This window comes from Bradyrhizobium sp. BRP22, assembly GCF_020194175.1.
Taxonomy (GTDB): Bacteria; Pseudomonadota; Alphaproteobacteria; order Rhizobiales; family Xanthobacteraceae; genus Bradyrhizobium.
Genome location: NZ_JADYVX010000039.1, coordinates 1 through 57,671, shown reverse-complemented (window position 1 = coordinate 57,671; position 57,671 = coordinate 1). Strand labels below are relative to the sequence as shown.

At 64.8% G+C, this 57,671-nt stretch carries 46 protein-coding genes (1 of these 46 running past the window's edge); 14 read left to right on the top strand and 32 right to left on the bottom strand.

What is annotated here, in order from left to right; genetic code table 11:
- Positions 1 to 256, bottom strand: partial view of a branched-chain amino acid ABC transporter permease gene (locus I6F35_RS32985; RefSeq protein ID WP_225121817.1) — the beginning only. The gene continues 602 nt to the left of window position 1, outside the view; only the first 256 of its 858 coding nucleotides appear in the window; it begins with the start codon at positions 254 to 256; its stop codon lies beyond the left edge, outside the window.
- A 23-nt stretch (positions 257 to 279) separates the two neighbouring features.
- Positions 280 to 1,476 (bottom strand): ABC transporter substrate-binding protein, encoded by a 1,197-nt coding sequence (locus I6F35_RS32980; protein ID WP_225121816.1) that lies wholly within the window; start codon positions 1,474 to 1,476, stop codon positions 280 to 282.
- A gap of 294 nt (positions 1,477 to 1,770) precedes the next feature.
- Between I6F35_RS32980 and I6F35_RS32975 the strand changes: the two genes are divergently transcribed.
- Positions 1,771 to 2,502, top strand: a complete 732-nt coding sequence (locus I6F35_RS32975; protein ID WP_225121815.1) for a cytochrome c biogenesis CcdA family protein — start codon at positions 1,771 to 1,773, stop codon at positions 2,500 to 2,502.
- Between the two features lie 18 nt (positions 2,503 to 2,520).
- On the opposite strand, the gene I6F35_RS32970 is transcribed toward I6F35_RS32975, so the two are convergent.
- Complete coding sequence (locus I6F35_RS32970) at positions 2,521 to 3,939, bottom strand: FAD-linked oxidase C-terminal domain-containing protein (RefSeq protein WP_225121814.1); 1,419 nt, start codon at positions 3,937 to 3,939, stop codon at positions 2,521 to 2,523.
- Positions 3,940 to 4,024: 85 nt separating this feature from the next.
- On the opposite strand from I6F35_RS32970, the gene I6F35_RS32965 reads away from it, so the two are divergent.
- A complete protein-coding gene (locus I6F35_RS32965; protein WP_225121813.1) occupies positions 4,025 to 4,552 on the top strand; it encodes a thioesterase family protein in 528 nt (175 codons plus the stop codon).
- Here I6F35_RS32965 and I6F35_RS32960 read toward each other — a convergent pair.
- The gene (locus I6F35_RS32960; RefSeq protein WP_225121812.1) at positions 4,549 to 4,722 is read right to left on the bottom strand and encodes a DUF1328 domain-containing protein; all 174 of its coding nucleotides are present in this window, start codon (positions 4,720 to 4,722) and stop codon (positions 4,549 to 4,551) included. The genes I6F35_RS32965 and I6F35_RS32960 overlap by 4 nt on opposite strands.
- Before the next feature lie 280 nt (positions 4,723 to 5,002).
- On the opposite strand from I6F35_RS32960, the gene I6F35_RS32955 reads away from it, so the two are divergent.
- The 3 genes from I6F35_RS32955 to I6F35_RS32945 all read left to right on the top strand — a co-directional run bounded on the left by I6F35_RS32955 (position 5,003) and on the right by I6F35_RS32945 (position 9,339).
- Positions 5,003 to 7,555 (top strand): UvrD-helicase domain-containing protein, encoded by a 2,553-nt coding sequence (locus tag I6F35_RS32955; RefSeq protein ID WP_225121811.1) that lies wholly within the window; start codon positions 5,003 to 5,005, stop codon positions 7,553 to 7,555.
- A 102-nt stretch (positions 7,556 to 7,657) separates the two neighbouring features.
- Positions 7,658 to 8,581: an ABC transporter ATP-binding protein gene (locus I6F35_RS32950; RefSeq protein ID WP_225121810.1), complete on the top strand. Its 924-nt coding sequence runs from the start codon at positions 7,658 to 7,660 to the stop codon at positions 8,579 to 8,581.
- Entirely contained in the window at positions 8,578 to 9,339 is a 762-nt protein-coding gene (locus I6F35_RS32945) for an ABC transporter permease (protein ID WP_225121809.1), read from the top strand. The genes I6F35_RS32950 and I6F35_RS32945 overlap by 4 nt, the downstream gene beginning before the upstream one ends.
- Positions 9,340 to 9,454: 115 nt before the next feature.
- Here the strand turns inward: I6F35_RS32945 and I6F35_RS32940 are convergent, their stop codons facing one another.
- On the bottom strand, positions 9,455 to 9,790 hold the full coding sequence (locus tag I6F35_RS32940) for a hypothetical protein (RefSeq protein WP_225121808.1): 336 nt from the start codon (positions 9,788 to 9,790) through the stop codon (positions 9,455 to 9,457).
- Positions 9,791 to 10,078: 288 nt separating this feature from the next.
- Between I6F35_RS32940 and I6F35_RS32935 the strand changes: the two genes are divergently transcribed.
- From I6F35_RS32935 to I6F35_RS32925, 3 genes are all read left to right on the top strand, one after another.
- A complete protein-coding gene (locus I6F35_RS32935) occupies positions 10,079 to 10,852 on the top strand; it encodes a L,D-transpeptidase (protein ID WP_225121807.1) in 774 nt (257 codons plus the stop codon).
- Between the two features lie 254 nt (positions 10,853 to 11,106).
- Positions 11,107 to 11,361: an acyl carrier protein gene (locus I6F35_RS32930; RefSeq protein ID WP_225121806.1), complete on the top strand. Its 255-nt coding sequence runs from the start codon at positions 11,107 to 11,109 to the stop codon at positions 11,359 to 11,361.
- 31 nt (positions 11,362 to 11,392) lie between these two features.
- Positions 11,393 to 13,114, top strand: coding sequence for a fatty acyl-AMP ligase (locus I6F35_RS32925; protein WP_225121805.1), 1,722 nt, complete (start codon positions 11,393 to 11,395; stop codon positions 13,112 to 13,114).
- Positions 13,115 to 13,238: 124 nt separating this feature from the next.
- On the opposite strand, the gene I6F35_RS32920 is transcribed toward I6F35_RS32925, so the two are convergent.
- From I6F35_RS32920 to I6F35_RS32905, 4 genes are all read right to left on the bottom strand, one after another.
- Positions 13,239 to 14,249, bottom strand: a complete 1,011-nt coding sequence (locus tag I6F35_RS32920) for a hypothetical protein (RefSeq protein WP_225121804.1) — start codon at positions 14,247 to 14,249, stop codon at positions 13,239 to 13,241.
- Complete coding sequence (locus I6F35_RS32915) at positions 14,224 to 15,606, bottom strand: MBOAT family O-acyltransferase (protein WP_225121803.1); 1,383 nt, start codon at positions 15,604 to 15,606, stop codon at positions 14,224 to 14,226. The genes I6F35_RS32920 and I6F35_RS32915 overlap by 26 nt, the downstream gene beginning before the upstream one ends.
- 58 nt (positions 15,607 to 15,664) lie before the next feature.
- Entirely contained in the window at positions 15,665 to 16,615 is a 951-nt protein-coding gene (locus I6F35_RS32910) for a fatty acid desaturase (protein ID WP_225121802.1), read from the bottom strand.
- 128 nt (positions 16,616 to 16,743) lie between these two features.
- A complete protein-coding gene (locus I6F35_RS32905; protein WP_225121801.1) occupies positions 16,744 to 19,002 on the bottom strand; it encodes a fused MFS/spermidine synthase in 2,259 nt (752 codons plus the stop codon).
- Between the two features lie 1,292 nt (positions 19,003 to 20,294).
- On the opposite strand from I6F35_RS32905, the gene I6F35_RS32900 reads away from it, so the two are divergent.
- Positions 20,295 to 21,932 (top strand): NAD(P)/FAD-dependent oxidoreductase, encoded by a 1,638-nt coding sequence (locus I6F35_RS32900; protein WP_275945526.1) that lies wholly within the window; start codon positions 20,295 to 20,297, stop codon positions 21,930 to 21,932.
- Positions 21,933 to 22,349: 417 nt separating this feature from the next.
- Here I6F35_RS32900 and I6F35_RS32895 read toward each other — a convergent pair whose 3' ends face one another.
- On the bottom strand, positions 22,350 to 22,679 hold the full coding sequence (locus I6F35_RS32895; protein WP_225121799.1) for an H-NS histone family protein: 330 nt from the start codon (positions 22,677 to 22,679) through the stop codon (positions 22,350 to 22,352).
- 557 nt (positions 22,680 to 23,236) lie between these two features.
- On the opposite strand from I6F35_RS32895, the gene I6F35_RS32890 reads away from it, so the two are divergent.
- Positions 23,237 to 24,124, top strand: a complete 888-nt coding sequence (locus tag I6F35_RS32890) for a 50S ribosomal protein L11 methyltransferase (RefSeq protein WP_225121798.1) — start codon at positions 23,237 to 23,239, stop codon at positions 24,122 to 24,124.
- A gap of 22 nt (positions 24,125 to 24,146) precedes the next feature.
- Here the strand turns inward: I6F35_RS32890 and I6F35_RS32885 are convergent, their stop codons facing one another.
- Complete coding sequence (locus I6F35_RS32885) at positions 24,147 to 24,329, bottom strand: hypothetical protein (RefSeq protein WP_225121797.1); 183 nt, start codon at positions 24,327 to 24,329, stop codon at positions 24,147 to 24,149.
- Positions 24,330 to 24,520: 191 nt separating this feature from the next.
- On the opposite strand from I6F35_RS32885, the gene I6F35_RS32880 reads away from it, so the two are divergent.
- Both I6F35_RS32880 and I6F35_RS32875 read left to right on the top strand, forming a co-directional pair.
- On the top strand, positions 24,521 to 26,350 hold the full coding sequence (locus I6F35_RS32880; RefSeq protein WP_225121796.1) for an aminopeptidase P family protein: 1,830 nt from the start codon (positions 24,521 to 24,523) through the stop codon (positions 26,348 to 26,350).
- 244 nt (positions 26,351 to 26,594) lie between these two features.
- Positions 26,595 to 27,875, top strand: coding sequence for a multidrug effflux MFS transporter (locus I6F35_RS32875; RefSeq protein ID WP_225121795.1), 1,281 nt, complete (start codon positions 26,595 to 26,597; stop codon positions 27,873 to 27,875).
- 106 nt (positions 27,876 to 27,981) lie between these two features.
- Here I6F35_RS32875 and ligA read toward each other — a convergent pair whose 3' ends face one another.
- The gene (gene ligA / locus I6F35_RS32870) at positions 27,982 to 30,129 is read right to left on the bottom strand and encodes an NAD-dependent DNA ligase LigA (protein ID WP_225121794.1); all 2,148 of its coding nucleotides are present in this window, start codon (positions 30,127 to 30,129) and stop codon (positions 27,982 to 27,984) included.
- A 78-nt stretch (positions 30,130 to 30,207) separates the two neighbouring features.
- On the opposite strand from ligA, the gene I6F35_RS32865 reads away from it, so the two are divergent.
- The gene (locus I6F35_RS32865) at positions 30,208 to 30,495 is read left to right on the top strand and encodes a GIY-YIG nuclease family protein (RefSeq protein ID WP_225121793.1); all 288 of its coding nucleotides are present in this window, start codon (positions 30,208 to 30,210) and stop codon (positions 30,493 to 30,495) included.
- A 94-nt stretch (positions 30,496 to 30,589) separates the two neighbouring features.
- Here the strand turns inward: I6F35_RS32865 and recN are convergent, their stop codons facing one another.
- From recN to rsmH, 18 genes are all read right to left on the bottom strand, one after another.
- Entirely contained in the window at positions 30,590 to 32,263 is a 1,674-nt protein-coding gene (gene recN / locus I6F35_RS32860; protein ID WP_225121792.1) for a DNA repair protein RecN, read from the bottom strand.
- Positions 32,264 to 32,276: 13 nt separating this feature from the next.
- On the bottom strand, positions 32,277 to 33,113 hold the full coding sequence (locus I6F35_RS32855; protein WP_225121791.1) for an outer membrane protein assembly factor BamD: 837 nt from the start codon (positions 33,111 to 33,113) through the stop codon (positions 32,277 to 32,279).
- A 410-nt stretch (positions 33,114 to 33,523) separates the two neighbouring features.
- The gene (gene lpxC, locus I6F35_RS32850; protein ID WP_225121790.1) at positions 33,524 to 34,483 is read right to left on the bottom strand and encodes a UDP-3-O-acyl-N-acetylglucosamine deacetylase; all 960 of its coding nucleotides are present in this window, start codon (positions 34,481 to 34,483) and stop codon (positions 33,524 to 33,526) included.
- Between the two features lie 351 nt (positions 34,484 to 34,834).
- Positions 34,835 to 36,631: a cell division protein FtsZ gene (ftsZ, locus tag I6F35_RS32845; protein WP_225121789.1), complete on the bottom strand. Its 1,797-nt coding sequence runs from the start codon at positions 36,629 to 36,631 to the stop codon at positions 34,835 to 34,837.
- A 90-nt stretch (positions 36,632 to 36,721) separates the two neighbouring features.
- Positions 36,722 to 38,041: a cell division protein FtsA gene (gene ftsA / locus I6F35_RS32840; RefSeq protein WP_225121788.1), complete on the bottom strand. Its 1,320-nt coding sequence runs from the start codon at positions 38,039 to 38,041 to the stop codon at positions 36,722 to 36,724.
- Positions 38,038 to 39,030: a cell division protein FtsQ/DivIB gene (locus I6F35_RS32835; protein WP_225121787.1), complete on the bottom strand. Its 993-nt coding sequence runs from the start codon at positions 39,028 to 39,030 to the stop codon at positions 38,038 to 38,040. Before I6F35_RS32835 ends, ftsA begins: the two co-directional genes overlap by 4 nt.
- A 330-nt stretch (positions 39,031 to 39,360) precedes the next feature.
- The gene (locus I6F35_RS32830) at positions 39,361 to 40,347 is read right to left on the bottom strand and encodes a D-alanine--D-alanine ligase (protein WP_225121786.1); all 987 of its coding nucleotides are present in this window, start codon (positions 40,345 to 40,347) and stop codon (positions 39,361 to 39,363) included.
- A 106-nt stretch (positions 40,348 to 40,453) separates the two neighbouring features.
- Positions 40,454 to 41,335 (bottom strand): UDP-N-acetylmuramate dehydrogenase, encoded by an 882-nt coding sequence (gene murB / locus I6F35_RS32825; RefSeq protein WP_225121828.1) that lies wholly within the window; start codon positions 41,333 to 41,335, stop codon positions 40,454 to 40,456.
- Between the two features lie 43 nt (positions 41,336 to 41,378).
- The gene (murC, locus tag I6F35_RS32820) at positions 41,379 to 42,782 is read right to left on the bottom strand and encodes a UDP-N-acetylmuramate--L-alanine ligase (protein ID WP_225121785.1); all 1,404 of its coding nucleotides are present in this window, start codon (positions 42,780 to 42,782) and stop codon (positions 41,379 to 41,381) included.
- Positions 42,783 to 42,895: 113 nt separating this feature from the next.
- Positions 42,896 to 43,996: an undecaprenyldiphospho-muramoylpentapeptide beta-N-acetylglucosaminyltransferase gene (murG, locus tag I6F35_RS32815; protein WP_225121784.1), complete on the bottom strand. Its 1,101-nt coding sequence runs from the start codon at positions 43,994 to 43,996 to the stop codon at positions 42,896 to 42,898.
- Between the two features lie 146 nt (positions 43,997 to 44,142).
- On the bottom strand, positions 44,143 to 45,294 hold the full coding sequence (gene ftsW / locus I6F35_RS32810) for a putative lipid II flippase FtsW (RefSeq protein WP_225121783.1): 1,152 nt from the start codon (positions 45,292 to 45,294) through the stop codon (positions 44,143 to 44,145).
- Between the two features lie 226 nt (positions 45,295 to 45,520).
- Positions 45,521 to 46,921, bottom strand: a complete 1,401-nt coding sequence (gene murD / locus I6F35_RS32805; RefSeq protein ID WP_225121782.1) for a UDP-N-acetylmuramoyl-L-alanine--D-glutamate ligase — start codon at positions 46,919 to 46,921, stop codon at positions 45,521 to 45,523.
- On the bottom strand, positions 46,918 to 48,024 hold the full coding sequence (mraY, locus tag I6F35_RS32800) for a phospho-N-acetylmuramoyl-pentapeptide-transferase (protein WP_225121781.1): 1,107 nt from the start codon (positions 48,022 to 48,024) through the stop codon (positions 46,918 to 46,920). Before mraY ends, murD begins: the two co-directional genes overlap by 4 nt.
- Before the next feature lie 9 nt (positions 48,025 to 48,033).
- Entirely contained in the window at positions 48,034 to 49,467 is a 1,434-nt protein-coding gene (locus I6F35_RS32795) for a UDP-N-acetylmuramoylalanyl-D-glutamyl-2,6-diaminopimelate--D-alanyl-D-alanine ligase (RefSeq protein ID WP_225121780.1), read from the bottom strand.
- A complete protein-coding gene (locus I6F35_RS32790) occupies positions 49,464 to 50,921 on the bottom strand; it encodes a UDP-N-acetylmuramoyl-L-alanyl-D-glutamate--2,6-diaminopimelate ligase (protein WP_225121779.1) in 1,458 nt (485 codons plus the stop codon). Before I6F35_RS32790 ends, I6F35_RS32795 begins: the two co-directional genes overlap by 4 nt.
- A gap of 143 nt (positions 50,922 to 51,064) precedes the next feature.
- Positions 51,065 to 52,810 carry a penicillin-binding protein 2 gene (locus I6F35_RS32785; RefSeq protein WP_225121778.1) on the bottom strand — a complete coding sequence of 582 codons (1,746 nt, stop codon included), beginning with the start codon at positions 52,808 to 52,810 and terminating at the stop codon, positions 51,065 to 51,067.
- The gene (locus I6F35_RS32780) at positions 52,807 to 53,208 is read right to left on the bottom strand and encodes a hypothetical protein (RefSeq protein ID WP_225121777.1); all 402 of its coding nucleotides are present in this window, start codon (positions 53,206 to 53,208) and stop codon (positions 52,807 to 52,809) included. Before I6F35_RS32780 ends, I6F35_RS32785 begins: the two co-directional genes overlap by 4 nt.
- Before the next feature lie 3 nt (positions 53,209 to 53,211).
- Positions 53,212 to 54,204, bottom strand: coding sequence for a 16S rRNA (cytosine(1402)-N(4))-methyltransferase RsmH (gene rsmH, locus I6F35_RS32775; protein WP_225121776.1), 993 nt, complete (start codon positions 54,202 to 54,204; stop codon positions 53,212 to 53,214).
- 463 nt (positions 54,205 to 54,667) lie between these two features.
- On the opposite strand from rsmH, the gene I6F35_RS32770 reads away from it, so the two are divergent.
- On the top strand, positions 54,668 to 55,525 hold the full coding sequence (locus tag I6F35_RS32770) for an N-acetylmuramoyl-L-alanine amidase (RefSeq protein ID WP_225121775.1): 858 nt from the start codon (positions 54,668 to 54,670) through the stop codon (positions 55,523 to 55,525).
- Between the two features lie 171 nt (positions 55,526 to 55,696).
- Here I6F35_RS32770 and I6F35_RS32765 read toward each other — a convergent pair whose 3' ends face one another.
- Both I6F35_RS32765 and I6F35_RS32760 read right to left on the bottom strand, forming a co-directional pair.
- Positions 55,697 to 56,932 (bottom strand): RNA polymerase sigma factor, encoded by a 1,236-nt coding sequence (locus tag I6F35_RS32765; protein ID WP_225121774.1) that lies wholly within the window; start codon positions 56,930 to 56,932, stop codon positions 55,697 to 55,699.
- Between the two features lie 91 nt (positions 56,933 to 57,023).
- Positions 57,024 to 57,374 (bottom strand): YciI family protein, encoded by a 351-nt coding sequence (locus I6F35_RS32760; protein ID WP_225121773.1) that lies wholly within the window; start codon positions 57,372 to 57,374, stop codon positions 57,024 to 57,026.
- Positions 57,375 to 57,671: the final 297 nt, after the last annotated feature.

The window sequence follows — 57,671 nt, the reverse complement described above, 5'->3', positions numbered from 1 at the left end:
GGACCGGCCGGACAGCTACGAACTCGGTGATGACGCCGACGATCGCGCAGGCGGCGAGCGTCAGGACGAAGCCGACGATGATGGGCATGCCCATCTTCAAGGTGAACATCGAGCCGAGCACGCCACCGAGCATGGCGAGCTGCCCCGCGGTGAAACTCATCACCCGCGAGGTCGAGAACATCGTGTTGTAGGTGACGCCGACGAGCGCATAGATCGCGCCCGCCGCGAGACCGGATGCGAGGATCGAGGCGAGCATCGGATGCACCCTCTATCGCCGGCCTATGTATAGCCCGGCGCGAGCGCGAAGGTGCCGTTCTTGGCGGTAGAGGCCTCCGACATCACGATCTCTTCGGTCGGGTAGCCGTTATGCTGCGTCGGCGTGAAGGTGTAGGTGCCGAAATAGCCGGGATATTTCGACAGCGCGTTCCAGTATTTGACAATGCCCGCGCTGTCGGTCGATCCGCTCTCGGCAACCGCCTTGGCGATCAGCTCGATCGCATCGATGCCGCCCGCGACCCACCAGAGCAGCGTGTCGTTGAGCGCCACATTCGCCTTGGCCAGGCGCGCGACCAGCTCCTCGCTCTTCGGCGGCACCTTGCCCGATGCATCGTAGCTGCAGCTCTTGTAGCCGATCGCGTAGACCTTCTTCCAGTTCTCGGGCTTCTCGACGAGGCCCGCGAGTTCGCCCGAAGCGAGCGAGGGATGGCCGGCGAACGGCACGTCCCATCCCATCGCGGCGCGGGTGTTGAACATCCGCGCCTCCATGCCGGTCGTGACGCTCCACACCACGATGACCTCCGAGCCCGCGTTCCTGGCGCGCAACATGTCGGGCGTCATGTCCGGCTGGGTCGCGTCGATATTGGCCTGGTAGACGACGTCGGCGCCGTCCTTCTTGAACGCCGCAACCGACGCGCCGACCGCGGTCACCCCGTAGCCTGTGGTGTCGCCGATGACGGCGATCTTCTTCACCTTGAGCACGTTGAGGCAGTAATTGCGCACGGCATCGTCCCATTGGCTGTTCGACGGCGCCATGCGGAAAGCGTTGGGATATTTGGTGGTGTCGATCAGGCTTTCGACCACGCAAGGGTGAATGTCAGGGATCTTGGCGCGCGCCATGATCGGCGTGGTGGCGAGCGCTTCGCCCGAATTGACCGGGCCCCAGATGGCATGGACCTTGGCCTGGCTGATCAATTCCTGCGTCGCGTTCACCGCCTTGGTCGGATCGCCCTGGGTGTCGCGCATGACGAGCTCGATCTTGCGGCCCTTGACGCCGCCCGCCGCATTGATGCTGTCGACCGCAAAGTTGATGCCGCGGTTGAAACCGACTGTTGGCGCGGAACTCGGGCCGGTGATGGCCGCGAGGCATCCGATCTTGATCGGTTCGGACTGGCCGATGGCAGGCTTGGGGAAGGAAAATGATGCGGCGCCTAAGGCGCCGGCGCTTCCCAACAGCAGGTTGCGGCGTGAAACAGCCATGTGATGCTCCCGTTCGTTTCCTTTTTGCGGCGCCCGTCTTTAGATTGCAGGCGTCCGCATGATTTTATTTTCCCGGCCGGCGGCCGAGGCTTGTCGCGGGACTCAAGTTTGAGCCAGACCGGACCGGCTTGTCCAGCGTTTATCCCGTAGAATTGCGGAGCGGATTCGCGAGCGATGCCCGGACACGGGCCTGTGACCGATCTCTTGGGTTTTCAGCACCCGAAACCTCTGGAAACTTGTCGCCGTCCACGCCAATAGGTTGCTAGGCCAGATGCCGCTTTCGAAGGTCAGTTGATGCACGATGTTTCCATCCCGGCAGCCTTGATCGCCGGACTCGTCAGTTTCCTGTCGCCCTGCGTGCTGCCGCTGGTGCCGCCCTATCTGGTGTATCTGACCGGCGCGACCATCGAGCATGTCACCCATGACGAGAGCATGAAGGCGTCCAAGCGCGCGGTGATGGCGGCGGCCTTGATGTTCGTGCTCGGCTTCTCCACCGTGTTCGTGGCGCTCGGCGCCAGCGCGTCGCTGATCGGCGGATTGGTTCGCGCCTGGTCCGCGCAGCTCTCCATTATCGCCGGCCTCGTCATCATCGTGATGGGGCTGCACTTCCTCGGGCTGACGCGGATCGGGATATTGATGCGCGAAGGCCGGCTGAGCATGCCGAAACCGGTCGGGCTGTGGGGCGCCTATGTGATGGGGCTCGCCTTTGCCTTCGGCTGGACGCCCTGCATCGGCCCGATCCTCGCGGCAATCCTTTCGATCGCCGCAGCCGAGGCGACGGTGACCAAGGGCGCCGCGCTGCTTGCGATCTATTCTGCCGGGCTCGGCATCCCTTTCCTGCTCGCCGCCTTCGCGGTCAAGCAGTTCTCGGCAATGTTCCTGCGGATGAAACGGCACTTGCGCAATGTCGAGCGCGTGATGGGCGTGCTGATGATCATCACCGGCATCGGCTTCCTGACCGGCGCCGTCACCAATGTCAGCATCTGGCTGCTAGAGACGTTTCCGGCGCTGCAGAATTTCGGCTGAGCAAGATCGAAGACCGCGCTATGCGGCCGGAATGATCTTTCCGGGGTTAAAGATGTTCTGCGGATCGAACGCCTTCTTCAGCGCGCGCATGGCGTCGAGCGCCTCGGGCCCAAGCTCGGCTTCGAGATACTTCTGCTTGCCCTGCCCGATGCCGTGCTCGCCGGTGCAGGTGCCGCCCATCGCCTGCGCGCGTTCGACCAGGCGGTGCATGAAGTCCTCGCCGCGCGCCATCTCCTCGGCATCGTCGACGTCGCAGACCAGCGAGCAATGGAAATTGCCGTCGCCGACATGGCCGACGATCGGCGACAGCAGATTGAGCCGCTTCAGATCCTCTTCGGTTTCGGTGACGCAATCGGCCAATCGCGAGATCGGCACGCAGACGTCGGTCGCGACCACGCCGGAGCCGGGCCGCAGCGCCTTCACCGACCAATAAGCGTCATGCCGCGCCTGCCAGAGCTTGGTGCGGTCCTCGGGCCTGGTGGTCCAGGTGAAGCCGAGGCCACCGCATTCGGAGGCGATCTCCTTGAAGTTCTTCGATTGCTCGGCGACCTCGGCCTCGCTGCCGTGGAACTCGAGCAGCAGCAGCGGCGTCTCCGGCAAAGTCAGTTTCGAATAGGCGTTGCAGGCCTTCACCTGCGCGGCGTTCAGCAGTTCGATGCGGGCGACGGGAATGCCCGTCTGGATCGCCAGGATCGTGGCCTGGCAGGCGCCGCGCACGGTCTCGAAGGAACAGGCGGCGGCCGCGATCGTCTCGGGGATCCCGCGCAATTTGATCGTGAGCTCGGAGATGATCCCGAGCGTGCCTTCGGCGCCGACGAACAGATGCGTCAGGTCGTAGCCGGCGGAGGATTTCTTCGCCCGCGTGCCCGTGGTGATGATCTCGCCGTCGCCGCGCACGACCTTCAGCGCCAGCACATTCTCCCGCATGGTGCCGTAGCGCACCGCATTGGTGCCGGAGGCGCGCGTCGCGGTCATGCCGCCGAGCGAGGCATCGGCGCCGGGATCGATCGGGAAGAACAGGCCTTGGTCGCGCAGATGCTCGTTCAGCGCCTTCCGCGTGACGCCGGGCTCGATCACGCAATCGAGATCCTCGGCATGCACGGCGAGCACCCGATTCATGTCGCGCAGATCGATGCAGATGCCGCCGGCCGGCGCGTTCACCTGGCCTTCCAGCGAGGTGCCGGTGCCGAAGGCGATCACGGGAACGCGATGCTTGGCGCAGATCCGCACCACATCCTGGATGTCGGCGGTCTCCTGCGCCATCACCACGGCGTCCGGCGGCTGCGGCGGCAGCCAAGTGGTGGTGTGGGCATGCTGGTCGCGCACCGCCTGGGAGGTGATCAGGCGGTTGCCAAAGCGCGCCGCCAATGCGTCGAGCGCGCCCTTGAGGGCCTGCGGCTCCGGACGCGTCAAGTTGCTCGAAATCGTGGTCGCCACGTGAAATATCCTCCCGGCTTTAGCCGACCGTGGCAAACGTTATATAACGGGTCAAGAGAGCCGATCGAATAGCAGGGATGGAATGATGACGACCATTTGTACCGCCGGGGACATCGAGCTGCCCTCAGCCCCGTTCCTGTCCTCGGTGATGCAGATCGAGCCGCAATGGATCGACTATAACGGCCACCTCAACATGGCCTATTACAACGTAATGTTCGACCGCGCCATCGACGAGATCTGGCTGCAGCTCGGCATCGGCCCCTGCTACAAGAAGGAGCGCCACGGCTCGACCTTCACGGCCGAATGCCATGTGCGCTATCTGCGCGAGGTCCACCTCGGCGATCCCCTCCAGGTGACGGTCTATCTGCTCGGCGCCGACGACAAGCGGCTGCACACCTTCGAGGAGTTGCGCCACGCGACGGAGGGCTGGATTTCAGCCACCTCCGAGAACATGTCACTGCACATCGACATGAACTCGCGGAAGGTCGCCCCATTTCCATCCGATATCCGCGCCCGCATCAACGCGATCGCGGATATCCATGCTTCTCTCCCCCGGCCTGAGGGCATCGGCCGCAGCGTGGCAATGCCCTCACGTCAGGCCGGGGCCACCTAGACCCTTGAGCGGCCGCGCACCAATCCGACCACTGCCGAGATCAGGAACAGGATGATGGCGATGAAGAAGATCGCCTTGGCGATCTCGATGGAGACGCCGGCGATGCCGCCGAAGCCCAGAATGCCCGCGATCAACGCGATGACCAAGAACGTTACGACCCAGCCTAACATGGCCAAACCCTCTGCTTTCCGTTTCCACCGGCACGACCGAACATCGCGCCGGATTTGAGAAAACAATCCGCCCCGAAAACGAAGGTTCCGGGCGGGAAAACCGCGAAATTTGCCGTTTTCGAAGGAACAAATCCCGTGTTTGCCGTAGCTGGCAGCCCGGCGCGAGAGGCGGATAAAACCTGTCAAAATGGAGGAAGAGGCCCTATATGGCCTTTAATCCCTGCTAAGAAGGCTCCCCTTCACCGCACCACGGTGCCATGGTGGGGCCAAACGATTCGCGATGACAGAGCCGAGCAAGCTGTCCCACCAGGCCGTTCCCGAGCACCAGCCGCTGGCTGGCGGCATTGCTGCGCGCGCCCGCGCTGCCGCAGGCCCGCAATATCTCATGGGCCTCAATCCGGAGCAGCGCGAGGCGGTGGAGACGCTGGACGGTCCGGTGCTGGTTCTGGCCGGCGCCGGCACCGGCAAGACGCGGGTGCTCACCACCCGTATCGCCCATATCCTGAGCCAGGGCCGCGCCCGGCCGCACGAGATCCTTTCGGTGACCTTCACCAACAAGGCGGCGCGCGAGATGAAGCTGCGGCTCGGCCAGATGCTCGGCCAGGCCGTCGAGGGCATGCCGTGGCTCGGCACTTTCCACTCGATCGCCGGCCGCATCCTGCGCATCCATGCCGAGCTGGTGCAGCTCAAGTCCAACTTCACCGTGCTCGACGTCGACGACCAGGTGCGGCTGCTGAAGCAACTGCTGCAGGCGGAGAATATCGACGACAAGCGCTGGCCGGCGCGGATGCTGGCCGGGCTGATCGACGCCTGGAAGAACCGCGGCCTGACGCCGTCGCAGGTGCCGGCGGGCGAGGCGGCGAGCTTCGCCAACGGCAAGGGCGGCAAGCTCTATGCGAGCTATCAGGAGCGGCTGAAGATCCTCAACGCCGCCGATTTCGGCGATCTCCTGCTCGAGAACATCCGCCTGTTCCGCGAGAACCCGGACGTGCTCCGGCAATATCAGAACCGCTTCAAGTTCATCCTGGTCGACGAATATCAGGACACTAACGTCGCCCAGTATCTCTGGCTGCGGCTGCTGTCGCAGGCGCCATCGCCGTCCAAGCCGGCTCCTCTCTCTACCGTCATTCCGGGGCGCATCGAAGATGCGATCCCGGAATCTCGAGATTCCGGGTCTGCGCTTTCAGCGCATCCCGGAATGACAGAGGACACCTCTCCTACGCCGGTGCCTTCAGCCGCCCCCAAGAACATCTGCTGCGTCGGCGATGACGACCAGTCGATCTATGGCTGGCGCGGTGCCGAGGTCGACAACATCCTGCGTTTCGAGCACGATTTTCCCGGCGCGAAGGTCATTCGCCTCGAGCGCAACTATCGCTCGACCGGCCACATCCTCGCCGCCGCCTCGCATCTGATCGCGCACAATGAAGGCCGGCTCGGCAAGACCTTGCGCACCGAGGACGAGGACGGCGAGAAGGTCACCGTCACCGGCTCCTGGGATTCGGAAGAGGAAGCGCGCGGGATCGGCGAAGAGATCGAGGATCTGCAGCGCGCCGGCGAGAATTTGAACGAGATCGCAATCCTGGTGCGCGCCTCATTCCAGATGCGCGAGTTCGAAGACCGCTTCGTCACGCTCGGCCTGCCCTATCGCGTGATCGGCGGCCCGCGCTTCTATGAGCGCGCCGAAATCCGCGACGCGTTGGCCTATCTGCGCACGATCAATTCCCCCGCCGACGATCTCGCCTTCGAGCGCATCATCAATGTGCCGAAGCGAGGGCTGGGCGATGCCACCGTGCAGCTCTTGCACGATCACGCTCGCAAGCGCCGCATTCCGTTGTTCGAGGCGGCGCGTGCGGTGGCGGAAACCGACGAGTTGAAGCCGAAGGCGCGCGGGAGCCTGCGCGATGTCGTGCGGCAGTTCGACCGCTGGCGCGCGCAGAGCGAGGTCGCCGCGCACACCGAGCTGGCGCAGATCGTGCTCGACGAGAGCGGCTACACCGAGATGTGGCAGAAGGATCGCTCGGCCGACGCCGCCGGCAGGCTCGACAACCTCAAGGAGCTGGTACGCTCGATGGAGGAGTTCGAGAACCTGCAAGGCTTCCTCGAGCACATCTCGCTGGTGATGGATCGCGATGGCGAAGCCGGCGACGAAGCGGTGTCGCTGATGACGCTGCATTCCGCCAAGGGGCTGGAGTTCGACAATGTCTTCCTGCCCGGCTGGGAGGAAGGCCTGTTTCCGAGCCAGCGCACGCTCGACGAACAAGGCCGTGCCGGCCTCGAGGAAGAGCGCCGCCTCGCCCATGTCGGCCTGACGCGCGCCCGGCGCCGCGCCAAAATCTATTTCGCCACCAACCGCCGCATCCACGGCACCTGGTCGACCACGATCCCCTCGCGCTTCCTCGACGAATTGCCGGCGCATAATGTCGAGATCACGGAATCCAAGGGCGGCTCGGGGTGGGGCGGCACCGGCGGCTACGGTCCCTCGCGCTTCGACAATGTCGAAGCCTTCGGCTCGAGCTACACCACGCCGGGCTGGCAGCGTGCCCAGGCCAACCGCGCCCGCAACCAGAACCGCGGCGGCTCAGGCGGCGGATTCGAGGAGCAGCAATCGCCGTTCGGCGGCTTCGGACGCAACAAGCGCGGCCCGCTGGTGATCGAGGGCGAGCTGGTCGCAAAATCGACCGGGACGGTTTCGGAATTCTCGCTCGACGACCGCGTGTTCCACCAGAAATTCGGCTACGGCCACGTGGTGAAGATCGACGGCAACAAGCTCACCATTGCCTTCGAAAAGGCCGGCGAGAAAAAGGTGGTCGATAGTTTCGTGGAGCGGGCGTAGCCGATTGCGGAACGCGCCGGGGGTTCCTATGTACGCCCGGCCCTCCTCCCGCGCGACGCGACGTCGCGTTCCTTGCCACATTTCAGCCCGTCATCATCAGCCATGTCGCCGATCATTTCCGTTTCTCATCTTTCGAAGGTCTATGGCTCCGGCTTCAGGGCGCTGAACAATATCAATCTCGATATCCGGCGCGGCGAGATCTTTGCGCTGCTCGGGCCGAACGGCGCCGGCAAGACGACGCTGATCAGCATCATCTGCGGCATCGCCAATCCGAGTGAAGGCAGCGTCGCGATCGACGGCCACGACATCATCAAATCCTACCGCGCCGCGCGATCGCTGATCGGCCTGGTGCCGCAGGAACTGCACACCGATTCGTTTGAGACGGTCTGGGCGACCGTGAGCTTCAGCCGCGGCCTGTTCGGCAAGCCGAAAAACCCGGCTTACGTCGAGAAGGTGCTGAAGGACCTCTCGCTGTGGGAGAAGAAGGATTCCAAGATCATCACGCTGTCGGGCGGCATGAAGCGCCGCGTGATGATCGCCAAAGCGTTGTCGCACGAGCCGCAGATACTTTTCCTGGACGAGCCGACCGCCGGCGTCGACGTCGAGCTGCGCAAGGGCATGTGGGAGGTGGTGCGGACGCTGCGCGATGCCGGCGTCACCATCATCCTGACCACGCACTACATCGAGGAAGCCGAGGAGATGGCCGACCGCATTGGGGTCATCAACAGAGGCGAGATCATCCTGGTCGAGGACAAGGCCAAGCTGATGGACAAGCTCGGCAAGAAGCAGCTCAAGCTGCATCTGGCGCACAAGATCGACGCCGTTCCGCCGGCGCTTGCGCACTATCATCTGGTGCTGTCGGAAGGCGGCACCGAGCTGATCTATGATTACGACACTGCGGGCGAACGCACCGGCATCACCAGCCTGCTGGGCGATCTCCGCAATGCCGGGATTCGTTTCTCCGACCTCGAGACCAGCCAGTCTTCGCTGGAAGACATCTTCGTCAGCCTGGTGAGGGCGCCATGAATTATCGAGCGATCCGCGCAATCTATTTGTTCGAAATGGCGCGCACCTGGCGCACGCTGTTGCAGAGCATCGTCTCGCCTGTCGTCTCGACCTCGCTTTACTTCGTGGTGTTCGGCGCCGCGATCGGCTCGCGCATCACGGAAGTCGAGGGCGTCAGCTACGGCACCTTCATCGTGCCGGGACTCGTGATGCTGTCGGTGCTGACGCAGAGTATCGCCAATGCATCCTTCGGCATCTATTTCCCGAAGTTCGTCGGCACGATCTATGAGATCCTCTCGGCGCCGATCTCCTATGTCGAGATCATCGTCGGCTATGTCGGGGCGGCCGCGAGCAAATCGATCATCCTGGGGCTGATCATCCTGGCGACGGCCGCATTGTTCGTGCCGCTGCACATCAAGCACCCGATCTGGATGCTGACCTTCCTGGTGCTGACCGCCGTCACCTTCAGCCTGTTCGGCTTCATCATCGGCATCTGGGCTGATGGGTTCGAGAAGCTGCAGATGATCCCGATGCTGGTGGTGACGCCGCTGACGTTTCTGGGCGGCAGCTTCTACTCCGTCAACATGCTGCCCTCGGGCTGGCACACCATCGCCCTGCTCAATCCCGTGGTCTACCTGATCTCCGGCTTCCGCTGGAGTTTCTACGAGATCGCCGACGTCGGCGTTGGGCTCAGCCTGGGCATGACGCTGGGCTTCCTCGTCATCTGCATGGCGATCGTCTGGTGGATCTTCAGGACGGGCTACCGGCTCAAGCATTGATCACCCAGCCGTCATTCCGGGTCATGCGAAGCATGAACCGGAATCCAGAGATTGCGGCGCGAGATTCCGGGTTCGCGCTCACGCGCGCCCCGGAATGACGATGTCCCTCACGCGATCAGCGATAGCAGTGGAAATGGCCTGAGCGGGTGTAGTAGCCGCGGCAGCGGTGGCCGCGGTGCCAGCCACGATTGGGCAGGCCGAGCACGCCGTTGACTGCACCGACGGCACCGCCGACGCCAGCACCCACGGCACCACCAACCACGCCGCCGACCGGACCGGCGATCCGGTTGCCCTCGTAGGACCCCTGCTGCGCGCCGCGCACGATGCCCTGAGCATGTCCGAGGTGAGGCATCGCAAGCAATGCGAGGATGATGGCCGCGGCCGCAAGCACGAGCCGCGCCGCAGTGACGTGGGGTAGCGCCAGCGTCTTGACCCTGGTCTTCTTCTTCATCGCAATTTCCCAAAATGCACGGCAAATCGTACCGTCAGGCGGGAGTGTGAAACGCCCATGCGGCCAAATGGTTGCGCCTCTGTGACGAATTCGAGTCGTGCGCTCACAACTCGCGAAAAAGTCAGCAGGCCGGCGCGCGATTTCGCCGATCGCGCCTTGCTTGCGCCGCGCGTTATATTAACGATGCATAGGCGGGCTACTGGAACCCAAGCCGGATTCCGGGCATATTGGGTGCCGGGGACGGAGAGCCGCGGCGCTGCAATGGTAGGCCTGGAGGGCCAAAGTAAGATGCGTACGTTCCTCGTTGCTTTCACCGCCCTGACGCTGGCTCTTGCCGGCACCGCACAGGCCAAAGTCGCCATCACCGTCGACAAGGACAACCAGCAGATGACCGTCGCAGTCGACGGCGTCGAGCGGTATCACTGGCCGGTCTCGACTGGCATCCCGTCCTACGAGACGCCGAACGGCTCCTTCCGCGCCTTCCGCATGGAGGAAGACCACTACTCCAAGGAATTCGACGACGCGCCGATGCCGCATTCGATCTTCTTCACCAAGATCGGGCATGCGATCCACGGCACCGATTCCGTCAACCGCCTCGGCAGTCCCGCTTCCCATGGCTGCGTGCGATTGTCGCGCGAGCATGCGTCCACGCTCTACGCGCTTGTGCAGGAGCAAGGCGTGCTCAATACCACGGTGACGCTGACCGGCTCCTCGCAGGTTGCGCTCGCGCGCAATCCGAGGCGCGGCAACAATGCCGTCGCCCGCCGCGCGCCGCAGCAGTACGACCAGCAATATGACGCGGCCGCCGCCGGCGATCCTGTCGTGATCACGCCGCCGCCGCAGCAGCAGATGCCGCAGGTGCGCGCCGATGACGGCTACATCTACCCGGCCGACGGCAGCTCTACGGCGCAGATGTATCCGGCGCCGCGCAGCCGCCGCGTCTACGATACACAGACCTACTATCGGCAGCCGCAGCAATATTCCGACCGCTACGTGCCGGCGCCGCAGGGCTATTATTACCAGCAGCAGCGTCCGCGCGGCTTCTTTACCTATCAGGATTGACCAGCGCAGAGCTGGTCGACGTCTCGGAGCGGGATGGCATCGTCATCCCGTTCTTTTCTTTCTGTTTCTTCTGAGCCCGATCCTGGCTTGCGCCCGAACTCGGCGCAAACCCCGCGCATGCCTGAAAGCCCGTCGCGCCAATGGCGCCCCGTACGTCCGGATCGTGCACGATCGCCATCAACACGGCTGCGCGAGCCCAAATTGACAATGCCCGCTGTGTTCGTATTGTGTCTGATCGTTTCGCTGGATTTCTCATGACACAGGCAGAAATATCGGGTTTTTGCGTCGATTCGCTCGCGAAAGTGCTGCGGATCGCAAAGGACCGGGTCAAGACCGATACGAAGTTCAACCGGCTCGGGCTCGATTCGGCGATGGTCGTCTATGTCATGATGGAACTCGAGGAGAAGCTCGACCTCGAGCTTTCGACCGACGATTTCTACGACTATCCCACTGTCGACGCGCTGTCGCGTTATCTCGCTGAAAAGCTCGCGGCGCGCTCCGCTGCCTGATCCTTATCGTCGCCGGATATCATTGGCCAAGATGGAGACGTTTTCCTCGCTGGTGGCGCTGCTGGCAAAGCGGGCGGAAACGCAGCCCGACGCGCGCGCCTATATCTTCCTCTCCGACCGCGGCGCAGAGGAAGCGGTCCTCACCTTTCGCGAGTTGCATAATGCGGCCCGCGCGCTGGCGGTGCGGCTTGGCGAAGTCACCCGACCCGGCGATCGCGCGATGCTGGTGTTTCCGCCCGGGCTCGAATTCGTCGTCGCCTTCTTCGGCTGCCTGATCGCGCGCGTGATCGCGGTGCCGATGATGATGCCGCGGCGGCAGGGCGCACGCGACTCCAGCGCCGCGATCATGGCCAATTGCGAGCCTGCGATCGCGCTCACCAGCTCGGCCTTCGCCCTCCGCGGCGATCTGCAGGAGCGGTTCTCGCGCGAAGGCCTTCAGTGGCTGGCGGTCGATCTTGGTACGGCGCCGGCGCAAGCCGCAGCCGATCTGCCGCTTCCCACGCGAGACGATATCGCCTTCCTGCAATACACCTCGGGCTCGACGTCCGAGCCCAAGGGCGTCGCCGTGAGCCACGGCAACCTGCTCGCCAATCTCGAGATGATCCGCATCTCGCTCGGCAACACCGAGCGATCGACCTATGTCAACTGGGTGCCGCTCTACCACGACATGGGGCTGATCCTGAACACGCTGGAGGCGCTCTATGTTGGCGCGCTCTGCGTGCTGATGGCGCCGAATGCCTTCACCCAGCGCCCGCTCAACTGGCTGCGCGCGATCAGCGACTATCGCGCCGAGGTCGCATGCTGCCCGAATTTCGGCTACGATCTCTGCGTCAGCCGCTATCGCGCCGAGCAGATGGAGGGCGTCGATCTCTCGTCCTGGAAGATCGCGCTCAACGGCGCCGAGCCGGTGCATGCCGAAACGATCAGGCAATTCATCGAGACCTTTGCCGGTCATGGCTTCGATTCCCGCGCCACGTTTCCGGCCTATGGCATGGCGGAAGCGACGCTCTTGATCTCCGGCGGCAGCCGTGGCGCCGGCCATCTGACGCGCGATGTCAGCCGCGCGGCGCTGCAGGCGCATCGGGTCGAGGCGCCGGCTGATGCGACCGACAGCCAGACGCTGGTCGGCTGCGGTCGCGCGCTTGAAGGCGAGCGGATCGCGATCGTCGATCCCGACAGCTGTGCGCGGCTGCCCGTCGACCAGGTCGGCGAGGTCTGGGTCAACGGCGCCAATGTCGCGGGCACCTATTGGAACAATCCTGAGGCAACCAAGGCCGGCCTGCACGCGCGCATCGCGGGCGATGACGACGGCGCGAGCTGGCTGCGCACCGGCGACCTCGGCTTCCTCGATTCCACGGGCGAACTCTTCATCACCGGGCGGATCAAGGACCTCATCATCGTCAGGGGCATCAACCACTATCCGCAGGACATCGAGCGCACGGTGCAGGCGGCACATTCGGCGCTGCGCGCCAATTGCGGCGCGGCCTTCTCGGTGAACGACGAGCACGGTGATGAAACGCTTGTCGTCGTGCAGGAAGTCGAGCGCACCGAGCGCAACCGGATCGACGGCGCCGAGATGAAGGGCCTGATCCGCGAGCATGTCACCGGTCAGCACGAATTGTTCACCCGCCATATCGTGCTGATCCGGCCGGGAACGCTGCCGAAGACCACCAGCGGCAAGATCCAGCGCAGCCTCGCGCGCCGGCTGTGGTCCGAGGGACGGTTCGAGGATCTCGCCGCGGACGCGGATTGACTCGCTGCTGCGGTCATCGTCCGGCTTGACCGGACGATCCAGTATCCAGAGGCAGCAGTCCTTGAGCCGAGCGGCCGCGGGATACTGGATGCCCGCCTTCGCGGAGCATGAGAGAGAACGATCATCAAAAATCGATCTTCGCCGCCTCGCCGTCGCGGATGCTGGCGGCGATGCCTTCCATCATCTTGGTCGCGATGCTCGGGCGGTAGTGGATGAAATCGGCAAAGTTCGCGCGGTCGCGGGTCATCGCATTGTCGATGCGGTAGTTGATGAAATTGCTGCGCGGTCGGCCGGCCACGATCCGCTTCAGGGCCGCGTTGCAGGCCTCGCGGTCCGCGGCCGCCGGCGTGCCGGGCTGCGGCATCTTGCTTTGCAGGGTCGGCGGCACGACGATGACGACGCTGGTCTCCGTGGGAAGTTTCTTGACCAGCGCATCGAGCCGCGCGACGTCGGGAAGCGTCTCGCGTTCGGCGGCGGTGGCGGCCGGCGATGGATCGCGGGGCGGGCTGATTTCGCGGAAGGTGCCGGGCAGCCAGATGTCCTCGTAGCTGAAGAAGCCTGTCGGGTCTCGGCGCTGATGCCAGCCGAGCCCGATCGAGAAACGCTGGAACGTGTGTTCGATCGACGGCCACGACAGCAGGTGCGCGGCGTAGGTGATCCGGCTTTCGCTATAGAGCCAATCGGGGAAGGTGCCGGGCGGCGATTGCACGGGGACGTGATAGCACCACCAGGGATCGACGACGAACACCAGCGCGCCCACCCGCTTGTGATGGCGCAGGAAGAAATCGACCAGCATGAGCTGCTCATGCGGATTGCCCCCGGTCATGTAAAGCTGCACGAAATTCAGACCGGTCGCCTTCGACAGCTCCGTCGGTTGCAGCATCTGCGCGGTCGAATTGCCGATGATCGCGGAATCGAAACCGGGATCGCGCGCGCGGCTCGCCGCCGACGTGAGCGTGTTGCGATCGTTGACGCCATCGATGCCGAGCAGGCCGAACCTTCCGCTGTCATAGGGATCGACCAGAATCATCAGCGCATAGAGCAACACCAAGCCGCCAACGAGCGTGCCGACACAATTGGAAAGGCAGCGGTTCCATTCGACCGACGTGTCAGAACTGGTAGTAGGCGAAGCCACGAATGTTTCCTTCTCCGAGCACGATCAGGATGGCGAGCAGGCCAAGGCCGGCCACCACGCCAAGCCAGGGTCGCGGCCGCTGCATCACGCGTTCGACGATGTCCTGGGTTGCCGGCAGCAGGAAGGCCAGCAGCGGCACGACGACCAGCGGCCACAGATGCTTGCCCTCAGCCAGATTGGGCGGAACGGCGAGGCCGTGGAAGATATTCAACGCCGCATCCAGCGTGCCGGCGCGGAAGATCACGCCGGTCAGCAGCACGAAGGCCACCGTCAGCGCCCATCCGGCGAGCGCGGGCAGCCGCGGGCCGTAGCGGCGCCACAGCGAGCAGACGACCAGCGCCAGGCCGTGCAGCGTGCCCCACAGCACGAAGGTCCAGCTCGCGCCATGCCAGAGGCCGCACAGCGCCATGGTCAGGATCATCACGGCGAAATACTGGAGCTGGTAGAAGCGCCGCGGCACCATGCGCTTGTTGGCGAGCGGAAAGAACAGATATTCGCGCAGGAACGTCATCAACGTGATGTGCCAGCGCTGCCAGAAATCCTGGATGCTGGTGGAGCGGAACGGCGCATCGAAATTGTACGGCAGCTTGACGCCGAACAACAGGCCGAGCCCGACCGCGATGTCGGAATAGCCGGCGAAGTCGTAGAGGATCTGGATGGCGAAGCCGAGCGCCAGCCAGGCGTCGCCATTGCTCACCGGCCCTTCAAGCGCGCGCGCATAGATCGGATCGATCAGCCGCGCGATGCGGTCGCCGAGCAGGATCTTTTCGACCAGCCCGATCAGGATGAAGGCGATGCCGACGCAGAATTCGCGCTGCCAGCCCGGCGCATAGACCTTCCTGCCGAACTGCTCCATCACCTGCGACCAGCGCACCAGCGGCCCGGCCAGCGCCTGCGGGAAGAAGGAAATGTAGAGCGCGTAGCGCCCCAGCGCATAGGTCGGCGCCTTTCCCTTGCGCAGATCGACCAGGTACATGATGTGGTGGAAGGTGAAGAAGGAGATGCCGAGCGGCAGCACGATGTCGAGCACGGGCATCGGCCGTCCGAGCGCAAGGCCGATATTGTAGGCGAGGAAGTTGGCGTATTTGAACCAGGCGAGGACGCCGAGATTGGCTATGATCGCCGCGGTGATGATCCACGACATCTTGGTCCTGGCAAAGACCATCGCTGCAATCCAGTTGATCACGATCGACAGCATCAGGAGCAGGACGAAGGGCGGATTGCCGTAGGCGTAGAACACCAGCGACATTGCGACCAGCGTCCAGATCCGCCACTGCGGATGCGGATCGACCAATCGATAGATCAGGATCGCCGCCGGCAGGAAGCCCAGCAGGAAGGGGTAGTCGTTGAACAGCATCAGCCGGCGATCTCAGGCATGACCCGGGTTACTCACCTTATCCGCCGGAAACCGACGACTATCCGTGCTCGAGCTCGGCCACGTCGAGCGCCGGCTCTTCCTGCCGACGCAGCGCGATCTTTTCCGCGCTCGGCACCTTGATGTTCCAGGCCAGTCCCAGCGCGGCAAGCAATCGGATGAAGAAATAGCCCGGATCGAATTCGAACCATCGCAACCCGAACGCCGCCGAATAAGGGAAGGCATGGTGATTGTTGTGCCACCCCTCGCCCCACGCCAACCATGCCATTACGCCGAGATTGCGGCTGTTGTCACCCCGGGTGCGGTAGGGACGCGCGCCGAACGTATGCATGACCGAGTTGATCGCCGACATCGCCTGCTCGACCACGAACATGCGCACCACGCCGCCCCAGAGGAACCCGGCCACCGCGCCCCACAGGCTGCCGGCACCGAGCCCGCCAATAGCGGTCGGAATCAACAGCCCGAGCAGTACCCAAGCGTAGTAGTGGCTATTCACCCGGACCAGCGTCGGCTGCGCCATCAGGTCCGGCACATAGTGGGCAACGTTCGGATAATCATGCTCCATCATCCAGGTGAGGTGCGCATGCAGGAAACCGCGCAGCCGTCCCAGGGCGCTCTCGCCGTGCAGCTTGGGCGAATGCAGGTCGCCCTCGCGATCGCTGAGCTCGTGGTGACGACGGTGCATCGCGGCCCATGATACCATCGGGCCCCTTCCCGCCATGGAGCCCATGATGATCAGCATCACGCTCACCGCTGTGCCGGTTGCGAAGGCGCGGTGCGTGAACAGCCGGTGATAGCCGACCGTGAGGCCGAGGCCCGTGAGCAGCCACATCGCCAAGAACAGGCTGATCTCGAGCGCCCCGATCGGGCGGTAGAACAAGGCACCAAGCGCGATTGCCGTCCCGATGAATGGCAAGACATCAAACAGGATGAAATGCTGCCGCTGCAATCGATGGAAGTGCCGGCTCCGGATAATCCGATGGTCGCGCATGGCAAATGGAACAATTGGGAAACAAGTTCCATCAGTATAGAGTCCGCCGACGGCCGGCAACCGTTGCAACCGGTTGTGCGGCCAAATCGCGAACGCCGGCGGCGGGTGTTGCAAAAATATCAAATTCACTATTCGCCGTCGCGCAGCCGCCGATAAACCGCGCCCAGGATGTTGGAATAATCGTCGGTCCAGACCCGCTGCTTTTCATCAGCCTCGGTCTCGGCCCAGACATCGGACGAAGCGATCTTGCCGACATCGTCCTCCTCGCGTGCGGAGATCACCACCGAAGTCGAGAAAATGTACTCGCTGTCGCGGCCGGAATCCTCGCTGTAGACCCAGCTCTTGAGGTCGTTGGCCTCGGCGATCCCGACCACGACGCTGGAAAGCTCGAGGTGTCGGTTGGAGACATGCATCACGACCGCGCCCTGCGGCGCCAGCTTGGCCTTGTAGATCGCCATCGCCTCCTGCGTCGCCAGATGGATCGGAATCGCATCGGATGAATAGGCATCGACGATGATGAGGTCGTAAATGCCGTCAGGCTCGCGGGCGAAGGTGAGCCGGGCATCGCCGATCACCGGCTTCAGGTCGGGCGCGCAATTCTGGATGTAGGTGAAATATTTCGGGTCGCGCGCGGTATCGACCATGGTCTGGTCGATCTCGAAGAACTTCCATTGTTCGCCCGGCTGCGCAGCACAAGTGAGCGTGCCCGAGCCGAGCCCGATCACGGCAACCTTGAGCGGCGCGCCCTTGCGTTCACGCATCGCCGTAATCGCCTGCCCGATACCGCCGTCCTTGTGGTAGTAGGAAATGGGTTCGGGCCGGCCAGTTGCCGGCGTGCCGTCGTCATTCTTGAAGCGCTCGGCGCCGTGAATGGTGGTACCGTGCATCAGCACGTGATACTGGCCGTTCGGCGTCACCAAGATCTTGTGCACGCCGAAGAAGCTGCGCACGGTTTCGACCCGCCCTTCATCGGAGGGGTAAGCGCGCAACAGCAGCAGCGCGACCACGACGGTTGCGAAGATCTTCCAGCGGTTGGCGTTGAGCGCGAGCGCCAGCAGCGCCGAGAGCACGCCGACCGCGCCGATCACCCAGGCCCGCCGCTCGTCGAACCAGTTGAACAGCGTCCCGGTCGAGTAGGACGGTGCGATCAGCGCCACCGCGAGCACGGCAAGGAAGGGCCAGTACCAGGCGCTCCAGCGCGGCAGCCGCTCATCCCCGGACGGCCGGCACAGCGCGGCAAGCGCCAGCAGGATCGGATATTCTGCCACCCAGGAGAAGGTGAACGGCGCGATCAGCCCTGCAAACAGGCCGCCGACCATGCCGCCGAACGACAGCGCCACGTAGAAGCCGGTAAGGTATTTTGCCGCGGGCCGGGTCCGCGCCAATTCGCCATGGCAAGCCATCGCGATGATGAAAAAGGCGAGCTGGTGACCGCCAAGCGTCAGCAGCAGACTCTGTTCGCCGCCAACCGCAAGCAGGACGACGACGCATGCGATTGCGATCGGCTGCGCACGCAGCATGAATTCGTGCGAAAACAGCGGGCGCGACTGGAACACCAGCACCCAGGTCAAAAGGTAAAGCGACAGCGGCAGCACCCAGAGCAGCGGCGCTGCGGCAACATCGGTCGAAATATGCGCGGTCACCGCGATCAGAAGGCCCGAGGGCACCGCGGCGAGGAAGATCCAGCGCAAACGCAACAGCCAGGAGGGTGCCGGCGCATCGGGATCATCGGCCGGCAAATTCAGCGCCGCCGCGCTCACGGGCGAACGCAACAGCAACACGCCGCAGCCGGCAATCAGCAGAATCAACAGGCCATAGCCGCCGGTCCAGATCAGGTTCTGCGCGTGCAGCGTGAACATCGGCTCCAGCAGCACCGGATAGGACAACAGCGCGAGAAAGCTGCCGATGTTGGAGGACGCGTAGAGGAAGTACGGATCGGGACCGTTGGGATGGCCGGTGCGCACGAACCAGGCCTGCAGCAACGGGTTGTTGGCGGCAAGCGCGAAGAACGGCAGGCCGATCGAGACCGCAAACAGGCCGAGCATCCAGAACGCGTAACCGGAGGTCGGCGGATCGCCCCAGCCACTCCGGATCGCGAGCGGCAGCGTCAGCATGGCCGCGACCAACAGCACCAGATGCACCGCGACCGGAGCGGCGCGATTGTTCAGCTTCATCAGGTAATGCGCATAGGCGTAGCCTGCGAGCAGCAGCGACTGGAAGAACACCATCGCCACCGACCACACCGCCGGTGAGCCGCCGAGCCGCGGCAGCACCATCTTGGTGAACAACGGTTGTACCGAGAACAACAGAAGCGCGCTGACGAAGATGGCGGTGGTGTAGACAATCAATACCAGCCGGTTTCGCGCGGCGGACGGCTTAGAAGTCATGAAAGCTCCGGCTTGGGCCCGGCGGACGCCGACGACGAGATTTCCGGCGGATGCACGCCAGAGGTTTCGGTTGAGCATAGGGCAGCATGACAGCCAATGTAACCCGGTAACGTGGACTTGACGATGCGCCGTTGCGGAACAGCGGGCACGCCGACATGACGGTTGCATAACTGAGTGCCTCGCAAGATCACCGCTCTCTCCCCCGTCATTGCGAGCGCAGCGAAGCAATCCATAGCGCCGCAAGTGGAGACGTGGATTGCTTCGTCGCTTCGCTCCTCGCAATGACGGGCGATGAGTTCTGATTCAAATTTCAAACAGCTTCTCCGCTGTCATCGTCCGCGAAAGCGGGCGATCCAGTATTCCAGAGGCGGTGGTGCTTACGCTCGGACGTCGGTGGTTACTGGATGCCCGCCGGAGCCTGTCATCGGGCTCGCCGAAGGCGAGACCCGGTGGCGGGCATGACGGTGGAATTAGGGAGAGGATGTAAGTTCGCGTTCTCGCGGCGCATGGCGTCCGAGGTTTGCATCTCGTTTCACCCTCTCATTGAAGTGAGGGCGCAGGGAAAGCCGGGTGCCGGTTGCACCCGTGGGCCCCGTGCAGCAAAAAGCACGGGGGTAGGACCACAGGTCAACCGAAGCAGCTCCGGCTTCCCTGCGCGATGGTTTACGGCTTACTTCGTGCTCTCCCCGGTGACCGGGCTTTCTTGCCACCGTCGCCCGCAGATTATCTCCGCGAACTTAGCGCCAGCGTCGGGGCGCCAGAACCACACGACTTCGCCGTCCGCTGATAGCTGCGTTCGTCGTTCGCAGCACCCGCGTCCACCGCATCTCACCGCAACGTTCGTGACGATCGCGAGCCGCCCCTCTCTCGGGTGAGACGCGCGGAGTTAAATCACTGATTTGCCCGACGGCGGAAGCGGAATGTTTTTTGTGTGAGGGCTGGACGACGCAAATCACGTTGATAGGCTTAAGGAAAATCGCGCGAATGAAACGACGCCGTCATGCCCGGGCTCGTCCCGGGCATCCACGTTCTTCGCGCCCGAGACAACGTGGATGGCCGGGTCAAGCCCGGCCATGACGAAGGAGAGGATTGCGCAATGCGTCCCTCAGTCGTTCGGGGGCATCGCGAAGCGATGAGCCCGGAATCCATTTTTCAACCTGCACAAGCGGTCGAATGGATTCCGGGCTCGCGTTGCGCGCGCCCCGGAATGACGGAGCGGACGGAGAGGGCCCGGAATGACGACTGGGGGTGAGCGGCGAAATAACTCGTGGCTTGCGTGCAACTATGGGCTATTGGCGAACCGATGGGAAAATGAAGCGGATATGAACGAGACGGACGTCGTCATCATCGGCGCGGGGCATAACGGCCTCACCTGCGCGGCCTATCTCGCGATGGCCGGCCTGCGCGTGAAAGTGGTCGAGCGCCGCAAGGTCGTGGGCGGGGCGGCGGTGACGGAGGAATTCCATCCCGGGTTCCGCAACTCGGTCGCGGCCTATACGGTGAGCCTGCTCAACCCGAAGGTCATCGCCGACCTCAGGCTCGCCGAGCACGGCCTGCGGATCGTGGAGCGCCGTGCGCAAAATTTCCTGCCTTCCGCCGACGGAAGCTATCTCCTCACCGGCGAAGGCCGCACCAAGGACTCCGTGGCCAGGCTCAACGCGCATGATGCCGAAGAGATCGGCATCTTCTCGCGGCAGCTCGAGGCGATCGCCGACGTGCTGCGCCAGTTCGTGCTGCGCGCGCCGCCGAACATCGTCGAAGGATTCGGCGCGAACTCGCTGCGTGAGGCCATCAACGCGCTCGGCTTCGCCAACCTCTTGCGCAAGCTCTCGCTGGAGCAGCAGCGCGACCTGCTCGATCTCTTCACCCGATCGGCCGGCGACATGCTGGACGAGCGGTTCGAGAACGATCTGGTGAAAGCGCTGTTCGGCTTCGACGCCATCGTCGGCAACTATGCAAGCCCCTATGCCGCGGGCTCGGCCTACGTGATGCTGCACCACGCCTTCGGCGAGGTGAACGGCAAAAAGGGCGTGTGGGGCCACGCGGTCGGCGGCATGGGCGCGATCACGCAGGCGATGGCGGCCGCCGCAGGCGCGCATGGCGCCGAGATCGAGGTGGATACCGGCGTGCGCGAGGTGATGATCGAGAACGGACGCGCCGCCGGTGTCGTCCTCGACAACGGCACAACCATCCGCGCCAGATATGTCGCCGCGTCCGTCAATCCAAAACTGCTCTACACGCACCTGATGCCGGCGGGCGCGCTGGCGCCGGAATTCCTGCAGCGGATGTCGCGCTGGCGCAACGGCTCCGGCACCTTTCGCATGAATGTCGCGTTGAGCGGCCTGCCCTCCTTCACCGCACTGCCAGGACCGGGCGACCATCTCACCGCCGGCATCATCATCGCGCCGAGCCTTACCTATATGGACCGCGCCTGGCTCGATGCGCGCAGCACCGGCTGGAGCCGCGAGCCCGTAGTCGAAATCCTGATCCCCTCGACGCTTGATGACTCGCTGGCGCCGGCGGGACAGCATGTCGCGAGCCTGTTCTGCCAGCATGTCGCGCCGGAGCTGCCCGCCGGCAGATGCTGGGACGATCACCGCGACGAGGTCGCCGACCTCATGATCGCGACGGTCGACAGATACGCGCCCGGCTTCGCCTCAAGCGTGCTCGGCCGGCAGGTGCTTTCCCCGCTCGATCTGGAGCGGCAATTCGGCCTGCTCGGCGGCGATATCTTCCATGGCGCGCTGACGCTGAACCAGCTCTTCTCCGCCCGCCCGATGCTCGGCCATGCCGACTACCGCGGCCCGCTGAAGGGGCTCTATCACTGCGGCTCCGGCGCCCATCCCGGCGGCGGCGTCACCGGCGCGCCCGGCCATAACGCCGCGCAGGTGATCCTGGGCGATCACCGCGCCCTGTTCGCAAGACGTTGAAAAGCCTGTGGACAGCATGTGGATATCAGGTGGAAGCGAATGTGTATCGCGTCCCGATCAGGCCGCCGCTGGTCGGCCAGCCCATCACGGCTAAAATTTGAGTCGCATGGATGCGCTCGTTCCATCCGCGCGACAGCTCGGACTCCCTCCCCCGGTTGGGGGTGAGGGTCTCTCCACAACGGGACTGTCCATGGTTGGAATTGCGCGCGGTTCTGGCGCATGCGGGTCACATCGATAATCCCTCGGTCGAGACACCCTCACCCCAACCCTCTCCCGCAAGCGGGAGAGGGAGCGCAACGTCGATCTAGTGGAGAACCCTGTTGAAAACCCCGGCATTCCCGGCTGGCAAGTTCTCCATGGCAGGCGTGCAACGCACCGGAGCGCGAACGTGTCGGGAACGGCGATGAGCGATCCTGATCAACGCCGCTTGCGGCCGGGCCGACTGATGAGAAAATCGTCGAGCTTGGAGCCGGCGCCAAGTCGCTTTGCGAGCCATCGCGGCTGCTTGCCGCGACCCGACCACGTCTCTCCCGGGTTTTTCGGGTTCCGATATTTAGGCAGAACTTTTGGATAAGGGCGACGGCTGCGATCCGATTTCGCCGCCTGGCCGGGCGCCTGCAACTTGCGCAGCCGGTCCTCGAGCGTGGCTTTCTCGGTGACTATTCTTTGCGTCAGTTCGGCCGCTACTTGTTCGTGGAGCGCCCACAGGTCATCTGTGGACATGGATCGGAAGCTGTCGCTTTTCATCGAGTTGCGCCCAAGGAATCAGAACAGAGCGCACTTACCAAGCGCACCGGACGCAAACAAGCGCTCTCAGCGCATTCGTTACGGAGAACGGCTCCGGTTCAAGTCTTCGAGGCATCGAACTCGGGCATTCAGGCGGCTGCGATGAAATCCCGTCCTCTGCCTTCGCGACCTTCTGGAGGACGTTTCGCGTCGTCTGGCAAGCGCCCTTGTCTCGGCCTCGCGCACCTGTCTTCGAAGGTCGTGAAGTTCAGCAATGCGTTGGGCCATCAGCTTGAGGCTCTTGCGAAGAATTGCAGCCCATGCCCTTTTGCAACCACTCATTACAACTCCTGGAAAAAACTACCATAAATTTAAGCAAAACAACGGGTTGCATCATGCATCGTCCTCATGAACTTTCAATTATGGGAAAACTACGGAGTTTTGGCGGGGAGCCGGTTCCACTGTCTCGGGAAACCGCAGCTTCGCGAAGGCTCCCTACTGACTTGCTCGAATCCAAAATGGTAAGGCGATCGTCGTTGACGCTGAAGTTCCGGATGAAGTCGAAACGGTTACCCTGAATGCTTCCCAAGCCCACCCATCGTGCCGGCCTCGTGCTTGCCGACGAAGACACCGCCAGACGGCTGGTCGACGCACTGACCGAGATATTCTTCGAAGGCGAGACGGCGATCGCCGCATTCGAGCGGCCGGACGGGCGCTGGGAGGTGACCGCGCATTTTGCCGATGCGCCGGACCAGGCGCTGATGCGCGAGCTCGTCGCCAATGCGGCCGGCGAGGACCTTGCAAACACCATCGCCTTCGACACCGTCGAGGCCAAGGACTGGGTCAAGGCCAGCCTCGAGGATCTCGTCCCGGTCCCGGCGGGACGCTTCGTCGTGCACGGCCAGCACGACCGCACCCGGGTGCCGCCGAACAAGCTCGGCATCGAGATCGAAGCCGCGCTGGCCTTCGGCACCGGCCATCACGGCACCACGCGCGGCTGCCTGCTGCTGCTCGATCATGTGCTGAAAACGCGTCGTCCGCGCCGCGTGCTCGATCTCGGCACCGGCACCGGCGTGCTGGCGATCGCCGCGGCCAAGGCGCTGCACGGCGCGGTGCTGGCGAGCGATATCGATCCGCCATCGGTCAACGTCGCGCGCGAGAATGCCGAGCTGAACGAGACCGGACGCCGCGTGACGACGATCCGCGCCACCGGCTTCTCGGCGCCGCAATTTTCCGAGCACGGTCCGTTCGACCTCGTGCTCGCGAACATCCTCGCCAATCCGCTGCGGCAACTCGCGAGCCCGATGGCACGGCATCTCGCGCCTTCAGCGCTCGTGATCCTGTCGGGGCTTTTGACGCATCAGGCACCGAGTGTGATCGCAGCCTACCGCGCGCGCGGACTGGTGCCATTACGGCATCTGAGAATCGAGGGATGGAGCAGCCTGCTGCTGCGCCTCACGCGTTAGGCTGATCGAGACGCTGATCGGATCACTTTTCCGGTTTGCTGCGCAGGGCCGCCTCGGCCTTCTCCGCCTTCAGTCGGCGCTTGACGCGCCGCTCGACGAAGCGATCCAGGATCTGGACGATGACACCGCGCTGCTTCTGTTCGATGGGAGCAATCGGGCCGCGGCGCACCGGCGGCGAAATCTTCTCAAAGCTAAAGGCAGGCATTGTGTATCCCCTCGCCGTTGAGTTGAAACACTCCTGGAAGCCTCCCCGGGCATCGTTATCGAACGGCTTGCCTTGAAAACCGTTCCGTCTTTTCTAAACCTGCGAGACAGTATTGAAGCATAACTTATGCCAAATTGTGGCGATATCCGCTTCGATTGCGGACGTGTCCACACAGCCATAAAGTGACGACCATGTTCGAGGCCCATTTCCAGACGTTCGAAGAACCCGAAGGCGGCGTGGCGCTGACGGCGCGGCTGGCCGCGTTTCGCGAGGAATTGGCGCGGCGCAAGCTGACCGGCTTCGTCATTCCGCGCGCCGACCAGCAGCAGAATGAATATGTCGCGCCATCCGAGGAGCGACTGGCCTGGCTGACCGGCTTCACCGGATCGGCGGGACTTGCGATCGTGCTGATGCGGGAAGCCGCTCTGTTCGTGGATGGGCGCTACACGCTGCAGGCGGGCAAGCAGGTCGACCCGAAGGCCTGGCAAATCCAGCCGCTGGTCGATCCGCCGCCGGAATACTGGCTGACAAAACATCTTTCCGCCGGCGACCGCCTCGGATTTGACCCGTGGCTGCACACTTCCGCGGCAGCCGAGCGTCTCGCGGCGGCATGCGCCAAGGCCGGCGCCGAATTGGTCGCGGTCGACAGCAACCCGATCGATGCGATCTGGTCCGAGCGCCCGCACCCGCCGCTCGGGCCGGTCTCCATCCACGGCCGGCAATTCGCCGGCGAAGCCGAGGCCGAGAAACTCGAGCGGATCAGGGATGAGATCAACAAGCTTGGCGTCGACGCGCTGGTGCTGTCGGACAGCCACGCGGTGGCCTGGACCTTCAACATCCGCGGCGCCGACGTCTCGCATACGCCGCTGCCGCTCTCGTATGCGCTGGTGCCGAGAGAGGGCCGGCCGACGGTGTTCATCGATCACCGGAAGCTTTCGAACCGCACGCGCGACCATCTCGAGCAATCGGCCGATGTCAAGGAGCCGGACCGGCTGACGTTGAAGCTGACCGAGCTCGCGCAGCGCGGCGCCTCGATCGCGCTCGACACTGCGACCGCCGCCGACGCGCTGAACCGCCTGATCACCACCGCCGGCGGCAGGCCGGTGCGCGGCAACGATCCGGTGAGCCTGTTGAAAGCGGTGAAGAATGCCGCGGAGATCCAGGGCACGCGAAGTGCGCATCAGCGCGACGCGGTGGCGCTGGCGCGCTTCCTCGCCTGGATCGGCCGCGAGGCGCCCCTGGGCAAGCTTACCGAGATCGACACTGTCGAGGCGCTGGAGACCTTCCGTCGCGAGACCGGGGCGCTGAAGGACGTCTCATTCCCGACCATCGCGGGCACCGGGCCGAACGGCGCCATCGTGCACTACCGCGTCACCCGCAAGAGCAACCGCCGGATCGTATCGGGCGATCTCCTGCTGATCGATTCCGGCGCGCAATATGAGGACGGCACCACCGACGTTACCCGCACCATTGCGATCGGCGAGCCGACAGCGGAGATGCGCGACCGCTTCACGCGGGTGCTGCGCGGCCATATCGCGATCGCGCGCGCGGTGTTTCCCGACGGCACCACCGGCGCGCAGCTCGACACGCTGGCGCGGCAATATCTGTGGCAGGCCGGCATCGATTTCGAGCACGGCACCGGCCATGGCGTCGGCAGCTATCTCTCCGTGCATGAGGGGCCGGCGCGAATCTCAAAGCTCGGCATCACGCCGCTGAAGCGCGGCATGATCCTCTCCAACGAACCCGGCTACTACAAGACCGACGCTTACGGCATCCGGATCGAGAACCTCGAGCTCGTGATCGGCGTCGAGATATCAGGCGCGGAAAAGCCGATGAACGCCTTCGAGACGCTGACGCTGGCGCCGATCGATCGCCGGCTGGTCGATGCGACGATGCTGAGCGAGGCGGAGCTGAACTGGCTCAACGACTATCATGCCCGCGTCAAGACCGAGGTACGTCCGCACCTCGACGATGACGCCACGAAGCTGTGGCTTGATGAGGCAACGGCGTCGCTGAAGTAGGCATCCGCCCTCGCCGTCATTCCCCGCGAAGGCGGGGAATCCAGTAAACGCTAACATCGCCGCATATCACTCCAGCCTCTGGGATACTGGATCATCCGCCTTCGCGGATGATGACGGCGGCGTACGTGGCAATATCAGCGGCAGGTGACCGCCTCCCGGAATCGGCATAGCCGCATGCCGAAACATCCGTATTCGCGTTTGCACTTCACGCTACATTGCGCCTCTCGAAAGGATGCGAACCTGAATGCATGGCGTGATGGGCAAGCCGCCCAACGCGGCGACGGACAAGAGCATCGCGACGTCGAAGCTCATGTTGCTGTTGCTCGTCGCGATGACCGGCGTGGCGCCGATCTCCCTCTATATGCTGGTGCCGGCGCTGCCGGTGCTGGCGGCGACCTTCGACCGCGACATTTCGATCGCGCAGATGACGGTGTCGCTGTTCATGGTCGGCATCGCCTGCTCGCAGCTCCTCATGGGCCCGCTGTCGGACAGGTTCGGGCGGCGGCCGGTGTTGCTCACCGGCCTCGGCCTGATGGTCGTGGCGGGCATCGGAAGCATCTTCGCGGAAACCCTGCCGCAATTGATCGCGGCGCGCTTCTTCCAGGCGCTCGGCGGAGCCAGCGGCATGGTGGTGAGCCGCGCCATCATCCGCGATCTCTATAGCCGCGACCGCGTCGGCGCCATGATCAGCCTGGTGATCGCGGTGATGATGATCGCGCAGATGCTGAGCCCGCTCACCGGCGGCCTGTTGGAGACCGCGTTCGGCTGGCGTGCGATCTTCTACGCGATCACTGCGGGCTCGCTCGCGGTGGCCGTCGGCATCGCGCTGGCGCTGCCGGAGACGCGCCGCGTCCGCAGCGAGGGCAGCAATTTTCGCGGCGATGTCGGCAAGCTCATCAGGAGCCGCGCCTTCATCGGCTATGTGCTGTGCCAGGTGCTGGCCTCGCAGATCATCTTCACCTTCGCCGGCGGCGGGCCCTACATCGTGGTGACCCAGATGGGACGCACCAGCGCCGAATATGGCGCGTGGTTCGCGACCACGGGCTTCGCTTATCTGGTCGGCAACCTGCTCTGCGTGCGCTTCGCGCCGCGTCACTCGCTGGAACAACTGATCTGGTTCGGGCTCGCGCTGCAACTCGGCGGCAGTCTCTTGAACCTTGCCTTCAGCCTCACCGGGGTCAACCAGGCCCCGCTCTGGCTGTTCGGCACCCAGATGATCGTGATGGCGGGCAATGCCTTCGTGATGGCGAACTCGGCGGCCGGCGCCATCAGCGTCCGCCCCGAAGCCGCCGGCACCGCCTCCGGCGCGATGGGCTTCCTGCAGCAGGGCGTCGGCTCGCTGGTATCGCAGTTCGGCGCCTATCTCGGCGGCCATTCCACCACCACGCTGCCGCTGACGGCCGCGATCCTCATCATCTCGATCGCATGCGCCTCGAGCATGATCTTTCTGGTGCCGCGGCGGAAGACGGTGGTGAGCGAGGAGATGATCGAGGAAGCGGAAGAGGACGAGGCGGGGGTGATGTGACCATGCTTGCCCGTCATTCCGGGGCGATGCGAAGCATCGAACCCGGAATCTCGAGATTCCGGGTCTGGTCCTTCGGACCATCCCGGAATGACGACGGAGAGCAAACTCACTCCCCGATCAGCTTCAGCCACTCGTCCTCCGTCAGCACCGCCACGCCGTGCTTCTTGGCTTCCGCGAGCTTCGATCCGGCGCCGGGACCTGCGACCACGTAGTCCGTCTTCTTCGACACCGAGCTCGCCGCCTTCGCGCCCAAGCGCTCGGCGGTCGCCTTGGCCTCGTCGCGCGTCATCTTCTCCAGCGAACCGGTGAAGACGACAGTCTTGCCGGCAACTGCCGAATTGCTCTTCGGCTTTTCGGTGTCGATGATCTCGTCGAGCTCCTTGACCAGCCGCTCGACGATGCCGCGGTTGTGGCTCTCGCCGAAATAGGCAGCGACGCTCTTGATCACGGTGTCGCCGATCTGGTCGAGCGCATCCATCTCCGCCATCGCCTCTTCGTCACCCTTGGCGACGCGCAGACAGGCATCGTGGAACGCCTCCCACGAGCCATAGCCGCGCGCCAGCGCCAGCGCCGTGGTCTCGCCGACATGGCGCATGCCGAGGGCGTAGATGAAGCGCTCGAGCGCGATCCGGCGCCGGTTCTCGATTGCACCGAACAGGTTGCGCACCGAGGTTTGGCCGTAACCCTCGATCTCCTCGAGCTTGAGCTTCTGGTTGCGCTTCGGCAGGGTGAAGATATCGGCGGGCTCCCGCACCCATTCCTTGTCGAAGAAGAATGCGAGCTGCTTGTCGCCGAGCCCGTCAATGTCGAAGGCGCGGCGCGAGACGAACAGTTTCAGATGCTCGATCTTCTGGAACGGACAGGCGAACTCGCCGGTGCAGCGGGCGCGCGCGCCCTCCTCGCCGGTCGCGGTCTCCTCGCGCACCACGTCGGTATGCAGCGGGCACGGGCACTTCTTCGGGAAATGAAATTCTTTCGCATTCTTCGGCCGCTTGTCGATGACGACGTCGACCACCTGCGGGATCACGTCACCGGCGCGCTGGATCACGACGGTGTCGCCGATCCTGATGTCGCGTCCTTCGCGGAGCTGCTCGCCGTGACCGCCGACGCCCTTGATGTAATCCTCATTGTGCAGCGTGACGTTCTGCACGATGACGCCGCCGACGCCGACCGGCTCGAGCTTGCCGACCGGCGTGAACGAGCCGGTGCGCCCGACCTGGATCTCGATGTCGCGCAGCACGGTCATCGCGCGCTCGGCCGGGAATTTGTGCGCGATTGCCCAGCGCGGCGTGCGCGACACGAAGCCGAGCCGCTCCTGCCAATCGATTCGATCGACCTTGTAGACGACGCCGTCGATGTCGTAATCGAGCTCGGCGCGCTGTTCCTCGATCTTGTGATGGAAGGCCAGCAACTCGTCGAGCGAGTGGCAGAGCTTCGTCAGCGGATTGGTCTTGAAGCCGCAGCGCTCGAACCAGTGGATCATGCCGGTCTGCGTGTTCTCCGGCATCGGGCTCATCTGGCCCCAGGCATAGGCGAAGAAGCCGAGCGGCCGCGAGGCGGTGATGCTCGGATCCTTCTGACGCAGCGAACCGGCGGCCGAATTGCGCGGATTGGCGAAGACGGTGTCGCCGGCGGCCTTCTGGCGCTCGTTGAGTGCGAGGAATGCCTTCTTCGTCATGTAGACTTCGCCGCGCACCTCGCAAACCTCGGGCACGTTGCGGCCCTTCAGCTTCTGCGGAACGTCCTCGAGCGTCCGGATGTTGGCGGTGACGTCTTCGCCCACGGCGCCATCGCCGCGGGTCGCCGCGGTGACAAGCTCGCCGCCCTCGTAGCGCAGTGACATCGAGAGGCCATCGATCTTCGGCTCGGCGGAGAAATCGATCTTGTCGTCCGGCAATTTCAGAAACCGCGTGATGCGGCCGATGAAATCGAGCACGTCCTGCTCGGCAAACGCGTTGTCGAGCGACAGCATCGGCAACGAATGCCGCACTTTCCGGAAGCGGCCCGACGGCGCCGCGCCGACCTTTTGCGATGGCGAATCCGCGGTGACGAATTCGGGAAAGCGCTTCTCGATCGCATTGAACCGTTGCCGCAGCGCGTCATATTCGGCGTCGCTGACGGTGGGCGCATCTTCCTGATAGTAGCGCCTGTCATGCGCCTCGAGTTCGAGCGCAAGCCGCGTATGCTCGACCTTGGCCTGCGCCTTGGTGAGCTTGTCGACGCCGGGAAGCGCGGCTTTCTTGGATTTCGCCATCGTGCACGTTATTGTTCGTCGTTCCGGGATGGTCCGAAGGACCAGACCCGGAACCTCGAGATTGTGGGCGCGGCTGTCATGGCTTACTACGTCTATATCCTGGCGAGCCGGAAGGATGGAGCAATCTACGTCGGAGTGACCAACGATCTCGTGCGCCGGGTCTACGAGCACCGCATCAAGGCGGTCCCCGGCTTCACTTCCAAATATAATATCACACGGCTGGTGTGGTTCGAAATCTATCACGATCCGATCTCCGCGATCTCGCGCGAGAAAGAGCTCAAGAAGTGGAAGCGGGACTGGAAAGTCCAGTTGATCGAGGCCCAGAACGCGAAGTGGGACGATCTGTACGAGTCGATCTGTAACTAATCCCCATCATTCCGGGGCGGTCAGTTAGGACCGAACCCGGAATCTCGAGATTCCGGGTTCGATGCTTCGCATTGCCCCGGAATGACGGAGAGAGTTACGCGGTGGCTGCGCGCAGCAGCCGCTCCGCTGCCGCGCGCGCTTCGGCGGTGATTTCGGCGCCGGCGAGCATGCGGGCGATTTCCTCGCGGCGGTGGTCGGCGGCGAGCGCGTTGACGCGGGTGGCGACGCGCTTGCCCTTGTCGAGCGCATCCTTGGAAATGAGCAGATGCTGGCTGGCGCGGGCTGCGACCTGCGGCGCATGCGTCACCGCCATCACCTGCACCTTGTCGGCAAGCCGCGACAGCCGCGCGCCGATCGCGTCCGCCACGGCGCCGCCAACGCCGGTATCGATCTCGTCGAACACCAGCGTCGGCGCCGAGCCGCGGTCGGACAGCACGACCTTCAGCGCCAGCAGGAAGCGCGACAGCTCGCCGCCGGATGCGACCTTCATCAGCGGCCCCGGCTTTGTCCCCGGATTGGTCTGCACCCAGAACTCGACGCGGTCGATGCCTTCCGGCCCCGGAGAGGCCGCATCGCTCTCGACCTGGGTCATGAATCTCGCGCGTTCGAGTTTCAGCGGCGCCAGTTCGGCGTTGACGGCCTTGTTGAGCTTTTCAGCGGATTTGGTCCGCGCCGCCGACAGCTTCGTTGCCGCCGCGCCGTAGCGCTGGTCTGCTTCCGCCGCCATGGCTTCGAGCTTTTTCAACTGATCGGCGCCAGCATCGATCAGCGCGACGTCGGCGGCATATTTGCTGGCGAGCGCGGCCAGTCCATCGACCGGGGTGGCATATTTGCGCGAGGCGGCACGCAGTGCGAACAGACGCTCCTCGATGCGCTCGAGTTCGGCCGGATCGAAATCAGCCGCCGCAAGCGCAGCATTGAGATGCTGATCGGCCTCTTCAAGCGTGTTGATGGCGGCATCGATCGCCTTCACCGCGGGCTCGACCAGCGCCGGCGAGCTGGCTGCGCGACGCTCCAGGCGGCGTACGGCGGCCGACAGCGCGGCAATGGGAGAATGCGGGCCGGAGATCGCCTCCTGCGCTTCGCGCAAGTCCGTTGCGATCTTCTCGCCCTGCATCATGGTGGTGCGGCGATTGGCGAGCTCGGTCTCCTCGCCCTCCTTCGGCGCCAGCGTTTTCAGTTCCTGCGAGGCATGGCGCAGATAGTCGGCCTCGCGCGCGGCGCGCTCCATGCCGGCGCGGTGCTGCTCCAGCGCGGCGTTGGCGCCGCGCCGTGCCTCCCAGAGCGTTTCCAGCGCCGCCACGTCCTTCTCGAGCCCGGCAAAGGCGTCAAGCAGGCGCCGGTGGGTCGAGGCGTCGACCAGAGCGCGCTCGTCATGCTGGCCGTGGATTTCGACCAGCGCGGCGCCGACCGCCTTCAGGGTCTGCACACTGATCGCCTGGTCGTTGATGAAGGCGCGGGTGCGACCGTCGGCGAGCTGCACGCGGCGCAGGATCATCTCGCCGGTGTCGTCGAGCCCGTTATCGGCCAGGAGTTTTGCCGCGGGATGGTTCTTCGGCACGTCGAAGGTGGCGGTCACCTGCCCCTGCTCGGCGCCGTGCCGCACCAGGCCGGCATCGCCGCGGCCGCCGAGGGCGAGCGCGAATGCGTCGAGCAGGATCGATTTGCCCGCGCCGGTTTCGCCGGTCAGGACCGCAAGGCCACGGGAGAATTCGATATCGAGTCGTTCGATCAGGACGATGTCGCGGATCGACAGACGCGCCAGCATGCGAGGACTATTCCTAGCCGAGACCCATCTTCTTGAAGGTCCTGCTGATCCAGGAACCCTGATTCTCGCTCGGCTCGAGACCGCCGGACTTTACTAAATTATAGGCGTCCTTGTACCAGCGGCTGTCAGGAAAATTATGCCCGAGCACGGCGGCGGCGGTCTGCGCCTCGCTCGGGATGCCGATCGCCATATAGGCCTCGGTGAGCCGCGCCAGCGCCTCCTCGACATGGCGCGTGGTCTGATACTGGGTGACCACGGTCTTGAAACGGTTGATCGCGGCGGTGAAGTCGCGCCGCTCCATGTAGTAGCGGCCGACATTCATCTCGCGGCCGGCGAGCTGGTCACGCGCGCCTTCGAGCTTGGCCTTGGCGGAGGTCGCATATTCGGAGGTCGGATATTTGCGGACCACCTCTTCCAGCGCCGCGATCGCCTTCTCGGTGCGGGTCTGGTCGCGCGTGACGTCCGGGATCTGATCGTAATGCGAGGCCGCGATCAGGTATTGCGCGTAGGCTGCGTCCGGGCTGCCGGGATGCAGCGTGACGTAACGGGTGGCGGCGCCGATGCAGCTATCGTAATCGCCTTGCTGGTAGGAGGAATAGGCCGACATCAGGAGCGATTTGCGCGCCCAATCCGAATAGGGGTGCTGACGGTCCACCTCCTCGAACTTCTTCGTGGCCGCGCGCGTATCCTTGCGCTGGTTCATCAAGTACAAGCCCTCATTGTAGAGCTTGTCGGCGGGCTCTTCGACGAAGGTATCGTCCTTCGCCATGAACTTGTCCCACAGCGGACCGGTGCCGCAGCCACCCAGCGGCAGCGCCAGGACGATCAGGCCCGCGGCCAGCCGCAGCAACGACGCCCATCCGGCGCGGCCGGCGGATCGGGTGCATGATTCGTGCGTGCTACGCGGTACCGGCATGAATGTAAGAACCTGGCGCCTTGAAAGCGGTTGATGGCGATCTGTCCACGAACGAGGCCATGGACCGAAATTTTTCCCGTGCCTGTGCTGCCCCGTGCAACCGCAGGCCTGTCTAGCCGAAAAACGACCCTGGACCAACCGAATACGGAGCCATTCCGCCCGGATTAAGGCGGTCCGGAGACGGTCCACCATCAGGCGTGGTTACTACGGAAATTGCTAGAAAATGCTAACGGCTAGAGCGTTTTCGAGCGAAGTGGACACCGGTTCGCGTGAAGAAAACGCGTCAAAACAAGAATCTAGAGCTTCGGTTCTGATTCAATCAGAACCGAAAATGCTCTAGCGCTTCAGGACACGTCCGGACCGTAGGCGGGAGCGATCAGACCGCCGACGGTGCTACTGCCGACCTCGGCAACGTTGCGGGAACGGCGCGCGGTTTCCGATTCGACCACCCGCCAGGCGCTGCGGTCGGACAGCAGCGCGGTCAGCGCCGCATGGTTTAGCTTGTGGCCGCCGCGAACCGAGCGGTAGGCGCCCAGGATCGGCAGGCCGGCCAGCGCGAGATCGCCGACCACGTCCAGCACCTTGTGGCGGACGCATTCGTCGCGGAAGCGCAGGCCTTCGGCGTTGAGCAGGCGGGTCTCGTCGAATACCACCGAGTTCTCGAAGGACGCGCCGAGCGCGAAACCCGCGCTCCACAGCCGCGCCACGTCGTTCATGCAACCGAAGGTGCGGGCGCGCGAAATCTCGCGGCGGAAGCTCTCGGCGGACAGATCGAAGCAATAGCTCTGGCGACCGATCAAGGGATTGGCGAAATCGATCTCGACCTCGGCGCGGAAACCGCCGGCAAACGGGCGGAACTCACCGACGCAATCGCCGATCGCGACCTGCACCGGCTTCAGCACCTGGATGAAGCGGCGGGCAGCGGATTGGGTGACGATACCGGCCTGATCGACCGCGGCGACAAAGGCCGCAGCGCTGCCATCCATGATCGGCACTTCCGGACCGTCGATTTCGATGGTGGCGTTGTCGATGCCCATGCCCCGCAGCGTCGCGAGCACGTGTTCGGCGGTCGATACCAGCGGCCCCTCGCGGTCACCCAGCACCGTCGCGAACTCGGTCGCGATCACGGCGTCGGCGGTGGCATGAACCTCGCGATCGGCCCCCTCGAGACCGGTGCGGATAAAAATATAGCCCGCGTCGACGGGAGCCGGTCCAATGGTGAGGCTGACCGGTAAACCGGAGTGAACGCCGACGCCCGTCACGGTGGCTTGCGACCGAAGCGTTGTTTGACGGCTCAATTTCATCCGATATGCGCCCAACTACCCGATGTAACCCAAACGAGACGGCCTTACTTCCCCAACCGACTCGCTTAGGCATCCCCAAAGTTTGGACAGACCATAGTCACTGCCCCTGAGCGTACAACTCACGCTTCTTTACCGATTGTTACCCCATCTCCGCCGCAATCGCGCCAAGGCTTAACCAAATTGCGGATTGGCCGGACACCCTTTCGGCACCATGACAAAGCCACGGAATACCTGATTAATCATTTAATTTCAGTTACTTGCCCGCCGAGACGTGACGGTCAACTGCGTTAAAGCAAAGAGCCCCGACGGGTTCCGCCGGGGCTCTTTGGCTGGTCAGGATTGTAACAAAGCTCAGTTCGCCTGCCGGCGCAGGAACGCCGGGATATCAAGATGATCGTCTCCCTGTGGCGCCGGCGCAACAGGTGCCGGCCGACCATGGGCATCCAGCCCCTGCGGCGCCGGGCGTTTCGCATACTCCGATACCGGCTCATTCGCCGCGATCTGCTGGGCCACGCTGCGCTGCTGCTTGCGCTCCGGCAGCGGCGGCATGGCCGGACCGGAGGCGCGGGCTGCGACCGGCGGCTCGCTCTCCTCGTCCCGGCGGCCGAGGCCAACATTGGCGAGCCGCTGCAGCAGCGACAGCCGGGTCTTCTGCGGATGTTCCCCTTCGGCTTCGCCGCGGGCCTGGCGAATCTCGGCCTGGGCCGGCATCGGCAGGTCCTCGAACTTCGGCATCCGCGGCGCGCGCACCGGCGGCCGCTCGGCGGTCGGCGGGATGAAGGTTTCCGGCGTCGCCGGCTCATGGGTCTCGACCTTGGTCGCTTCCGGATCGGGGAACAGGGTCGGCTTCTGCGCGATCGGACGGACGGTGACGTCGCCATAGGACGCCGGCTGCATCGGCGCGGCCTGCTGTTCCGGCGAGACGGCGGCGGCGATGGCGGCGAGCGCGGCACGCTCGACGCTGCCCTGCTGGCGCAGCGGAGGCGGCGCGGCAGGCGCGGGTGCCGGCGCCGGGTGCGGAGCCATCGGCGCGCCACCGGGAGCTTCCAGCTTGTGGGCGCGCTCGGCCAGGCGCTGGTTGTCGGCGCGCAGCCGCGCGGTCAGATCGGCGAGCCGGCTCTCGGGCGAACCGTTGCCGGCGGGCGCGGCGGCGGGAGCCGCAGCGGCGTTGCGCGCGATCGCGGCCTGCTCGATGCCGGTCGCAACCACCGAAACGCGGATGATGCCGTCGAGCGTCTCGTCGAAGGTGGCGCCGACGATGATGTTGGCGTCGGGGTCGACCTCCTCGCGGATGCGGGTGGCGGCCTCGTCGACTTCGAACAGCGTCAGGTCCTTGCCGCCGGTGATCGAGATCAGGAGGCCCCTGGCGCCCTTCATCGAGGAATCGTCGATCAGCGGATTGGCGATCGCGGCCTCGGCGGCGGTGAGCGCGCGCTTCTCACCGGTCGCCTCGCCCGTGCCCATCATCGCCTTGCCCATCTCACGCATCACGGCGCGGACATCGGCGAAGTCGAGGTTGATCAGGCCTTCCTTGACCATCAGGTCGGTGATGCAGGCCACGCCCGAGTAGAGCACCTGGTCGGCCATCGCAAAGGCGTCGGCGAAGGTGGTCTTCTCATTGGCGACCCGGAACAGGTTCTGGTTCGGGATGATCAAGAGCGTGTCGACCACCTTGTGCAGCTCGGCGATACCGTTCTCGGCGGTGCGCATGCGGCGCTGGCCTTCGAAGTGGAACGGCTTGGTCACCACACCGACGGTGAGGATACCCATCTCGCGCGCGGTCTTGGCGATCACGGGAGCAGCGCCGGTGCCGGTGCCGCCGCCCATGCCGGCGGTGACGAACACCATGTTGGCGCCGGAGAGGTGGTCGCGGAGCTCGTCGATGACCTCCTGCGCGGCGGCGGCGCCGACATCCGGCTGCGAGCCGGCGCCGAGGCCCTGGGTCACCTGCGTGCCCATCTGGACGATGCGCTGCGCCTTCGACATGGTCAGCGCCTGCGCGTCCGTATTGGCGACGACGAAATCGACGCCCTGCAGCCCGGCGGTGATCATGTTGTTGACGGCATTGCCGCCGGCGCCACCGACGCCGAAGACGGTGATCCGCGGTTTCAGCTCGCTGATGTCAGGAGGGGTCAGATTGAGTGCCATGGTTGCCTCTCGATTACGCGCGCGCGTAGGTTCGCCCCGGCCTGCGGCCGCGGGAGCTGGTGAAAATCCTGTGGGCCTTAAGCGTGGTCATCAGAAGCCCTCGCGAAGCCATCGTCCGACCTTTCCGAAATAACCGTCAGTCCCTGTCTTGAGCTGCCGCGTGTGCCGCGGTTCGACATGTTCAAGGTGAGCGTATTGCGGATAGACCAGAAGCCCGGTGGGCACCGCGAACGACGGTCCCTTGGCCTCGTTGGGCAGACGGCCGAAGCCGAGCGGACGGCCGATCCGCACCGGCCGGTTGAGAATGCGGGTGGCGAGTTCGATCATGCCGGTGAGCTGCGAGGCGCCGCCGCTCAAGACGACCCGCGCCCTCGGCTCTGCCGCAAACGGGGAAGCCTTGAGCCGGTCCCGGACCATCTCAAAAATCTCCTCGGCGCGATGCCGGACAATGTTCGCAATCGTGGCGCGGGAGACGATCTGCGGGGTGTCGCGCTCGTCGCCGGCGGTCGGGACCGACATCAGCTCGCGCGCATCCGAGCCGCCGGTCAGCACGGTGCCGTATAAAGTCTTGATTCGCTCGGCGTCCGCAATGCATGCGCCGATGCCGCGCGCAAGATCCATCGTGATGTGTTGCCCGCCGAGCGCAAAACCCGAGGCATGCACGAAGCGTCCGGCGGAATAGGTCGCGATCGTGGTCGAGCCGGCGCCCATCTCGACCACGGCCGCGCCGAGATCGGCTTCGTCATCCGTGAGCACGGAGAGGCCGGCGACATAGGGGCTCGCCGCCATCGCCTCGACATTGAGGTGGCAACGCTCGACCACCAGCATCAGGTTCTTGGCGACGGTGGCATCCGCCGTGACGACATTCATGTCGACACCGAACTGGCGCGCCACCATGCCGCGCGGATCGCGGATGCCTTTGACGCCGTCGAGCGCGTAGCCGACCGGCAGCGCGTGCAGCACGGTCCGCCCGTGGGCGGTCGCGTGGATCATGCCCGCCGTGGTGACGCGGCTGATATCGGCTTCCGTCACCGAGCCGCCGCGAATGTCCGCGGCAGCCTCGACGAGCTGGCCCGCGGGCCGGCCGCCGGCGACCGGCAGTAGCACCGACTCGACTCGGACCTTGGCCATGCGTTCGGCCAGCGCCACCGCGTGACGCACCGCCTTTTCGCATTCGGCGAGATCGACCACCGCGCCGGCCTTCACGCCGCGCGACTGGATCTGGCTGTAGCCGATCAGCTCCACCGCGTGGGTGCGGCCGCGCAGGGCCTCGCTCGGCGGCGACGGCTTCAGCCGCGCGATCATGCAGGCGATCTTGCTGGTGCCGATATCGAGCGAAGCCACCAGCGCGGTGCGCTTGTGGGCCATCGGGCGCGTCTTCGGCGTCAGATTGCGATCGAGGACGGTCATGCGTCGCCGCCCTTCTTCTTCGACTTCTTGTCCTTGAACAACTCTTCGCGCGCCTTTGCCGCTTCCTCGGACAGTTGCACCGTCAGCCTGTCAGGCAGGCGCATGTCGACGGCGACGATGTCGCGCGAGAACAGCCGGTCTTCCTTGTCGAGCCTGGAGAGCGCGGCGAGCGCGTTGCCGACATCGTTCTCGGGCAGGCGGATGTCGAGCCCGTCCTTGAGCCGCAAATTCCAGCGCCGTTCGCCGACGAAGATCGCGGCCTTGGTCACCGAGCGCACCTGCGGATAGCGGTCGAGCAGCGCCAGGAAGTCCTTCGCCCTCGTCTCGGCGCCCTTGCCGACCACCAGCGGCAGCGTGAGGAAGCGGCGCGACACGTAGGGCTCGAGCACTGCGCCATCATCCGCGACCACGGACAGGCGCCCATCCTGCTGCCACAGCGCGAAAGCCTTGCGCTCGACGATGTCGATCTGGAGCTGGCCCGGATAAAGCTTCAGGATCGTCGCGTCGGCGATCCAGGGATTGGCCTTCAGCCGATCGCGCACCGTCGCAGCATCCAGGAACAACAGCGAGGAGCGGCCGTTGACGCCGCCGATCGCGAGCACCTCGTCCTGGCTCAACTGCTTGCGTCCGTTGATGACCACGGTGGTGATCCGGAAGCCGGCCGAATTGGCCAGCGCATTGCGCGCATCCGAAAGACCCGTGATGAACTCATCGACATGGCCGCCCTTGACGATGCCGAGGCCGGCGCTGCCGAGCAGGATGAAGACGGTGGCAGCAAGACCGATGCGGCGCGGCAGATAGCGCTCGACCAGCACGACGAAACGGCTGGGCGGATCGCGGTCGATGATCACCGGCGGGGCGCGGCGGGCAGCACGACGGCGGGCAAAATACTCGCGCAGCAGCACCGCCGCTCCAATAGCGGCTGCCTTCAGGTCAGCTTCGGGCCTCAGCGATCGCAGTGATCGGGCGAGGCGGCCTGCACCATCCATTGCACGAGCTCGTCAAACCTTATGCCCGCAACACGTTTGCGGGTCCTGGCGCACACGACGTCTCGGTGATGCCGGCCTGGGTGTCGAAGCCAGTAAGAAAGGCCCCCTGTCCCTCGTACGCGTGTCGAAGTGAAGTTCCCGCGACAGCTCACGCCCGGCAGCCAAGCGCCATATGCGCCGCCGGCGTTAACCTTCGGACTTCCTGGTAAACAAAAGGTAAAATTGGTTAACGCGAGATGCGTTTTGATGAGCAATGTGCGCAGTTTGCAGCGCATTCGTTAGGATTTTAGCCATCCCCGGGGTTCCGATTCGGTATGGAACCCGCCGGAACTACTTATGCGCGCGTCGCTTGGCCAGTTCGATCTGATCGTTAAGAAAGTCGACAAACTCGATACCCTGCGCCTTCAGGGCCTTCGGATAGAGCGAGGCCTTGGTCAGCCCCGGCAGAGTATTGGTTTCCAGATAGATCGGGCCCTTGGCGGACACGATGAAGTCGCTGCGGGAATAGCCGGTGCAGGACAATGCACGGTGGGCGCGGAGCGCCAGATCCATGATCGCGGCACTGATGTCCGGCGCAAAGCGCCCGGGGCAGATCTCCTGGGTCGACTTCAGCAAATATTTCGCCGTGTAGTCGAAGGCGCCCTCGCCCGGCACGATCTCGATCGGCGGCAGTGAAAGGATCGAGCCATCGGACCGCTCCAACACGCCGCAGGTTGCCTCCACGCCCGCAATGAACGGCTCGATCAGATATTCCTCCGTCGTGGCAGCGTTGCGGACCGCAACGATGTCCTGCTTCGCATTGACGAAGATCAGGCCGTAGCTCGATCCGTCGCGTGCAGGCTTGGCGATCAGCTTGCCGTATTCGGCGAAGGCCGCGTCGATATCGTCCAGGGCGATGCCGCCCGGCGCCGGCACGCCGGCAATCGCGGCAAAGCGCTTCGCCGCGACCTTGTCGAAGGCGAGATGCGAGGCGGCTGAGCCCGAACCGGTGAAGGGCACGCCGCGCACCTCGCACATCGCCTGCAATTCGCCGTTCTCCGCACGCCCCCCATGCAGACCGAGCACCAGCACGCGATCCTCGCGGGCAGCCTGGTCGAGCGCCTGCGCGAGCGGGATGCCGCGCGTGCCGGGCCTGAACTCGTCCTCAAAGGGCCTGGCATGTTCCAGAAGCTGCTCGGACCGCACGACGTGGACATTGTCAGCCACGTCCCAGAACCAGAGATCGGCCTCGGGCAGAGCCTGGTGCAGCGCCTGCGCGCTTGCGACCGATACGAGACGTTCCTTGTTGCTGCCGCCGAAGAGAATGGTCGTTCGCATGAGTTCTTCCGCCGATCCCCGCATCCGTCATTCCGGGATGGTCCGAAGGACCAGACCCGGAATCTCGAGATTCCGGGTTCGCGCTTCGCGCGCCCCGGAATGACGACTATAGCGGAATCCCGATTCGCTTGATTTCCCAGTGTAGCTCGATTCCCGACGTCTCTTTCACCCGCTGCCGCACGGTTTCGCCGAGCGTCTCGATATCGTGCCCGGTGGCGTCGCCGGTGTTGATCAGGAAATTGCAGTGCATCTCCGAGACCTGGGCGCCGCCAACGCGCAAGCCGCGGCAGCCGGCGGCATCGATCAATTTCCAGGCGCTGTTGCCCGGCGGGTTCTTGAAGGTCGAGCCGCCGGTCTTCTCGCGAATCGGCTGGGCGGTCTCGCGGTGGGTCTGCACCTCGTTCATGCGCGCGCGGATCGCCTCGCTTGCGGTGATGCTGCCGCGAAAGCGCGCGGAGGTGAAGATGATCGAGGGATCGACGCCGCTGCTCCGATAGACGAATTTCATCCCGGCGTTGGTGAATGTGTGTCTGGTGCCGTCGCGGCCGATGCCGGTGGCATCCAGCAGCACATCCTTGGTCTCGCCGCCGTTGGCGCCCGCATTCATGCGCAGCGCACCGCCGACCGTGCCGGGGATGCCGAAGAAAAATTCCAGGCCGCCAATGTTCGCGCCCGCCGCCGTCTCGGCCACGCGCTTGTCGAGCGCCGCGGCGCCGGCGGTGACGATATCGCCTTCGGCTCTGGTCTCGCCGAACGCGCGCGGTGCAAGGCGAATCACGACGCCCGGCATGCCGCCGTCACGGACGATCAGGTTGGAGCCGACGCCGACGACATAGACCGGCAGTTCGTTCGGCAAGCGCGCCAGGAAGTAAGCGAGATCGTCTTCATCCGCCGGCGTGAACAGCACCTGCGCCGGCCCGCCGACGCGGAACCAGGTCAATTCCGCCAGCGATTGATTCGCCAGCAGCCGTCCCCGCAGCTCCGGCATCGCGGCTTTCAGCTCCAGCGTGATGTCGGGGAAACCGGCCACGCTAGCCCAGCGCCTTCAATTCGCCGGGCAATGCGTAGGCCCATTGTGTGATGTTGCCGGCGCCGAGACACACGACGAGATCGCCGGGTTTGGCAAGGCCGCGGACGATCTTGGCAAGCTCGCCGGCGTTCGGCAGCGGGATCACCTCGCGATGGCCGTGCGCGCGCAGGCCGAGCACGAAATGATCGCGATCGATGCCCGGGATCGGCGCCTCGCCTGCCGGGTAGACCTCGGCGACGACGACCGCGTCGGCATCGTTGAAGCAGGTGCAGAATTCCTCGAACAGCGACTGCAGGCGGGTGAAACGATGCGGCTGCACCACGGCGATGATCCTGCCTTGATAGGACTCGCGCGCCGCTTTCAGCACGGCCGCGATCTCGACGGGATGGTGGCCGTAATCGTCGATCACGGTGACGCCGTTCCACTCGCCGGTCCTGGTGAAGCGCCGCTTCACGCCGCCAAAGCCTGCGATGGCCTTGCGGATCGCGTCGTCGGAAATCCCGAGCTCATGCGCAACCGCGATTGCCGCGGTGGCGTTCAACGCATTGTGGCGGCCCGGCATCGGCAGCACGATATCCGATATCTCGTGCGTGACACCGGTCTTGCGGTTGCGGAAGGCGACGTTGAACTTGGAGCCGCCGGGAATCGGCTGGAGGTCGACCAGCCGCGCATCGGCCTGCGGATTCTGGCCGTAGGTGATGATGCGGCGGTCCTCGATGCGGCCGACGATCGTCTGCACGGTCGCGTGGTCGATGCACATCACTGCGAAGCCGTAGAACGGCACGTTCTCGACGAAGGCGCGGAATGCATCCTGCACAGCTTCGAAGGTCTTGAAGTGATCGAGATGCTCGGGGTCGACATTGGTGACGATGGCGACGTCGGTCGGCAGCTTCAGAAAGGTGCCGTCGCTCTCATCGGCTTCCACCACCATCCAGTCGCCGGCGCCGAGGCGCGCATTGGTGCCATAGGCATTGATGATGCCGCCATTGATCACGGTCGGATCGAGATCGCCGGCATCGAGCAGGGCTGCGACCATCGAGGTGGTCGTGGTCTTGCCGTGGGTGCCGGCGATCGCGACGCAGCTCTTCAGCCGCATCAGTTCCGCCAGCATCTCCGCGCGGCGCACCACGGGAATTCGGTGCGCACGCGCCGCCATCAGCTCCGGATTGTCGCGCTTGATCGCGGTCGAGACCACGACGACGTCGGCGCCGGTGATGTTCTCGGCCTTATGACCGACAGAGACGGTGATCCCCTTTTCCCGCAGCCGCGTGACATTGCCGTTCTCGGAAGCGTCGGAGCCCTGCACGGTGTAGCCGAGATTGCAGAGCACCTCGGCGATGCCGCTCATGCCGATGCCGCCGATCCCGATGAAATGGATAGGTCCGATCTCGCGCGGCAGTCTCATGCGGTGTTCCTCGACGTCATCGTCCGCGAAGGCAGCGATTCATATCAACTGCGCGGTTTACTGGATGCCCCGCTTTCGCGGGGCATGACAAGGGCAATTTTGCACGCGGCCGCCTAGATTCCGGCCACTTTCACCACCAGATCGGCCAGCCGCTCGGCGGCGTCCAGCCGGCCGACGCCGCGCGCTGCAGCGGCCATCGCCGTCAATTTCGCCGGTTCGGCGGCGAAAGCGGAGATTTCCGCGGCCAAACGATCGTGCGTGAATTCCGCCTGCGGAATCCGCAAGCCCCCGCCGGCCTGCGACAGCACACCGGCATTGGCGAACTGGTCCTGGTCGATCGCGCCGGGCAGCGGCACCAGGATCGAGGGCCGCCCGATGGCGGCGAGCTCGGCGACGGTGCCGGCACCGGAGCGCGAGATCACGAGATGGCTGGCGGCGAGTTTTGCCGGCAGGTCGCTGAAGAACGGCGCGAGCTCGACATTGATCTTGAGCCGGTCATAGACCGCGCGCACCCGGGCCATGTCCTCCTCCCGCACCTGCTGGGTGAGGATCAGGCGGCTCCACAGCGCCGGCTCGAGCTTCTCGATCGCGCCGGGCACGATGTCGCTCATCACCCGCGCACCCTGGCTGCCGCCGACCACCAGCAGGCGCAGCGGCCCGTTCGGTTCCGGCGTGGCAAACGGCACCGCGGCGGCCGCGAGAATCGCGGGCCGCATCGGCGTGCCGACGGTGGTGGTCTTGCCGGCCAGCGCCGGATCGCGATCGAGCACGCCGGGCAGCGAGGTCGCGATCGCATTGACGCGGCCGGAGAGGAAGCGGTTGGCGCGACCGAGCACCGCGTTGGCGTCATGGATGATGCCGGGCACGCCGAGCAAGCGCGCGGCGAGCAGCGGCGGCACGGTGGGGTAGCCGCCGAACCCGACCACCGCAGCCGGCTTCAGCCGGCGCACCAGATTGGCGGCAACCGCGAGGCCATAGCCAAGCATGATCGCGGTGCGGGCGAGCGCGACCGGATTGCGGCCGCGCACCGTCTCGCTCGGCACCACGTCGATATTTTCCTTGGAGAACAGTCCGCTGTAGCGCAGCGCGCGGGCGTCGGTGGCGAGCCGCACGCGCAGGCCGCGTTTGATCAGTTCCACGCCGAGCGCTTCGGCGGGGAACAAATGGCCGCCGGTGCCGCCGGCAGCCAGCAGGATGAGGGGCGCGTTATCCATGGCTGGCTTCTACAGGCATTAAGCCGTCATTGCGAGCCACCGGGTCGGCGCAAAGCGCCGCCCGATGACAGGCTCCACGAAGCAATCCATTTCACCGCTTGCGGAGGCATGGATTGCTTGGTCGCTTCGCTCCTCGCAATGACGAGCTACGCATAGCTCGGCGCTGCGCTGGCCGCATTGGTCGATTCGATCTCGGTGCGCGGGCGCTGCCTCGTGAGCGCCAGCATCATGCCGACGCCATAAGCCAGCGAAACGATCGAGGAGCCGCCATAGGAGATGAACGGCAGCGTCATGCCCTTGGCGGGAATCAGTTGCAGATTGACCGCCATGTTGATCGCGGCCTGCACCCCGAACAGGATCGCAAGCCCCGATGCCGCAAAGCGCGCAAACATGTCCTCGCTGGCGTAGGCGCGCGACAGCGTGCGGATCACGACGAAGGCGAACAGCGCCAGCAGCGCGAGACAGAGGATGATGCCGAACTCTTCGGCGGCGACCGCGAACACGAAGTCAGTGTGGCTGTCCGGCAGGCTGCGCTTGGCGATGCCCTCGCCCGGCCCGAGCCCGAACCAGCCGCCGTTCCAGAACGCCTCCATCGCCATGTCGACCTGGAAGGTGTCGCCGGAGGCCGGATTCATGAAGCGCTTGATGCGGCCGGCGACGTGCGGGACGAACAGATAGGCGCTGAACAGGCCGAGGCCGGCGGCGCCTGCGAGTCCCAACACCCAGATCATCCGCATCCCTGCGATGAAGAACAGCGCGCCCCACACCATCAGGATCAGCATGGTCTGGCCGAAATCAGGCTCCATCACCAAGAGCGAGACCAGCATCAACAGCAGCACCAGCGCCATCGACGTCGCGGGCATCTCGGGGCGCCTGGTCGATTCCGCAAACAGCCAGGCCGCGACGATGACGAAGGCGGGCTTTGCCGATTCGGACGCCTGGATGTTGACGCCGACCAGCGTGATCCAGCGCCGCGAGCCCTTCACCTCGGGGCCGATCAGGAGCGTCATCACGATCAGCGCGATGCTGCCGAAGAACACCACCAGCGCCACACGCCGGATCTGGCGCGGCGACAGGAAGGAGACCGCGATCAGCACCATGAAGGACGGCAGCAGGAACAGCACGTGCCGGCTGAAGAAATGGAAGGGATCGAGCCCGATCCGGGTCGCGACCGGGGGGCTTGCCGCCAGGGACAGGATGACGCCGCCGAACATCAGCGCGATGATCGCACCCAGCAGCGGCTTGTCGATGGTCCACCACCAGTCGGACAGCGGCGAGCGTTGGTCACGGGCGAGCATGGTGCGTCCCCAGATGGCGGAGGTAACGGCCATTGGTGGACGAGGATGGTTTCCGAAGGGTTAATGAACTGCGGAAGTTTTGATGCGTGGCGGAAGCGGCTCTGCCGTCGTCATACCCCGCGCAGGCGGGGTGTCCAGTAAACGCCGGACTATCGACACAAGCCACCGGCGTCTCTGGAATACTGGATCAACCGCCTTCGCGGGTGACGACAGCCGAGTGTGGGATTCACACCACCGGCTTGACGCCGGGCAGCGCCGTCACGAGGTCGCGGAAGGCGGCGCCGCGGATTTCGAAATTGCGGTACTGGTCGAACGACGCGCAGGCGGGCGACAAGAGCACGACCGCATCAGTGAGGCCGGAGGCTTCGGCGTCACGCGCGGCGTTGGCGACTGCCACGTCCAGCGTCTGCGAAATCTCGTGCGGCACCGCGTCGCCGAGGGTGCCGGAAAATTCCGGCGCCGCCTCGCCGATCAGATAGGCTTTGCGGATGCGCGGGAAATAGCCGGTCAGGCCGGTGATGCCGCCGGCCTTCGGCTTACCGCCTGCGATCCAGAAGATGTCAGAAAACGACGACAGCGCATGCGCGGCCGCATCGGCGTTGGTGCCTTTGGAATCGTTGACGAACAGCACGTTGCCGCGGCGACCGACCTGCTCCATGCGGTGCGCGAGGCCGGGAAAACTGCGCAGGCCGTTCTGCAGCACATCCGTCGAGATGCCCATCGCCAGCGCGCAGGCCGCGGCGCATGCGGCGTTCTGGGCGTTGTGCAGGCCGCGCAGCGAACCGATGCCGCCGAGCCGCGCGACTTCGCTGCGCGCAGCGCCCGACGCACGCACGATGGTCTCTCGTTCGACATAGATGCCGTCGGGCAGCGGGTTCTTCACGGACACGCGCACCACGCGCTTGCCTGCCTGATCGAGACGGTCGGCGATGTTGCGGCAGAAGATGTCGTCGACGCCGACGATCGAGGTGCCCGCCGGCTGAACGCCGGCCACCAGCCGCTCCTTCACCGCGGCGTAATTTTCCAGCGTGCCGTGGCGATCGATGTGGTCCTCGCTGACGTTGAGCAGGATGCCGACGGACGGATCGAGCGAGGGCGTGAGGTCGATCTGGTAGGACGACATCTCGATCACATGGACGCGTCCCATCCGCGGCGGCTCCAGCGATAGGATCGCGGTGCCGATATTGCCGCCCATCTGGGTGTCGTAGCCCGCGACCTTCATGAGATGCGCGATCAGCGCCGTCGTGGTCGACTTGCCGTTGGTGCCGGTGATCGCGACGAACGGCGCCTGCGGCGCGTGACGGCGCCGCTCGCGGCAGAACAATTCGATGTCGCCGATCACCTCCACGCCAGCCTGGCGCGCCAGCAGCACGCTCCAATGCGGGGCGGGATGGGTCAGCGGCGCACCGGGGGTCAGGATCAATGCAGCGAAATTCGCCCAGGATACGGAGCGCAGATCGGCGGTGGTGAAGCCGGCTTGGGCGGCTTTCGCGATATTGTCGGCATTATCGTCGCCCGCGATCACCTCCGCCCCGCCCGCCTTCAGCGCGTGGCAGCTCGCGAGGCCCGAACCGCCGAGGCCGAACACGGCAACCGTCTTGCCGGCGAAGGAGGTGACAGAGATCATCGCAGCTTCAACGTGGAGAGGCCGGCGAGTGCCAGCATCACCGAGATGATCCAGAAGCGGATCACGATCTGCGGCTCGGTCCAGCCCTTCTGCTCGAAATGGTGGTGCAGCGGCGCCATCCGGAACACGCGCTTGCCGGTGAGCTTGAACGAAGCCACCTGCACGATCACCGAAACCGCTTCCAGCACGAACAGGCCGCCGATCACCGCCAGCACGATCTCGTGCTTCACCGCAACGGCCGTTGCTCCCAGCATGCCGCCGAGCGCGAGCGAGCCGGTGTCGCCCATGAAGATCGAGGCCGGCGGCGCGTTGAACCACAGGAATCCGAGACCGGCGCCCAGCACGGCGCCGCAGAGCACCGCGAGCTCGCCGGTGCCGGCGACATAATTGATCTGCAGGTAGTCGGAGAACACCGCGTTGCCGGTGAGATAGGAGATCATGCCGAAACTGGCAGCCGCGATCATCACCGGAACGATGGCAAGACCGTCGAGGCCGTCGGTCAGGTTCACCGCATTTCCCGCGCCGACCATGACGAAGGCGCCGAAGATCACGAAGAACCAGCCGAAATTGAACACGACATCCTTGAAGAAGGGAATCGCGAGCGAGGTCGAGGACACATCGCGGCCGAGCCGCACCAGCGCGTAACAGGCGGCGAGCGCGATGATCGCCTCGATCGCAAGGCGCAGCTTGCCGGCAAAGCCGCTATGGCTCTGCTTGGTGACCTTCAGATAATCGTCATAGAAGCCGACGAAGCCGAAACCCAGCGTCACCGCCAGCACGATCCAGACGTAAGGGTTGATCGGGTTGGCCCAGAGCAGCGTCGCCACCACCACGCCGGACAGGATCATCAGCCCGCCCATGGTCGGCGTACCCTTCTTGGAGATCAGGTGCGACTGCGGGCCGTCGGTTCGGATCGGCTGGCCCTTGCCCTGGCGCAGCCGCAGATGATCGATGATCCAGGGCCCGAACAGGAACACGAACAGCGCACCCGTGACCATCGCCCCGCCGGTGCGGAAGGTGATGTAGCGGAACACGTTGAGCGCCGTCCGGAGCCCCCCGAAGCCGGGGACCGTGTTGGAAAGGTCGATCAGCCAATAAAACATTCAATATGCCTATAGCGCTTTTTCATGCGCGGCTTTGCCGGGAAAGCGCTTTTCCAGCGCGTTGACGATCCGCTTCATCTTCGAACCCAGCGATCCCTTGACCATGACGGCATCGCCGGGGCGGATCGCCGCGACCGCCTGGGTCTCCAGACTCGCCGAGCTATCGGCATAGCCTCCCCGCCTTGCCGAGGAAAGAGCGTCCCAGAGGTTGCGCATCAGCGGACCACAACAATAAACGAGGTCGATATTGTTGGCGCTGACAGCCTCGGCCAGGGCGCGATGCAGCGCCGGGCCGGTCGGGCCGAGCTCGAGCATGTCGCCGAGCACGGCGATGCGGCGACCCTGCGGACCGAGCTGGGCGCGCCCAAGCACGTTCAGCGCAGCCGCCATCGACGCCGGATTGGCATTGTAACTCTCATCGATCAGCGTCGCCTCGCCGGTCCCGATCTCGAGGATGCGCCGCGCACCGCGGCCCGCGGGCGCCTCGAGCTGCGACAGCGACAAGGCCGCGCGCGCGAGGTCCGCGCCGATCAGCGACGCACCGGCGAGCACGGCAAGCGAGTTCATCGCCATATGACGGCCGGGCATGCTGATCTTGTAGGTGACGTCATGGCCGAGGATGTTGGCGTGCACGGCGGAACAGACCGCATGCAGCGACACGTCGATCAGCCGCGCGTCGGATTGCGAGTCCATGCCGAAGGAAACGATGCGTGAAATACCAAGTTCCTTTGCGCGCGTCACAAGTCTGGCGAATTGCGGATTGTCGCGGTTGAGCACGACGGCGCCGTCAGGCTCGAGACCCAGGAAGATCTCCGCCTTGGCGTCCGCGATCTGCTCGATGCCGGAAAAGAACTCTAGATGTACCGGCTCCACGGTGGTGATCACGGCAACATGCGGCCGCACCATCTTCACCAGCGGCGTGATCTCGCCGACATGGTTCATGCCGATCTCGAACACCGCGAAGCGCGCCGACGCGGGGCAGCGCGCCAGCGACAGCGGCACGCCCCAATGATTGTTGAAGGACGCGACGGAGGCGTGCGTCTCGCCTTGTGCCGAGAGTACGTGGCGCAGCCCTTCCTTGGTCGAAGTCTTGCCGACCGAGCCGGTGACCGCAATGATCCTGGCGTTGAGCCGCGCGCGTGAGGCGTGGGCAAGATCGACGAGACCGGCGAGCACATCATCGACGATCAGGAGCGGCGCATCGGCGGGAAACTTGTCGCGCTGCGCCTTCTCGACCACCGCGAGCGCGGCGCCCGCCTTCAACGCGGCGTCGACGAAGGCGTGGCCGTCATGCACGTCGCCCTTGATGGCGAAGTAAGCCTCGCCCGGCCGAAGCGTACGGCTGTCGATGGAAAGGCCGGTGACGCCCGAGGGCAAGCGCCCCTGCGTCGCCGCGCGCATCGCATCGACCATCGCCGCCGATGTCCATAATGGTGTGCTCATGCGACCCTCGCTTCAAGCGCCGTCGCCACGGCCTCATGATCGCTGAACGGCAGCGTCCTGTCGCCGACGATCTGCCCGACTTCATGCCCCTTGCCGGCGATCAGGAGCGCATCGCCCGGCTGCAATGCGGCGATGCCGGCCTTGATCGCCTCGGCGCGATCGCCGATTTCGCTGGCGCCCTTTGCCGCGGCGAGGATGGCGGCGCGGATCGCCGCCGGATTCTCGCTGCGCGGATTGTCGTCGGTGACGATGACGCTGTCGGCATTGTCGGCGGCAATCGCGCCCATCAGCGGACGCTTGCCCGCGTCGCGGTCGCCACCGGCGCCGAAGACCACGATCAGCTTGCGCTTCGCATAGGGCCGCAGCGCCTGCAGCGCCTTCGCGAGCGCATCCGGCTTGTGCGCGTAGTCGACGAAGATCGGCGCGCCGTTGCGCTCGCCGACACGTTCGAGCCGGCCCTTGGCGCCCTCGAGATGTTCGAGGCTCGCGAACACCGCATCGGCCTCGCTGCCGGTGCCGATCGCAAGGCCGGCGGCCACCAGCGCATTCTCGATCTGGAACTCGCCGACCAGCGGCAGATGGATGGCGCGCCTCTGGCCGCGATGCTCGATCACGAGCTTCTGCGCAAAACCTTCGATCGAAGCCTCGACCAGGCGAATGCCATCTCCGCCATCGGCGTTGCGGCCAACGGTGATGACCCCGAGCTTGCGCGCGCGCGCCACATCGATCACGTCAGGCGAGCAATCATGATCGGCAGAAATCACGGCCGCGCCGCCGGGCAGCACAAGGTCGCGGAACAGCCGCAGTTTGGCGTTGAGATAATGCGCCACGTCGGGGTGATAATCCATGTGGTCGCGCGACAGGTTGGTGAATCCGCCGGCGGCGACGCGCACGCCGTCGAGCCGATACTGGTCGAGCCCGTGCGAGGACGCCTCGAATGCGAGATGCGTGACGCCGTCACCGGCGATCTCGTCGAGCTGGCGATGCAGTTCGATCGGATCGGGCGTGGTCAGCGAGCCGTAGACCGTGCGCTTCGGCGACACCAGGCCGATGGTGCCGATGCTCGCGGCATCGTGCCCCAATCGCTGCCAGATCTGACGCGTGAAGGCCGCCACCGATGTCTTGCCGCTGGTGCCGGTCACCGCCGCAATCGTCTCCGGCTGGCGCGGGAAGAACTTCGCCGCAGCCAATGCCAATGCGCGGCGTGGATTGGGCGTCACGACAAAGGGCACGCGCAGGCCACCCTGCGGCCGATGGTCGCCCGCGACCGCCACCGCGCCTGCGGCAATCGCGGCATCGATGAAGCGCGCCCCATCGGTCTTGTAACCGGCGAGCGCGAAGAACAGATCGCCGGCCTTTGCCGTGCGGCTATCGGCGGTCAATCCTCCGATTTCGATCGCTTCGGCAAGCGGATCGATCGTGGCATCAGCACTGAAGAGGTCGCGAAGTCTCATGATCTTCCAGTCCGGCCGACGATTTACACGTTCGAATGTGACAGCGCTTCCTCGAAGCGGCGCCCTGCTCTCGCTTTCGGTTTGAGCATGATCCTCCCGGAATTCCGCATTTCACGCTTCCGGATCATGCCCCGCTCCACGCCTTACTGGGTTGTCCTCGATGCCGCAAGAATAAGGCGGTCGGACGGCGGCAGATCGAAGCGCGGCTCGATCCCCAAAAGCGGCGCAATACGGGCGATGACCTTGCCACCGGTCGGCACCGCATTCCAGCCCGAGGTGATGAAACCATGGGTCTCCGGCAGCGCCTTCGGCTCGTCCAGCATCACCAGAAGCTGGTACTTCGGATTATCGGCCGGCATGATGGCCGTAAACGAGTTCAGCACCTGCTTTTTGGAATAGCGGCCATTGACCACCTTTTCCGCGGTGCCGGTCTTGCCGCCGATATAATAGCCCTTCACATCGGCCGACTTGGCGGTTCCGATCTCGGCGTTGAGCCGCATCAAATAGCGGATCTTGTCCGACGTCTCGGTCTTGACCACTTTTTTCGCGATCGCCCTCGCCTCTTCCTCCGACCGCTTCAGGAAGGTCGGCTGGATCAGATAGCCGCCATTGACCATCGCGTTGATGCCCATCACCGCCTGCAGCGGCGCAACCGCGATGCCGTGGCCGAAGGAGATGGTGATCGTGTTCAACTCGCCCCAGCGCTTTGGCACGATCGGCGATGCGCTCTCCGGCAGTTCGGTGCGCAGCCGGTCGAGCTGACCGACCTTCTTCAGGAACGCCTTGTGCGCCTCCACCCCCTGGCTCAGCGCAACGCGGGCCGCGCCGACATTGGAGGAGAAGGTGAACACTTCCGACAGCGAGATCGCGCGGCCGAGCGGATGGGTGTCGTGGATCGCGAACTTGCCATAGTGCAGCGCACCGCGCGCGTCATACATGGTGTTGAGCGTGGCCTTGCCGGAATCCAGTGCCATCGCCAGCGTCAGCGTCTTGAAGGTGGAGCCCATCTCGAACACGCCCGTGGTCAGGCGGTTGATACGGTCAGGGTCGTGCGCCTCCTTCGGATTGTTCGGATCGAAATCGGGCAGTGAGACCAGCGCGACGATCTCGCCGGTCCGTACGTTGGAGACGAGGCCCGAGGCCGCCTTGGCCTTGTATTTCTCCTTGGCCTTCAAGAGCTCGTCGCGCAGCGCATGCTCGACGCGCAGATCGATCGACAGTTCCACCGGCTTCTGCAGGCGGTCAGTGGCAAAGCCCGCGCGATGCAGATCGGCCAGGCCGTTATTGTCCAGCCACTTCTCCATGCCGGCGATGCCCTGGTTGTCGATATTGACAAGGCCGATCAGGTGGGCAACGGCAGCGCCGGTCGGATAGATGCGCCTGTTCTCGCGCAAAAAGCCGATGCCGGGAATGCCGAGGCGGTGGATATCCTGCTGCTGCTGCGGCGTGATCTCGCGCTTCAGCCAGACGAAGCCCTTTCTCGAGGACAGACGATCGCGCACTTCGGCGGTGTCGACGTCGGGCAGCGTCGCGGTCAGAAGCTCGATCGCCTCGTCCTTGTCGATGATGCGGCGCGGCTCGCCGAACAGGCTCGGCGCCTTGACGTCGGTTGCAAGGATCGCGCCGTTGCGGTCGACAATATCGGGGCGCGCGGTCGCCATCGCATCCTGCGCGGCGGTGCGCCGGGCGCCATGGCTGTCGGCGCCGATCGCGAACATCACGAGCCGCCCGGCAATGATGGCGTAGACGGCGGCAAAGGCGAGGATCGCGAAACCGACACGGGCGCGCGCCTTCGCGGTGCGGTCGACATTCCGCCCGTAGAGCATGCTGCGGATCAGCCGCTGCCGCCACGGCTCGGCCGGCTTTGTGCTTGGCGCGCGGTCGGTCATTGCTGATCTCCCTGCTGCGCCGGCTGCTCTACCGATCCGGTCACGCTGTCCTGGTCGGCGGCCGCCTCGATGGTGTTGATCATCGCGCCGATCGGATCGGGCGCGCCTGGCCGCGCGAAGTTCGGCGGACGTTCAGGCAGGTTCTTCAAGGAGTCATATTGATTGGCCGTGAGCGGTTTCAACGCGAGATGACGTTCGGCCAATCCCTGCAGCCGAAGCGGCGCGTCGAGCTTGGCCCATTCGGCACGCAATGCCGCGATCGCGTCGCGCTGCTCGCGGATTTCCGCGTTGAGCCGCAGCACGCGTTCGGTGCGCGCCGTCGATTCCATCTTGATGCGGTAGACATAGGCCGCACAAACCACGAGAAAACCAATGACGAGGAAGTGGAGGATGCGCATTCGCTAGCCTCCCCTCATCACGCGTTCGAGCGTCGGCCAAGACGGCGGCGCACCCGCGGCATGCGCCGGCGCCTCGGTGCGTTCGGCGGCGCGCAGCTTGGCCGATCGCGCGCGGGGATTGGCCGCGACCTCGTCCTCGGATGGCGTCAGCGGACGTTTTGTCAATATCTTGAAGCTCGGCGCCATCTGCGCCACTTCGGGCAGATGCCGTGAGCCGCCCGCCGCCTTGCCGCGCTCGGCAAGAAAATTCTTGACGATGCGGTCTTCCAGCGAATGGAACGAGACGACCGCCAGCCGGCCGCCTGGCCTGAGCACGCGCTCGGCGGCGGTAAGCGCGCGATGCAATTCGTCGAGCTCTTCATTGACGAAGATGCGCAGCGCCTGGAACGTCCGCGTCGCCGGATGGATCTCGTTCGGCTTGGAACGGACCACCCTGGCGACGATGTCGGCCAGCGCTTGTGTCGTCGTGATCGGCGCTTCCTTGCGCGCGGCGACGATGGCGCGCGCCACCGCGCGCGAGTGCCGCTCCTCGCCGAAGAGATAGATGATGTCGGCGAGATCGCGCTCGGACGCGGTTGCGATCACATCCGCCGCGGTCGGCCCCGAATGCCCCATTCTCATATCGAGCGGACCTGCCAGGCGGAACGAGAAGCCGCGCGCGGCCTGGTCGAGCTGCATCGAGGAGACGCCGATGTCCATCACCACGCCGTCAACGGCTTCGACGCCTTGGGCCACGCAGATGTCGGCGAGACTGGAGAAGCGGTCCTCGACCAGCGTCAGCCGGCCGTCGGCGCGATCGACCAGATCGAAACCGGCCGTGATCGCCGACCGGTCGCGGTCGATGCCGATGACGCGGGTTCCAGGCACGGCGAGAATCAGTCGGCTATAACCGCCAGCGCCAAAGGTGGCGTCGACATAGATGCCGCCGTCCTGCGGATTCAGCAGCGCGACCGCCTCATGGCCGAGTACGGAAGTATGGGGCGCAGCAGGCGTCATGCGCCGGCTCCGGACGCCGTCCGGCATACAGGGTCGAAACTGGACACGGACCAGCCCATGGCGCCTCGAATGGTTGCGCATCAGTGCGCGGTTCCGGCCGAACAGCCGCGGCACGGAGCACGCGCCGGTTCCCATATCAGGCCGCAAATCCTGATTTCCGACCGGAGTTTGCTGGGCTGCCATGGGATTTCGCGCGCAAGCGGGCCTCGGCCGTCCCTCAAATACCGGTTCGGCTATTCATCACTTAGTAACGGCATTTAGCGTTAAGAAAGCGTTGCCGAATCCTTCACGGTTTCTTTTGCTTTTTCACCACACGTGGAACCGCACCATCCACAGCCGGGTCTAAAATTCGCGTGGCATGCGCGTCATGTGATTGCGCCCGCGGCAGGGTAAAGGAATAGTAAATTGAAGGCTGTCCCGAAATTGCAGGGTTGCCGTTGTGCCGCCGGGTTTGAGATTTGGGATGTCGTCTGGTTCGTTCACGTCAGCTGATTCGAAGCGTCAACACGCCCTTCCAGTTCCCAGGGCCATCGCCGACATGAAGACCTTTACTCCGGACTCCTCGATCGTCTCCGACGTCATCCCGTCGGTGAATTTCGGTGAACGAAATAACGGCCGGCAGCCCGACATGATCGTGCTGCACTACACCGGCATGCCCGACGTTGAAGGCGCCATCGCGCAGCTCTGCACCGCCGGCACCGAGGTCTCCGCACATTATATTGTGCTGGAGGACGGCCGCATCGTTCAGTGCGTGCCGGAGAGCAAGCGTGCCTGGCATGCCGGCGTGTCCTCCTGGGCCGGCGAAGAGGATATCAATTCCTGCTCGATCGGCATCGAGATCATCAACCGCGGACACGACTGGGGTTATCCGGACTACCCACTGCGCCAGATCGCGGCAGTGATCGCGCTGTGCCGCGGCATCATGCTCCGCCGCAACGTTCCCGCGCATCGCGTGCTCGGCCATTCCGACGTGGCGCCAGCGCGCAAGAAGGATCCCGGCGAGAAGTTCCCATGGCATTCGCTGGCCAATTCCGGTGTCGGGCACTGGGTTCAGCCAGCGCCGATCGTGCGCGGGGATACGCTCCAGCTCGGCGCGATCAGCGACAACGTCACCAACATGCAGAAGGCATTCGCCCGCTACGGCTACAACATCCCGACCAACGGCAAGTTTGACGGCCCCACCATGGAAGTCGTCACCGCCTTCCAGCGCCATTTCCGCCAGGCCCGCGTCGACGGCATCGCCGACCAGTCGACCATGATCACCCTGCACGCGCTGCTGGAAAGCCTGCCGGAAGCGACGGGAGGGGTTGCAGCGAAGTAGGCACTGACTCCACAACGACGCTCGAAACCCCTTCCCCCTGAAAGTGGGAAGGTCGGGATGGGGGGTCAACCACGGGCGCTGGCGTTCGTGGAGAGAGGTGATCCCCACCCGCTTTGCGCGTTCCGCGCAAATCGACCTCCCCTTTTTCAAGGGAGGTGGGAAGTAGCGCCATCACTCCATCTCCGCGATGCGGCGCGCATAGAGCCGCCGCAGCGGCTCCAGTTGCGTCGCGGCGGTTGCCGCCAGATAGGCTTCGCGCGCGTCATCAGTGCGACCGAGGCGGCGCAACAGATCTGCGCGGACTGCGGGAAGCAGTTCGTAACCCTTGAGGCTGCCGCGCGCTTCGAGTGCGTCGATCAGGTCGAGCGCGCGCGCCGGACCGTCGACCATCGACACCGCCGCGGCATGATTGAGCTCGATCACCGGCGAGGGGCTGATGCGGAGCAGCACCTCGTAGAGGCCGGCGATCTGCGGCCAGTCCGTGTCTTTATAGCTCGGCGCACGGGCATGCAGCGCCGCGACCGCGGCCTGCACGGCGTAGGATTGCGGCCGGCCGGGCATGCGCAGCGCCTCCTCCACCAATCGCAGGCCTTCGGCGATCTGGCGATAATCCCACAGCGAGCGGTCCTGCTCCTCGAGCAGCACGATGTCCCCGCCTGCGGTCTTGCGGCCCGCGCGGCGCGCATCGTGCAGGAGCATCAAGGCCAGGAGCCCTTTGATCTCGCCGCGGGCGGGCATCAGCGCATCGATCAGCCGCGCCAGCCGGATCGCCTCGCGCGCCAGATCCGGGCGCATCAGGTCCTCGCCGGAGGTCGCGGCATAACCTTCGGTGAAGACGAGATAGATCACCGCCAGCACGCCGCGCAGCCTGGGTTCCAGCGCCTCGCGCTCCGGCACCTCGTAGGGGATGCCGGCAAGACGAATCTTCTGCTTCGCGCGGAGCAGCCGTTGCGCCATCGCGTCCTCGCTGACGAGGAAGGCCCGCGCGACCTGGGCCGTGCCGAGGCCACAGACCGTGCGCAGCGTCAGCGCGACCTGCACCTCCTCGGCAAAGGATGGATGGCAGCAGGTGAAGATCAGCCGCAGCATATCGTCATCGAGCGTGGCATCGGCGAGCTCGGAAGGAGCCGCCGCGTTGAGCAGTAGCTCGTGCGTCAACTCCTGCTCCTTGCCGCGGAACACCGCATTGCGGCGGATGCGGTCGATCGCCTTGTTGCGGCCGACATTGACGAGCCACGCCCGCGGATTGTCCGGCAAGTCGCCCGCATACCAGCGCTCCAGCGCCACCGCGAACGCCTCCTGCAGCGCGTCCTCCGCGAGATCGAAATCGCCGACGAGACGGATCAGCGTCGCCAGCGCCCGGCTCGCCTCGTCGCGGAAGATCTTTTCGATCTGGGTCGGGGTCATTTTGCGGCACCGTCATTCCGGGGCGCATCGAAGATGCGAACCCGGAATCTCGAGGTTCCGGGTTCGCGCTTTGCGCGCCCCGGAACGACATTCAATCATAGACCCAGATCGGTCGCACCTCGATCGTGCCGAGCCTTGCGCTCGGGATGCGCGCCGCGATCGCCAGCGCCGTGTCGAGGTCCTTTGCTTCGATCAGATAATAGCCGCCAAGTTGCTCGCGCGTCTCCGCGAAGGGGCCATCCGTGGTCAGCGTCTTGCCGTCGCGCACGCGCACGCTGGTCGCCGTAGTCGTCGGTCGTAGCCGGTCGCCTGCCTTGAAGTTGCCGCTCTGGATGATGGACTGGGTGAACTTGCCGTATTCCTCCATCATCTTCTGGCTCGTTGCCGCGTCGAGTTTCGCGTACTCGACCTCGTTCTGGTAGATCAACAACAGATACTGCATCTCGAAATCTCCTCTAGATCGGCTGGATCGCCGACACCCAGTCGAGCGGGCGGCACGCAAAACGACATCTTCAGGATAATTTATTTGGAGCCGTTCGGGACCCCGGCTTGTCTCTTGACCTTACGGCAACAAACCCCCATGCCTATGGGCGTCAGTCGGCCGGACGGCCGCTCCCGCAGGTGCCGAAAGGCCGCGGGGGAGGAAAGTCCGGGCTCCATCGACATGCGGTGCCGGATAACGTCCGGCGGGGGCAACCCCAGGGAAAGTGCCACAGAGAACGAACCGCTACCCCCACCC

Coding starts and splice junctions, on each gene's coding strand:
- I6F35_RS32975 (WP_225121815.1), top strand. CDS start 1,771: ATGCACGATGTTTCCATCCCGGCAGCCTTGATCGCCGGACTCGTCAGT.
- I6F35_RS32945 (WP_225121809.1), top strand. CDS start 8,578: ATGAATTATCGAGCGATCCGCGCAATCTATTTGTTCGAAATGGCGCGC.
- I6F35_RS32760 (WP_225121773.1), bottom strand. CDS start 57,374: ATGCAGTATCTGTTGTTGATCTACCAGAACGAGGTCGAGTACGCGAAA.
- ftsZ (WP_225121789.1), bottom strand. CDS start 36,631: ATGGCACTCAATCTGACCCCTCCTGACATCAGCGAGCTGAAACCGCGG.
- I6F35_RS32790 (WP_225121779.1), bottom strand. CDS start 50,921: ATGAGACTTCGCGACCTCTTCAGTGCTGATGCCACGATCGATCCGCTT.
- I6F35_RS32930 (WP_225121806.1), top strand. CDS start 11,107: ATGACACAGGCAGAAATATCGGGTTTTTGCGTCGATTCGCTCGCGAAA.
- I6F35_RS32925 (WP_225121805.1), top strand. CDS start 11,393: ATGGAGACGTTTTCCTCGCTGGTGGCGCTGCTGGCAAAGCGGGCGGAA.
- rsmH (WP_225121776.1), bottom strand. CDS start 54,204: ATGACGCCTGCTGCGCCCCATACTTCCGTACTCGGCCATGAGGCGGTC.
- I6F35_RS32785 (WP_225121778.1), bottom strand. CDS start 52,810: ATGACCGACCGCGCGCCAAGCACAAAGCCGGCCGAGCCGTGGCGGCAG.
- lpxC (WP_225121790.1), bottom strand. CDS start 34,483: ATGAAATTGAGCCGTCAAACAACGCTTCGGTCGCAAGCCACCGTGACG.
- I6F35_RS32795 (WP_225121780.1), bottom strand. CDS start 49,467: ATGAGCACACCATTATGGACATCGGCGGCGATGGTCGATGCGATGCGC.
- I6F35_RS32880 (WP_225121796.1), top strand. CDS start 24,521: ATGTTCGAGGCCCATTTCCAGACGTTCGAAGAACCCGAAGGCGGCGTG.
- I6F35_RS32940 (WP_225121808.1), bottom strand. CDS start 9,790: ATGAAGAAGAAGACCAGGGTCAAGACGCTGGCGCTACCCCACGTCACT.
- murC (WP_225121785.1), bottom strand. CDS start 42,782: ATGAGACTGCCGCGCGAGATCGGACCTATCCATTTCATCGGGATCGGC.
- I6F35_RS32960 (WP_225121812.1), bottom strand. CDS start 4,722: ATGTTAGGCTGGGTCGTAACGTTCTTGGTCATCGCGTTGATCGCGGGC.
- I6F35_RS32905 (WP_225121801.1), bottom strand. CDS start 19,002: ATGACTTCTAAGCCGTCCGCCGCGCGAAACCGGCTGGTATTGATTGTC.
- I6F35_RS32780 (WP_225121777.1), bottom strand. CDS start 53,208: ATGCGCATCCTCCACTTCCTCGTCATTGGTTTTCTCGTGGTTTGTGCG.
- I6F35_RS32950 (WP_225121810.1), top strand. CDS start 7,658: ATGTCGCCGATCATTTCCGTTTCTCATCTTTCGAAGGTCTATGGCTCC.
- murD (WP_225121782.1), bottom strand. CDS start 46,921: ATGATCTCTGTCACCTCCTTCGCCGGCAAGACGGTTGCCGTGTTCGGC.
- ligA (WP_225121794.1), bottom strand. CDS start 30,129: ATGGCGAAATCCAAGAAAGCCGCGCTTCCCGGCGTCGACAAGCTCACC.
- I6F35_RS32915 (WP_225121803.1), bottom strand. CDS start 15,606: ATGCTGTTCAACGACTACCCCTTCCTGCTGGGCTTCCTGCCGGCGGCG.
- I6F35_RS32885 (WP_225121797.1), bottom strand. CDS start 24,329: ATGCCTGCCTTTAGCTTTGAGAAGATTTCGCCGCCGGTGCGCCGCGGC.
- I6F35_RS32980 (WP_225121816.1), bottom strand. CDS start 1,476: ATGGCTGTTTCACGCCGCAACCTGCTGTTGGGAAGCGCCGGCGCCTTA.
- I6F35_RS32875 (WP_225121795.1), top strand. CDS start 26,595: ATGCATGGCGTGATGGGCAAGCCGCCCAACGCGGCGACGGACAAGAGC.
- murB (WP_225121828.1), bottom strand. CDS start 41,335: ATGCCGGAGCTGCGGGGACGGCTGCTGGCGAATCAATCGCTGGCGGAA.
- I6F35_RS32865 (WP_225121793.1), top strand. CDS start 30,208: ATGGCTTACTACGTCTATATCCTGGCGAGCCGGAAGGATGGAGCAATC.
- I6F35_RS32895 (WP_225121799.1), bottom strand. CDS start 22,679: ATGAAAAGCGACAGCTTCCGATCCATGTCCACAGATGACCTGTGGGCG.
- I6F35_RS32910 (WP_225121802.1), bottom strand. CDS start 16,615: ATGCGCGACCATCGGATTATCCGGAGCCGGCACTTCCATCGATTGCAG.
- I6F35_RS32965 (WP_225121813.1), top strand. CDS start 4,025: ATGACGACCATTTGTACCGCCGGGGACATCGAGCTGCCCTCAGCCCCG.
- I6F35_RS32955 (WP_225121811.1), top strand. CDS start 5,003: ATGACAGAGCCGAGCAAGCTGTCCCACCAGGCCGTTCCCGAGCACCAG.
- I6F35_RS32830 (WP_225121786.1), bottom strand. CDS start 40,347: ATGCGAACGACCATTCTCTTCGGCGGCAGCAACAAGGAACGTCTCGTA.
- mraY (WP_225121781.1), bottom strand. CDS start 48,024: ATGTTTTATTGGCTGATCGACCTTTCCAACACGGTCCCCGGCTTCGGG.
- ftsA (WP_225121788.1), bottom strand. CDS start 38,041: ATGACCGTCCTCGATCGCAATCTGACGCCGAAGACGCGCCCGATGGCC.
- murG (WP_225121784.1), bottom strand. CDS start 43,996: ATGGATAACGCGCCCCTCATCCTGCTGGCTGCCGGCGGCACCGGCGGC.
- ftsW (WP_225121783.1), bottom strand. CDS start 45,294: ATGCTCGCCCGTGACCAACGCTCGCCGCTGTCCGACTGGTGGTGGACC.
- I6F35_RS32935 (WP_225121807.1), top strand. CDS start 10,079: ATGCGTACGTTCCTCGTTGCTTTCACCGCCCTGACGCTGGCTCTTGCC.
- I6F35_RS32770 (WP_225121775.1), top strand. CDS start 54,668: ATGTCGTCTGGTTCGTTCACGTCAGCTGATTCGAAGCGTCAACACGCC.
- I6F35_RS32890 (WP_225121798.1), top strand. CDS start 23,237: ATGCTTCCCAAGCCCACCCATCGTGCCGGCCTCGTGCTTGCCGACGAA.
- recN (WP_225121792.1), bottom strand. CDS start 32,263: ATGCTGGCGCGTCTGTCGATCCGCGACATCGTCCTGATCGAACGACTC.
- I6F35_RS32835 (WP_225121787.1), bottom strand. CDS start 39,030: ATGGATGGTGCAGGCCGCCTCGCCCGATCACTGCGATCGCTGAGGCCC.
- I6F35_RS32765 (WP_225121774.1), bottom strand. CDS start 56,932: ATGACCCCGACCCAGATCGAAAAGATCTTCCGCGACGAGGCGAGCCGG.